This is a genomic window from Methylobacterium frigidaeris (assembly GCF_022179185.1).
In the GTDB taxonomy this organism is placed as follows: Bacteria; Pseudomonadota; Alphaproteobacteria; order Rhizobiales; family Beijerinckiaceae; genus Methylobacterium; species Methylobacterium frigidaeris.
On sequence record NZ_BPQJ01000011.1, the window covers coordinates 121,958 to 178,312 of the forward strand.

At 69.2% G+C, this 56,355-nt stretch carries 50 protein-coding genes, 3 tRNA genes and 1 pseudogene (1 of these 54 running past the window's edge); 43 read left to right on the plus strand and 11 right to left on the minus strand.

Annotation, left to right across the window (positions count from 1 at the left end; genetic code table 11):
- The 30 genes from MFF64_RS13755 to MFF64_RS13900 form a co-directional block, all read left to right on the plus strand.
- A tRNA-Asp gene (locus MFF64_RS13755) sits at positions 1 to 23 on the plus strand (it extends 154 nt beyond the left edge of the window).
- A gap of 56 nt (positions 24 to 79) precedes the next feature.
- Positions 80 to 156, plus strand: a tRNA-Asp gene (locus MFF64_RS13760).
- 124 nt (positions 157 to 280) lie between these two features.
- Positions 281 to 475: a hypothetical protein gene (locus tag MFF64_RS13765; RefSeq protein WP_238191220.1), complete on the plus strand. Its 195-nt coding sequence runs from the start codon at positions 281 to 283 to the stop codon at positions 473 to 475.
- A 126-nt stretch (positions 476 to 601) separates the two neighbouring features.
- Complete coding sequence (locus tag MFF64_RS13770) at positions 602 to 1,117, plus strand: CAP domain-containing protein (protein ID WP_099903100.1); 516 nt, start codon at positions 602 to 604, stop codon at positions 1,115 to 1,117.
- A gap of 298 nt (positions 1,118 to 1,415) precedes the next feature.
- Positions 1,416 to 1,781, plus strand: a complete 366-nt coding sequence (locus MFF64_RS13775) for an NADH-quinone oxidoreductase subunit A (protein ID WP_048453080.1) — start codon at positions 1,416 to 1,418, stop codon at positions 1,779 to 1,781.
- A gap of 48 nt (positions 1,782 to 1,829) precedes the next feature.
- Positions 1,830 to 2,411 carry a NuoB/complex I 20 kDa subunit family protein gene (locus MFF64_RS13780; RefSeq protein ID WP_048453079.1) on the plus strand — a complete coding sequence of 194 codons (582 nt, stop codon included), beginning with the start codon at positions 1,830 to 1,832 and terminating at the stop codon, positions 2,409 to 2,411.
- 9 nt (positions 2,412 to 2,420) lie between these two features.
- Positions 2,421 to 3,083: an NADH-quinone oxidoreductase subunit C gene (locus MFF64_RS13785; RefSeq protein ID WP_099903098.1), complete on the plus strand. Its 663-nt coding sequence runs from the start codon at positions 2,421 to 2,423 to the stop codon at positions 3,081 to 3,083.
- A 6-nt stretch (positions 3,084 to 3,089) separates the two neighbouring features.
- Positions 3,090 to 4,280, plus strand: a complete 1,191-nt coding sequence (locus tag MFF64_RS13790) for an NADH-quinone oxidoreductase subunit D (protein WP_109971800.1) — start codon at positions 3,090 to 3,092, stop codon at positions 4,278 to 4,280.
- A gap of 57 nt (positions 4,281 to 4,337) precedes the next feature.
- Positions 4,338 to 5,447, plus strand: a complete 1,110-nt coding sequence (gene nuoE / locus MFF64_RS13795; RefSeq protein WP_099905380.1) for an NADH-quinone oxidoreductase subunit NuoE — start codon at positions 4,338 to 4,340, stop codon at positions 5,445 to 5,447.
- Positions 5,448 to 5,497: 50 nt separating this feature from the next.
- Entirely contained in the window at positions 5,498 to 6,799 is a 1,302-nt protein-coding gene (nuoF, locus tag MFF64_RS13800) for an NADH-quinone oxidoreductase subunit NuoF (RefSeq protein WP_099905378.1), read from the plus strand.
- Positions 6,800 to 6,804: 5 nt separating this feature from the next.
- Entirely contained in the window at positions 6,805 to 7,014 is a 210-nt protein-coding gene (locus MFF64_RS13805) for a hypothetical protein (protein WP_099905376.1), read from the plus strand.
- Between the two features lie 9 nt (positions 7,015 to 7,023).
- The gene (gene nuoG, locus MFF64_RS13810; protein ID WP_238191224.1) at positions 7,024 to 9,105 is read left to right on the plus strand and encodes an NADH-quinone oxidoreductase subunit NuoG; all 2,082 of its coding nucleotides are present in this window, start codon (positions 7,024 to 7,026) and stop codon (positions 9,103 to 9,105) included.
- A 13-nt stretch (positions 9,106 to 9,118) separates the two neighbouring features.
- Positions 9,119 to 10,141, plus strand: coding sequence for an NADH-quinone oxidoreductase subunit NuoH (nuoH, locus tag MFF64_RS13815; protein WP_238191227.1), 1,023 nt, complete (start codon positions 9,119 to 9,121; stop codon positions 10,139 to 10,141).
- Positions 10,142 to 10,163: 22 nt separating this feature from the next.
- Positions 10,164 to 10,652, plus strand: a complete 489-nt coding sequence (gene nuoI / locus MFF64_RS13820; protein WP_048447551.1) for an NADH-quinone oxidoreductase subunit NuoI — start codon at positions 10,164 to 10,166, stop codon at positions 10,650 to 10,652.
- Positions 10,653 to 10,806: 154 nt separating this feature from the next.
- Complete coding sequence (locus tag MFF64_RS13825; RefSeq protein ID WP_099905181.1) at positions 10,807 to 11,427, plus strand: NADH-quinone oxidoreductase subunit J; 621 nt, start codon at positions 10,807 to 10,809, stop codon at positions 11,425 to 11,427.
- A 125-nt stretch (positions 11,428 to 11,552) separates the two neighbouring features.
- Entirely contained in the window at positions 11,553 to 11,858 is a 306-nt protein-coding gene (nuoK, locus tag MFF64_RS13830; protein WP_048425446.1) for an NADH-quinone oxidoreductase subunit NuoK, read from the plus strand.
- Positions 11,859 to 11,940: 82 nt separating this feature from the next.
- A complete protein-coding gene (gene nuoL, locus MFF64_RS13835) occupies positions 11,941 to 14,067 on the plus strand; it encodes an NADH-quinone oxidoreductase subunit L (RefSeq protein ID WP_099905179.1) in 2,127 nt (708 codons plus the stop codon).
- Between the two features lie 22 nt (positions 14,068 to 14,089).
- Positions 14,090 to 15,610: an NADH-quinone oxidoreductase subunit M gene (locus MFF64_RS13840; RefSeq protein ID WP_099905177.1), complete on the plus strand. Its 1,521-nt coding sequence runs from the start codon at positions 14,090 to 14,092 to the stop codon at positions 15,608 to 15,610.
- A 10-nt stretch (positions 15,611 to 15,620) separates the two neighbouring features.
- Positions 15,621 to 17,066, plus strand: coding sequence for an NADH-quinone oxidoreductase subunit NuoN (gene nuoN, locus MFF64_RS13845; protein ID WP_238191229.1), 1,446 nt, complete (start codon positions 15,621 to 15,623; stop codon positions 17,064 to 17,066).
- A gap of 4 nt (positions 17,067 to 17,070) precedes the next feature.
- Complete coding sequence (locus MFF64_RS13850; RefSeq protein ID WP_238191231.1) at positions 17,071 to 17,871, plus strand: biotin--[acetyl-CoA-carboxylase] ligase; 801 nt, start codon at positions 17,071 to 17,073, stop codon at positions 17,869 to 17,871.
- Between the two features lie 203 nt (positions 17,872 to 18,074).
- Positions 18,075 to 19,748, plus strand: coding sequence for a ribonuclease J (locus MFF64_RS13855; protein WP_238191233.1), 1,674 nt, complete (start codon positions 18,075 to 18,077; stop codon positions 19,746 to 19,748).
- A 342-nt stretch (positions 19,749 to 20,090) separates the two neighbouring features.
- Complete coding sequence (mce, locus tag MFF64_RS13860; RefSeq protein WP_099905539.1) at positions 20,091 to 20,495, plus strand: methylmalonyl-CoA epimerase; 405 nt, start codon at positions 20,091 to 20,093, stop codon at positions 20,493 to 20,495.
- Between the two features lie 2 nt (positions 20,496 to 20,497).
- Complete coding sequence (locus MFF64_RS13865) at positions 20,498 to 20,830, plus strand: DUF1467 family protein (protein WP_099905537.1); 333 nt, start codon at positions 20,498 to 20,500, stop codon at positions 20,828 to 20,830.
- Positions 20,831 to 21,294: 464 nt separating this feature from the next.
- Positions 21,295 to 22,629 (plus strand): proline--tRNA ligase, encoded by a 1,335-nt coding sequence (gene proS, locus MFF64_RS13870; protein WP_099905535.1) that lies wholly within the window; start codon positions 21,295 to 21,297, stop codon positions 22,627 to 22,629.
- A 4-nt stretch (positions 22,630 to 22,633) separates the two neighbouring features.
- A complete protein-coding gene (locus MFF64_RS13875; RefSeq protein WP_099905533.1) occupies positions 22,634 to 23,938 on the plus strand; it encodes a lipoprotein-releasing ABC transporter permease subunit in 1,305 nt (434 codons plus the stop codon).
- A 111-nt stretch (positions 23,939 to 24,049) separates the two neighbouring features.
- The gene (locus MFF64_RS13880) at positions 24,050 to 24,751 is read left to right on the plus strand and encodes an ABC transporter ATP-binding protein (RefSeq protein ID WP_099905531.1); all 702 of its coding nucleotides are present in this window, start codon (positions 24,050 to 24,052) and stop codon (positions 24,749 to 24,751) included.
- Positions 24,752 to 24,827: 76 nt separating this feature from the next.
- Positions 24,828 to 24,971, plus strand: coding sequence for a DUF3096 domain-containing protein (locus MFF64_RS13885; RefSeq protein ID WP_099905529.1), 144 nt, complete (start codon positions 24,828 to 24,830; stop codon positions 24,969 to 24,971).
- A gap of 177 nt (positions 24,972 to 25,148) precedes the next feature.
- Complete coding sequence (gene ppdK / locus MFF64_RS13890) at positions 25,149 to 27,827, plus strand: pyruvate, phosphate dikinase (protein ID WP_238191257.1); 2,679 nt, start codon at positions 25,149 to 25,151, stop codon at positions 27,825 to 27,827.
- Between the two features lie 59 nt (positions 27,828 to 27,886).
- Complete coding sequence (locus MFF64_RS13895) at positions 27,887 to 29,623, plus strand: adenylate/guanylate cyclase domain-containing protein (protein ID WP_099905639.1); 1,737 nt, start codon at positions 27,887 to 27,889, stop codon at positions 29,621 to 29,623.
- 152 nt (positions 29,624 to 29,775) lie between these two features.
- Positions 29,776 to 30,984 carry a cell wall hydrolase gene (locus MFF64_RS13900; protein WP_099905641.1) on the plus strand — a complete coding sequence of 403 codons (1,209 nt, stop codon included), beginning with the start codon at positions 29,776 to 29,778 and terminating at the stop codon, positions 30,982 to 30,984.
- A gap of 114 nt (positions 30,985 to 31,098) precedes the next feature.
- Here the strand turns inward: MFF64_RS13900 and MFF64_RS13905 are convergent, their stop codons facing one another.
- Complete coding sequence (locus MFF64_RS13905; RefSeq protein WP_238191235.1) at positions 31,099 to 32,430, minus strand: hypothetical protein; 1,332 nt, start codon at positions 32,428 to 32,430, stop codon at positions 31,099 to 31,101.
- Between the two features lie 379 nt (positions 32,431 to 32,809).
- Between MFF64_RS13905 and MFF64_RS13910 the strand changes: the two genes are divergently transcribed.
- A complete protein-coding gene (locus MFF64_RS13910) occupies positions 32,810 to 33,400 on the plus strand; it encodes a hypothetical protein (RefSeq protein WP_099899932.1) in 591 nt (196 codons plus the stop codon).
- A gap of 129 nt (positions 33,401 to 33,529) precedes the next feature.
- Entirely contained in the window at positions 33,530 to 34,519 is a 990-nt protein-coding gene (gene acuI, locus MFF64_RS13915) for an acrylyl-CoA reductase (NADPH) (RefSeq protein ID WP_099899930.1), read from the plus strand.
- A 55-nt stretch (positions 34,520 to 34,574) separates the two neighbouring features.
- On the opposite strand, the gene MFF64_RS13920 is transcribed toward acuI, so the two are convergent.
- The 3 genes from MFF64_RS13920 to MFF64_RS13930 all read right to left on the minus strand — a co-directional run bounded on the left by MFF64_RS13920 (position 34,575) and on the right by MFF64_RS13930 (position 35,624).
- Positions 34,575 to 34,781: a hypothetical protein gene (locus tag MFF64_RS13920; protein ID WP_099899928.1), complete on the minus strand. Its 207-nt coding sequence runs from the start codon at positions 34,779 to 34,781 to the stop codon at positions 34,575 to 34,577.
- An 82-nt stretch (positions 34,782 to 34,863) separates the two neighbouring features.
- A complete protein-coding gene (locus tag MFF64_RS13925; RefSeq protein WP_099899926.1) occupies positions 34,864 to 35,160 on the minus strand; it encodes an antibiotic biosynthesis monooxygenase family protein in 297 nt (98 codons plus the stop codon).
- The gene (locus MFF64_RS13930; protein ID WP_099899924.1) at positions 35,157 to 35,624 is read right to left on the minus strand and encodes a MarR family winged helix-turn-helix transcriptional regulator; all 468 of its coding nucleotides are present in this window, start codon (positions 35,622 to 35,624) and stop codon (positions 35,157 to 35,159) included. The genes MFF64_RS13925 and MFF64_RS13930 overlap by 4 nt, the downstream gene beginning before the upstream one ends.
- Before the next feature lie 111 nt (positions 35,625 to 35,735).
- On the opposite strand from MFF64_RS13930, the gene queA reads away from it, so the two are divergent.
- Both queA and tgt read left to right on the plus strand, forming a co-directional pair.
- The gene (gene queA / locus MFF64_RS13935) at positions 35,736 to 36,824 is read left to right on the plus strand and encodes a tRNA preQ1(34) S-adenosylmethionine ribosyltransferase-isomerase QueA (protein ID WP_238191237.1); all 1,089 of its coding nucleotides are present in this window, start codon (positions 35,736 to 35,738) and stop codon (positions 36,822 to 36,824) included.
- The gene (gene tgt / locus MFF64_RS13940) at positions 36,821 to 37,954 is read left to right on the plus strand and encodes a tRNA guanosine(34) transglycosylase Tgt (RefSeq protein ID WP_099899922.1); all 1,134 of its coding nucleotides are present in this window, start codon (positions 36,821 to 36,823) and stop codon (positions 37,952 to 37,954) included. Before queA ends, tgt begins: the two co-directional genes overlap by 4 nt.
- A gap of 4 nt (positions 37,955 to 37,958) precedes the next feature.
- Here the strand turns inward: tgt and MFF64_RS13945 are convergent, their stop codons facing one another.
- A complete protein-coding gene (locus tag MFF64_RS13945) occupies positions 37,959 to 39,026 on the minus strand; it encodes a hypothetical protein (protein WP_099899920.1) in 1,068 nt (355 codons plus the stop codon).
- Positions 39,027 to 39,154: 128 nt separating this feature from the next.
- On the opposite strand from MFF64_RS13945, the gene MFF64_RS13950 reads away from it, so the two are divergent.
- From MFF64_RS13950 to MFF64_RS13985, 8 genes and pseudogenes are all read left to right on the plus strand, one after another.
- A tRNA-Lys gene (locus MFF64_RS13950) sits at positions 39,155 to 39,230 on the plus strand.
- A gap of 527 nt (positions 39,231 to 39,757) precedes the next feature.
- Positions 39,758 to 40,831, plus strand: a pseudogene (locus tag MFF64_RS13955) (GSCFA domain-containing protein).
- Positions 40,828 to 41,724 carry a WcbI family polysaccharide biosynthesis putative acetyltransferase gene (locus MFF64_RS13960; protein ID WP_238191239.1) on the plus strand — a complete coding sequence of 299 codons (897 nt, stop codon included), beginning with the start codon at positions 40,828 to 40,830 and terminating at the stop codon, positions 41,722 to 41,724. The pseudogene MFF64_RS13955 and the gene MFF64_RS13960 overlap by 4 nt, the downstream one beginning before the upstream one ends.
- A 392-nt stretch (positions 41,725 to 42,116) precedes the next feature.
- Entirely contained in the window at positions 42,117 to 42,662 is a 546-nt protein-coding gene (locus MFF64_RS13965; protein ID WP_238191242.1) for a hypothetical protein, read from the plus strand.
- A 192-nt stretch (positions 42,663 to 42,854) separates the two neighbouring features.
- Entirely contained in the window at positions 42,855 to 43,781 is a 927-nt protein-coding gene (locus MFF64_RS13970; protein WP_099898631.1) for an ABC transporter ATP-binding protein, read from the plus strand.
- A complete protein-coding gene (locus MFF64_RS13975) occupies positions 43,778 to 44,539 on the plus strand; it encodes an ABC transporter permease (protein WP_099898629.1) in 762 nt (253 codons plus the stop codon). Before MFF64_RS13970 ends, MFF64_RS13975 begins: the two co-directional genes overlap by 4 nt.
- 73 nt (positions 44,540 to 44,612) lie before the next feature.
- On the plus strand, positions 44,613 to 46,229 hold the full coding sequence (locus tag MFF64_RS13980; protein WP_099898626.1) for an ABC transporter substrate-binding protein: 1,617 nt from the start codon (positions 44,613 to 44,615) through the stop codon (positions 46,227 to 46,229).
- A gap of 11 nt (positions 46,230 to 46,240) precedes the next feature.
- Positions 46,241 to 47,626, plus strand: coding sequence for an amidase (locus MFF64_RS13985; RefSeq protein WP_099898624.1), 1,386 nt, complete (start codon positions 46,241 to 46,243; stop codon positions 47,624 to 47,626).
- Between the two features lie 190 nt (positions 47,627 to 47,816).
- On the opposite strand, the gene MFF64_RS13990 is transcribed toward MFF64_RS13985, so the two are convergent.
- From MFF64_RS13990 to MFF64_RS14005, 4 genes are all read right to left on the minus strand, one after another.
- Positions 47,817 to 48,644 carry an SGNH/GDSL hydrolase family protein gene (locus MFF64_RS13990; protein WP_099898622.1) on the minus strand — a complete coding sequence of 276 codons (828 nt, stop codon included), beginning with the start codon at positions 48,642 to 48,644 and terminating at the stop codon, positions 47,817 to 47,819.
- A gap of 403 nt (positions 48,645 to 49,047) precedes the next feature.
- Positions 49,048 to 49,374 carry an AtuA-related protein gene (locus MFF64_RS13995; protein WP_099898639.1) on the minus strand — a complete coding sequence of 109 codons (327 nt, stop codon included), beginning with the start codon at positions 49,372 to 49,374 and terminating at the stop codon, positions 49,048 to 49,050.
- A gap of 11 nt (positions 49,375 to 49,385) precedes the next feature.
- On the minus strand, positions 49,386 to 50,723 hold the full coding sequence (locus tag MFF64_RS14000) for an acyclic terpene utilization AtuA family protein (RefSeq protein ID WP_099898637.1): 1,338 nt from the start codon (positions 50,721 to 50,723) through the stop codon (positions 49,386 to 49,388).
- 100 nt (positions 50,724 to 50,823) lie between these two features.
- A complete protein-coding gene (locus tag MFF64_RS14005; RefSeq protein WP_099898619.1) occupies positions 50,824 to 52,134 on the minus strand; it encodes a CitMHS family transporter in 1,311 nt (436 codons plus the stop codon).
- Between the two features lie 119 nt (positions 52,135 to 52,253).
- On the opposite strand from MFF64_RS14005, the gene MFF64_RS14010 reads away from it, so the two are divergent.
- Positions 52,254 to 53,162 (plus strand): LysR family transcriptional regulator, encoded by a 909-nt coding sequence (locus MFF64_RS14010; protein ID WP_099898617.1) that lies wholly within the window; start codon positions 52,254 to 52,256, stop codon positions 53,160 to 53,162.
- A gap of 69 nt (positions 53,163 to 53,231) precedes the next feature.
- Here the strand turns inward: MFF64_RS14010 and MFF64_RS14015 are convergent, their stop codons facing one another.
- Both MFF64_RS14015 and MFF64_RS14020 read right to left on the minus strand, forming a co-directional pair.
- Complete coding sequence (locus tag MFF64_RS14015) at positions 53,232 to 54,755, minus strand: malonate--CoA ligase (RefSeq protein ID WP_099898615.1); 1,524 nt, start codon at positions 54,753 to 54,755, stop codon at positions 53,232 to 53,234.
- 99 nt (positions 54,756 to 54,854) lie between these two features.
- The gene (locus MFF64_RS14020; RefSeq protein ID WP_099898613.1) at positions 54,855 to 56,261 is read right to left on the minus strand and encodes a malonyl-CoA decarboxylase; all 1,407 of its coding nucleotides are present in this window, start codon (positions 56,259 to 56,261) and stop codon (positions 54,855 to 54,857) included.
- Between the last annotated feature and the right edge of the window lie 94 nt (positions 56,262 to 56,355).

Here is a 56,355-nt window from a genome sequence, read left to right on the forward strand (position 1 = left end):
TTCGAGCCCCGTCGTCCGCGCCACGTCCTCCCTGGAGGATAGGCAGCCAGAAGCTGCAGGGTTCATGCGAGCGCGCCGCGCGGGCGTAGCTCAGTTGGTTAGAGTGCCGGCCTGTCACGCCGGAGGTCGCGGGTTCGAGCCCCGTCGCCCGCGCCACTCGCCGAAGAATTCCTCACGATTCCCGATCTGTCAGCCGGCCACACAGGCCCGCGCCATCAGCGGCGTCTCGGCCCGGGTCGCCACGGCGGTCGAGGCGCAGGTCGGCGCCACGCAGGCGATCGTGGGGAGCGTCGCGCAGGCCGCCTCCGGCACCGCCCTGGTGAGCGGTTCGGTCGAGGGGCTGGCCCTCGATGCCGAGGCCACCGGCGAGGTCGCCCGGCACGTGCTGGACGCCGCCGACACGGTCGCGCGGCAATCGGCCAGCATCGGCGCCGAGGTGGTGAACCGCTTCCTCGCCACCCTGCGGGCGGCATGAGGCAGGAGAATCGCCCCGAAAATCTCCACAATCGCCCCACAGGTGGCGCCTCGCGCGAAGACGCCGCTTGTCCAAGGCTCGAAGACGATGTCGCATCCGTTCCGTTCGACGGCTCACGCCTCCCGCATGGCGCGAGTGCCGCGGCGTGGCACGGCGAGAGCCGTCGTGGTCGGCACCCTGGCCGCCGGGGCGCTGGCCCTCGCCGGCTGCAGCGGCTCGGCCGTCCTGCCCGCGCCCGACCTGCCGACCACGCCTGTCATCCTCGACGAGGCCGCGGCGGCGGCCGCGATCTCGCGCTACCGGGCGAGCCACGGCCTCGGGCCGGTGGTGATCGATTCCTCGCTGATCCGCGCCGCCTCCTACCAGGCCGAGGCCAATGCCCGGGCGGGCCAACTCTCGCACGAGATCGGCGGTACCTTCGATACGCGCCTCAAGCGCGCCGGCGTCAGTGGCCGCTACGCCGCGGAGAACCTGAGCGCCGGCTCAAACACCTTCGACGAGGTGCTGAAGCGCTGGCAGGTCTCGCCCGAGCACAACCGCAACATGCTGATGCCGCAGGTCAAGCGCGTCGGCATCGCCCGGGTGGACGCGCCTGGCAGCCGCTACAAGCGGTTCTGGGCCCTGATCCTGTCGGACGGCTGACAAGCGCTGCCGCAACGCGGCATCGACCTGAAACCCGCGAAAACACCCCGGAAGGGGAGGGACCTGCGACGATCCTCCCCGCCCGAGCGACCCTTCCGGGCGTTGTGCCCAGGGCATGAGCCCCTATCTAGCGTGCAGACGTTCGCGGTTTGTGCGGTGCGAACGCCCCTTGTTTCGCAATACCCGCTCGTTTAAGCCTCGCGGCACCTTCCGGGCTTTGGAACCGTTCCGAGAACGGCCCCGGCGGCCCGCGCTCCGGGCACGCGCCAAGGCTCGCGCCAACCCTTGAGGATGCTCGATGAACGGCCTCCTGTCGGATTACCTGCCGCTGGTGATCTTCATCGGCGTGTCCCTCTTCATCGCCGCGGCGCTCCTCGTGGCCCCCTTCCTGGTGGCCTATAACAGCCCGGACCCGGAGAAGCTCTCGGCCTACGAGTGCGGGTTCAACGCCTTCGACGACGCGCGCATGAAGTTCGACGTGCGCTTCTACCTCGTCGCCATCCTGTTCATCATCTTCGACCTCGAAGTGGCCTTCCTGTTCCCGTGGGCGATCACGTTCGGGGACCTCGGCTGGTTCGGCTTCTGGTCGATGATGCTCTTCCTCGGCGTGCTCACCGTCGGCTTCGTCTACGAGTGGCGCAAGGGCGCCCTCGAGTGGGACTAGCAGCACCAGCGTAGAGCCGCCCCCGAGACGTAGGAACCGGACCCCACCATGGCCCTCACCACCGTCCGCGCCCCCGAGATCGCGCCGCAGCCGAAAGGTATCCTCGACCCGGCCACCGGCAAGCCGATCGGCGCCAACGACCCGACCTTCCTGACGATCAGCGACGAGCTCGCCGATCGCGGCTTCCTGCTGACCACTGCCGACGACCTCATCACCTGGGCCCGCACCGGCTCGCTGATGTGGATGACCTTCGGTCTGGCCTGCTGCGCCGTCGAGATGATGCAGATGTCGATGCCGCGCTACGATTGCGAGCGCTTCGGCTTCGCGCCGCGTGGTTCGCCGCGCCAGTCCGACGTGATGATCGTCGCCGGCACCCTGACCAACAAGATGGCGCCCGCGCTCCGCAAGGTCTACGACCAGATGCCGGAGCCGCGCTACGTCATCTCGATGGGTTCCTGCGCCAACGGTGGCGGCTACTACCACTACTCCTACTCGGTGGTGCGCGGCTGCGACCGGGTGGTCCCAGTCGACATCTACGTCCCGGGCTGCCCGCCGACCGCCGAGGCACTGCTCTACGGCGTCTTGCTGCTGCAGAAGAAGATCCGCCGCACCGGCACCATCGAGCGCTGAGGCGGGATCATGAGCAACGGCATCACCATCCGGGCCCACACCCAGACCGAGCAGGGCGACGCGGCGCTGGCCCGCCTCTCCGACGCGCTCGCCGGGACGCTCGGCGGCGCCATCACCGATCGGGCGATCGCCTTCGGCGAGCTGACCCTGATCGTCGAGGGATCCGAGATCCTGCGGGTGCTCACCCACCTGCGGGACGATCCCTCTTGCGCGTTCTCGACCTTCATCGACATCTGCGGCGCCGACTACCCGGCACGGGCGAAGCGCTTCGACGTCGTCTACCATCTGCTGTCGATGCGCCATAACCGGCGCATCCGCGTGAAGGTGCAAACCGACGAGCGCACCCCGGTCCCGTCCGCGATCCCGGTCTTCCCGGCGGCGAACTGGTTCGAGCGCGAGACCTACGATCTCTACGGCATCCTGTTCTCGGGCCATCCGGACCTGCGCCGGCTGCTGACCGATTACGGTTTCGAGGGCCACCCCCTCCGCAAGGACTTCCCGCTCACCGGCTTCGTCGAGGTCCGCTACGACCAGGACGAGGCCCGGGTGGTCTACGAGCCCGTGCGACTGACGCAGGAATTCCGCAACTTCGACTTCCTGTCGCCCTGGGAAGGCACCGACTACGTCCTCCCCGGCGACGAGAAGGCCGACAAGGCACCGGCGAAAGGCTGAGCCGACATGGGCGAGCACAGCATCCGCAACTTCTCGATCAATTTCGGCCCGCAGCACCCGGCGGCGCACGGCGTGCTGCGCCTCGTGCTGGAGCTGGACGGCGAGGTGGTCGAGCGGGTCGACCCGCATATCGGCCTGCTCCATCGCGGCACCGAGAAGCTGATCGAGGTCAAGACCTACCTCCAGGCGACGCCCTATTTCGACCGGCTCGACTACGTCGCGCCGATGAACCAGGAGCACGCCTTCTGCCTCGGCATCGAGCGCCTGCTCGGCATCGAGGTGCCGCGCCGCGCCAAGCTGATCCGCACGCTCTACTGCGAGATCGGCCGGCTCCTGTCGCACCTCCTCAACGTCACCACGCAGGCGATGGACGTCGGCGCCCTCACGCCCCCGCTCTGGGGCTTCGAGGAGCGCGAGAAGCTGATGATCTTCTACGAGCGCGCCTCGGGCGCTCGACTTCACGCCAACTACTTCCGCCCGGGCGGCGTCCACCAGGACCTGCCGCCGAGCCTCATCGACGACATCGAGAAGTTCTGCGAGACCTTCCCGCAGGTGGTCGACGACCTCGACAGCCTGGTGATGGGCAACCGCATCTTCAAGCAGCGCAACGTCGACATCGGCATCGTCACCGTCGAGGAGGCCCTGGCCTGGGGCTTCTCGGGCGTGATGGTGCGCGGCTCCGGCATCCCGTGGGACCTGCGCAAGTCGCAGCCCTACGAAGCCTACGACGAGATGGAGTTCGACATCCCCGTGGGGAAGAACGGCGACACCTACGATCGCCAGGTCATCCGCATGGAGGAGATGCGCCAGTCGGTCCGCATCATGAAGCAGTGCATCGCCAAGCTGCGCGAGCCGGCCGGCCAGGGGCCGATCGCGACGCAGGACGGCAAGGTCGCGCCGCCGCCGCGGCGCGAGATGAAGCGCTCGATGGAAGCGCTCATCCACCACTTCAAGCTCTACACCGAGGGCTTCCACGTGCCGGCCGGCGAGGTCTACGCCGCGGTCGAGGCGCCCAAGGGCGAATTCGGCGTCTACCTCGTCGCCGACGGCACCAACAAGCCGTATCGCTGCAAGATCCGCGCTCCGGGCTTCGCCCACCTTCAGGCGATGGACTGGATGTGCCGCGGCCACATGCTGGCGGACGTGTCGTGCATCCTCGGCACGCTCGACATCGTGTTCGGCGAGGTGGACCGGTAAGGGGCTCGCGCCCCGTCCGCACCCGCCGGAGACGTATGAGACATGGACGTTTGAGACATGGCCAACCGCAGACTTGCCCCGGTTTCCGAGCAGCCCGAGAGCTTCGCGTTCACGGCTGAGAACGCCGAGTGGGCCAAGGGGCAGATCGCCAAGTACCCGGAGGGGCGCCAGGCCTCGGCCGTGATCCCGCTCCTGTGGAAGGCGCAGGAGCAGAACGGCGGCTGGCTGCCGCAGAAGGCCATCGAGGCAGTGGCCGACCAGCTCGGCATGCCGCATATCCGGGTGCTGGAGGTCGCGACCTTCTACACCATGTTCGCCCTTGAGCCGGTCGGGCGCTACTGGATTCAGGTCTGCGGTACCGCTCCCTGCGACGTCTGCGGCGCCCGCGAGCTGAAGAAGTATCTCCACGAGCGGCTCGGCCCCTCCGGCCATGTCAGCCCGGATGGCAACTTCTCCTGGCTCGAGGTCGAGTGCCTGGGCGCGTGCTGCAACGCCCCGATGGCGCAGATCAACCACGACTACTACGAGGACCTCACCCCCGAGCTCCTCGGAAAGCTGATGGACGACCTCGCGGCCGGCCGCCCGGTGAAAACCGGCTCGCAGATCGGCCGCGTGTCCTCCGAGCCCAAGGACGCAGTCACGACCCTCAAGGACGAGACGCTGTTCGACGGCTCGCGCGTCGGCGCCTGGCGCAAGCGCTTCGAGGAGGAGGGGCTGAAGGAGACCGGCGCCGACACGACCGGCGAGAAGGCCCGCACCGACGCCTCGGCCGCGACCAACCCGAAGGCCGCCCGTCCGGATGCCGGCCGGCCGAACGAGAGCGCTGCCGCTGCCACCCCGGCCCAGCGCGCCACCGAGGGCAAGCCTGCGGTCGACACCGCTGCCGAGAAGGGCCAGGCGGCTCCGGAGCGCACCACTGTCGCCGAGACCCGCACCGGGCCGGAGACTGTCGGCGCGCCGCAAAGCGGCCGCTCCTACACCGAGACGCCCTCGAAGCCCGAGGAAGGCCGGCCCGTGGCTGGTTCCAAGGGCACCACGCCGGAGGCCGGTGCCGAGCCGGCGAACGCGCGGGGCAAGACCGACGGATCGCAGGCCAAGCCCGTCGGCATCACCCCCGCGGACAAGGCGGTCGACAAGGGCCCGCCCGGCCCGAAGGCGAAGCCGTAAATAGTCGACTATGATGCTCCCCGTCACAGCAGGCCTGTAGGACGATCGCCATGCTCGCCGATCAGGATCGGATCTTCACCAACCTCTATGGTCTCCACTCCCCCGGTCTCGAGGCCGCGAAGAAACGCGGCGCCTGGGATGGGACGAAGTTCCTGCTGCAGCAGGGGCGGGACTGGATCATCGAGGAGATGAAGAAATCGGGCCTGCGCGGCCGCGGCGGCGCCGGCTTCCCCACCGGCCTGAAGTGGTCCTTCATGCCGAAGAAGTCGGATGGCCGGCCGCACTACCTCGTGGTGAACGCCGACGAGTCCGAGCCCGGCACCTGCAAGGATCGGGAGATCATGCGGCATGATCCGCATCTCCTGATCGAGGGCTGCATGCTGGCGTGCTTCGCCATGGGCGCGCATGCCTGCTACATCTACATCCGCGGCGAGTACGTCGCCGAGAAGCACGCCCTGCAGCGCGCGGTGGACGAGGCCTACGCCGCCCGCCTCGTGGGCGAGAGCAACGTCCATGACTACCCCTTCGACATCTACGTCCATCACGGCGCCGGCGCCTATATCTGCGGCGAGGAGACGGCGCTGATCGAGAGCCTGGAAGGCAAGAAGGGGATGCCGCGGTTGAAGCCGCCATTCCCGGCCAATATGGGCCTCTACGGCTGCCCGACGACCGTGAACAACGTCGAGTCGATCGCGGTGGCCGGCACCATCCTGCGTCGCGGCGGCGCCTGGTTCGCCGGCCTCGGCCGCCCGGGCAATACCGGCACCAAGCTGTTCTGCATCTCGGGCCACGTCAACAAGCCCTGCAACGTCGAGGAAGAGCTCGGCATCACCTTCCGCGAGCTGATCGACCGGCATTGCGGCGGCATGCGCGGCGGCTGGGACAACCTGCTGTGCTCGATCCCCGGCGGCTCGTCGGTGCCGCTGGTGCCGGCCGCCGAGATCATCGACGCGCCGATGGACTTCGACACGCTGAAGAATCTGAAGTCGGGCCTCGGCACCGCCGCCGTGATGGTGTTCGACAAGTCGACCGACATGGTCGCGACGATCGCCCGCATCGCGTACTTCTACAAGCACGAGTCCTGCGGCCAGTGCACCCCGTGCCGCGAGGGTACCGGCTGGATGTGGCGCGTGATGCTGCGCATGGCGGAAGGCCGGGCACAGAAGCGCGAGATCGACATGCTGCTCGACGTGACGAAGCAGATCGAGGGCCACACGATCTGCGCGCTCGGCGACGCCGCGGCCTGGCCGATCCAGGGCCTGATCCGGCACTTCCGCCCCGAGATCGAGAAGCGCATCGACCGCTACACCGCCAACCCGCACCCGACCCCGGTGCCGATGGCGGCGGAGTAAATGCCATGACCGGCGAACCCGACAATCTGGTCCTCGTGTACCTGGGGCGCATCGACGAGAAGGTCGACCGCCTCATCGACGACGTGAACGACCTGAAGCGGCGGGTGTCCGGCGTCGAAGAGAATCTGGCCGGCGTCCATCGCCGGATCGACCGCCTTGAGCTTCGCGTCGAGCGCATCGAGCGCCGACTCGATCTCGCCGACGCGACACATTGAGCTGAACCGATGACCAAAATCCTCGTCGACGGCATCGAGGTCGATGTCCCGCCGGACTACACCCTGCTCCAGGCCTGCGAGGTCGCGGGCGCCGAGATCCCGCGCTTCTGCTTCCACGAGCGGCTGTCGATCGCCGGCAATTGCCGCATGTGCCTGGTCGAGCTGAAGGGCGCGCCGAAGCCGGTCGCGTCCTGCGCCTGGGCCGTGCGCGACTGCCGCCCGGGCCCGAACGGCGAGCCGCCGGCGGTGTCGACCAAGTCGGCCCTGACCAAGAAGGCCCGCGAGGGGGTGATGGAGTTCCTCCTCATCAACCACCCGCTCGATTGCCCGATCTGCGACCAGGGCGGCCACTGCGACCTGCAGGACCAGGCCATGGCCTACGGCGTCGACTCGACCCGCTACGGCGAGAACAAGCGCGCCGTCGAGGAGAAGTATATCGGCCCGCTGGTGCGGACCGCGATGAACCGCTGCATCCACTGCACCCGCTGCGTCCGCTTCCTGGCGGAAGTCGCGGGCGTGCCGGATCTCGGCGCCATCGGCCGCGGCGAGGACATGGAGATCACCTCCTACCTCGAGCGGGCGATGGAGTCGGAGCTGCAGGGCAACGTCGCCGACCTGTGCCCGGTCGGCGCGCTCGTCCATAAGCCGCAATCGTACAACGTCCGCCCCTGGGAGCTGAACAAGACCGAATCCGTCGACGTGATGGACGCGGTCGGCTCGGCGATCCGCGTCGACACCCGCGGCCGCGAGGTGATGCAGATCGAGCCGCGGGTGAACGAGGCGATCAACGAGGAGTGGATCTCCGACAAGACCCGCCACGTCGTCGACGGCCTGCGCCTGCAACGCCTGGACCGGCCGTATCTGCGCGAGAACGGCCGCCTGCGGCCGGCCTCCTGGGCGGAGGCCTTCGGGGCGATCGCCGGAAAGCTCAAGGGCGCCGATCCGAAGCGCGTCGGCGCGATCGTCGGTGACCTCGCGGGCGTCGAGGAGATCTTCGCGCTCAAGACCCTGATGGCGTCGCTCGAGGTTCAGAACCTCGATTGCCGCCAGGACGGGGCCGCGATCGATCCGGGCTGGGGCCGGGCTGCCTACACCTTCGGCCCCGGCATAGCCGGTATCGAGCAGGCGGACGCGATCCTGATCGTCGGTGCCAACCCGCGCACCGAGGCGTCGCTCCTCAACGCCCGCATCCGCAAGCGCTGGCGGCTCTCGCCGATCCAGATCGGCGTGATCGGCGAGGACGCGGACCTCACCTATCCTCACACCTATCTGGGTGCGGGGCCTGAGACCCTGGCCGATATCGCGGCGGGCCGTCACAGCTTCGCCGAGACGCTCAAAGGGGCCGAGCGGCCGCTCGTCATCGTCGGCCAGGCGGCGCTCGCCCGCGCTGACGGCGCTGCGCTCCTCGCCGCGGTCGCCAAGCTGGTCCAAGGCCTCGGCGCCAAGGCCGAGGGCTGGAACGGCCTCGGCGTGCTTCACAATGCGGCCGCCCGCGTCGGCGCCCTCGATCTCGGCTTCGTCCCCGGGGAGGGCGGGCTGACCTTCGCCGAGATGACCAAGGCCGGCGCGCTCGACGTGCTGTTCAACCTCGGCGCCGACGAGGTCGAGGTCGGTCCGGGCGCCTTCGTGGTCTACCAGGGCACCCACGGCGACAAGGGTGCCCACCGCGCCGACGTGATCCTGCCGGGCGCGGCCTATACCGAGAAGTCCGCAACCTACGTCAACCTCGAGGGCCGGGTGCAGCTCGCCAACCGGGCCGCCTTCCCGCCGGGCGATGCCCGGGAGGACTGGGCAATCCTGCGCGCCCTGTCGGACGTGCTGGGGAGCCGCCTGCCGTTCGATTCGCTCGGCGCCTTGCGCAAGGCGCTCTACGCCGCCCACCCGCACTTCGCCGGCATCGACCAGGTCGCGCCGTCGGACGGTGCGGCGGCGCTGACGACCCTCGCGGGCCTCTCGGGCGAGACCAGCCGCGAGCCGTTCCGCGCGGCGATCGCCGATTTCTATCTCACCAACCCGATCGCCCGCGCCTCGCGGGTGCTCGCCGAGTGCTCGGGTCTCGCCCGCGGGCGGGCCCTCGAAGCGGCCGAATGAGGAGCGCCGACCGATGACCGTCTGGGAGGTGCTGGGCACCGTCCTCCTCTTGGCGCTGAAGAGCGTCGTGCTCCTGGTGGCGCTGCTCGTCTTCATCGCCTACGCGCTGCTCGCCGACCGCAAGATCTGGGCGGCGGTGCAGCTGCGCCGCGGCCCGAACGTGGTCGGGCCCTGGGGCCTGTTCCAGTCCTTCGCCGACCTCCTGAAGTTCGTGCTGAAGGAGCCGGTGATCCCGGCGGGCGCCAACAAGAGCCTCTTTCTGCTGGCGCCGCTGATCTTCGCCACCCTGGCGCTCGCCGCCTGGGCGGTGATCCCCCTCGCCGACGGCTGGGCCATCGCCGACATCAATGTCGGCATGACCTACATCTTCGCGATCTCGTCGCTCGGCGTCTACGGCGTCATCATGGGCGGCTGGGCCTCGAACTCGAAATACGCCTTCCTCGGCGCGCTGCGCTCGGCGGCCCAGATGGTGTCCTACGAGGTCTCGCTCGGCTTCGTGATCATCACGGTGCTGATGTGCGCCGGCTCGCTCAACCTGTCGCAGATCGTGCGGGCGCAGGACACCTCGCTCGGCGTCCTCGGCTGGTACTGGCTCTGGCTCTTTCCGATGTTCGTGGTGTTCTTCATCTCGGCGATGGCCGAGACGAACCGCCCGCCCTTCGACCTTCCGGAAGCCGAGTCCGAGCTCGTCGCCGGCTATATGGTGGAGTACTCCTCCACCCCGTACCTGCTGTTCATGCTCGGCGAGTACGTCGCCATCGTCACGATGTGCGCGCTCGGCACGATCCTGTTCCTCGGCGGCTGGCTCTCGCCGATCCCGTTCGCGCCCTTCACCTGGGTGCCGGGCCTGATCTGGTTCGCCCTGAAGGCCAGCTTCCTGTTCTTCATGATCGCCATGGTGAAGGCCATGGTGCCGCGCTACCGCTACGACCAGCTCATGCGGCTGGGCTGGAAGGTGTTCCTTCCGCTCTCGCTGGTCATGGTCTTCGTCGTCGCCTTCGTCCTGAAGCTGACCGGCCTCGCGCCGGTCTCCTGAACCAACCGTCGGAGAACGAGCCATGAAGCTCGACCAGGTCGCCCGCGGCCTGCTGTTGAAGGAGTTCGTCACCGGGTTCGCCCTGGCGATGCGCTACTTCTTCAAGCCAAAGGCGACGATCAACTACCCCTTCGAGATGGGCCATCGCGGCCCGCGCTTCCGCGGCGAGCACGCCCTGCGGCGCTATCCCAACGGGGAAGAGCGCTGCATCGCCTGCAAGCTGTGCGAGGCCGTCTGCCCGGCCCAGGCCATCACCATCGAGGCGGGACCACGCCGCAACGACGGCACGCGGCGCACGACGCGCTACGACATCGACATGGTGAAGTGCATCTATTGCGGCATGTGCCAGGAGGCCTGCCCGGTGGACGCCATCGTCGAGGGGCCGAACTTCGAGTTCTCAGTAGAGACCCGCGAGGAACTCCTCTACGACAAGGCCAAGCTCCTCGCGAACGGCGACCGCTGGGAGCGAGAGATCGCCCGCAACATCGCGGCCGACGCTCCTTACCGCTGAGCGGGTTCGGGGGAGGGCGGTGATCCTCCCCACATCGATGCCACATTCGCCGCTCCCCCGGTTGTGCGCCGCGGGGGCGGGTTCTATAGACGGGCCGCCGGCACGCTCCGGGGGTCGGGCAGGAGGCCGCCGCCAGGCGGCATGAATTCAGCGCATGACCGCAGCCGCCGCCTTCTTCTATCTGTTCGCCGCGATCACCGTCGCCTCGGGCTTCATGGTGATCGCCTCGCGAAACCCCGTCGTCTCGGTGCTCTTCCTCATCCTGGCCTTCGTGAACGCCGCCGGGCTGTTCGTCCTGATGGGGGCGGAGTTCCTGGCCATGATCCTGGTCGTGGTCTACGTCGGCGCCGTCGCGGTGCTGTTCCTCTTCGTCGTCATGATGCTCGACGTCGATTTCGCGGCGATGCGCCAGGGCTTCCAGGACTACCTGCCGGTCGGCGGCCTGATCGGGGCCATCTTCCTGGTCGAGCTGCTCCTCGTCGTCGGCTCGTGGACGATCGATCCCGGGCTGGTCCACGGCCCGCTGGCGGTGTCGCCGGGAGCTGAGACGGTGACCAACACGCAGGCCCTGGGTCTCGTTCTGTACACCAACTACTTTTTCTTCTTCCAGGTTGCCGGGCTGATCCTGCTGGTCGCGATGATCGGCGCGATCGTGCTCACCCTGCGCGACCGGCCAGGCGTCAAGCGCCAGGACATCGCGATCCAGAACGCCCGCACCCAGGCCGATGCCGTCGAGGTGCGCCAGGTCCCGACCGGGCAGGGCGTCGAGGTCTGACCGGATCACGGTCCGAAACGAGTTCGTGCGGGGCTGCGTCCGGAGCCTCGCGAGGCTGATGGCAAGAGCGGCGGGGTTCGAGCGCCCCGCGACACGAAGGCGGCCGCCCGCGGCCGAGAGGCACGATGATCGGTTTGAGCCATTACTTGACGGTCGCCGCGATCCTGTTCACCCTCGGGGTGCTCGGCATCTTCATCAACCGCAAGAACATCATCGTCATCCTGATGTCGGTCGAGCTGATCCTGCTCGCCGTGAACATCAACCTGGTGGCGTTCTCGACCCATCTCGGCGACATCGTCGGCCAAGTCTTCGCCCTGTTCGTGCTGACCGTCGCCGCCGCCGAGGCCGCGATCGGCCTCGCCATCCTGGTGGTGTTCTTCCGCAATCGCGGGTCGATCGCCGTCGAGGACGTCAACATGATGAAGGGCTGATGCGGCTCTCAACGCCCTCACGCCCTTTCCCTGAAGTACCAGCGCCGCAGCGGCACCCGTCACGCGAGGCCGGAACCCGAGCATGTACCACGCGATCGTCTTCCTGCCCCTGATCGGCTTCCTCATCGCCGGTCTGTTCGGGCGCCGCATCGGCCCGCGGGCCAGCGAGGTGGTCACCACCGGCATCCTCATCTTCGTGGCGCTCCTGTCCTGGATCGCCTTCTTCGAGGTGACCGGCGGGCACGGCCACGGCGCCACCAGGCACCACGTCGCGACCTGGTTCACCGCCGGCGGCCTCACGGTCGACTGGGCCTTCCGGGCCGACACGCTGACCGCGGTCATGCTCGTGGTGGTCAACAGCGTGTCGGCGCTCGTTCACCTCTACTCGATGGGCTACATGCACGAGGATCCGCACCGGCCGCGGTTCTTCGCCTACCTGTCGCTCTTCACCTTCGCCATGCTGATGCTGGTGACGTCGGACAACCTCGTCCAGATGTTCTTCGGCTGGGAGGGTGTCGGCCTCGCCTCGTACCTGCTGATCGGCTTCTGGTACGAGAAGCCCTCGGCCAACGCCGCGGCGATGAAGGCGTTCATCGTCAACCGCGTCGGCGATTTCGGCTTTTCGCTCGGCATCTTCCTCTGCTTCGTGCTGTTCGGCGCGGTCGCGTTCGACGACATCTTCCCGAAGGTGGCGGAGATGAAGGGCGCGACGTTCCACCTGCTCGGCTACGACTGGAACGCGCTCACCATCTGCTGCCTGCTGCTGTTCATGGGCGCGATGGGCAAGTCGGCGCAGTTCCTGCTGCACACCTGGCTCCCGGACGCGATGGAGGGTCCGACCCCGGTCTCGGCGCTGATCCACGCCGCCACCATGGTGACCGCCGGCGTGTTCATGGTTGCCCGCCTGTCGCCCCTGTTCGATGCGGCACCCAACGCCCTCATGGTCGTCACGGTGATCGGCGGCATCACGGCCTTCTTCGCTGCCACCGTCGGCCTGGTGCAGAACGACATCAAGCGCGTCATCGCCTACTCGACCTGCTCGCAGCTCGGCTACATGTTCGTTGCGCTCGGCGTCGGCGCCTACGCGGCGGGCGTGTTCCACCTCTTCACCCACGCCTTCTTCAAGGCGTTGCTGTTCCTCGGCGCCGGCTCGGTCATCCACGCGATGCACCACGAGCAGGACATGCGGAACATGGGAGCCCTGCGGCGCTACATCCCCTTCACCACCGCCATGATGGCGATCGGAACGCTCGCGCTGATCGGCTTCCCCTTCACCGCCGGCTTCTACTCGAAGGACGCCATCATCGAGGCGGCCTACATGTCGACCCGGCCGGGTCACGTGCTGGCCTTCCTGGCGACCGTCATCGCGGCCTTCTTCACCTCGTTCTACTCCTGGCGCCTGTTCTTCATGACCTTCGAGGGTCAGGCCCGCTGGCAGAACGCCCATGCTCACGGCCATGACGACCACCACGCCGACGCGCATGCCGCGCATCATCCGGCGGTCATGCACGCCGCCGCGCAGGCCGACGGCGCTCCCGGCCACCACGAGGGCGTCGCCCACGACGACAAGGGCCACGACGTCGAGCCGGCCTCGCACTCGGCGATCGAGCACCACGATCACCATCCCCACACCCCGCACGAGAGCCCGCGGGTGATGACGATCCCGCTGGCGGTCCTGGCGCTCGGCGCACTCTTCGCCGGCCTGGTGTTCAAGAACCGGTTCATCGGCGAGGGGATGGACGAGTTCTGGAAGGGCGCGCTGGCGCACGGCCCCGACAACCACATCATGCACGACATCCACAACTCGCCGTTCTGGGTGCAGCAATCCCCCTTCGTGATGCTGGTGCTCGGCTTCCTGCTCGCCTTCTGGATGTATATCCGCCGTCCGGAACTGCCGAACCAGCTCGCCGAGAGCCAGCCGCTGCTGTACCGCTTCCTGCTCAACAAGTGGTACTTCGACGAGATCTACGACCGGATCTTCGTCCGCCCGGCCAAGGGCTTCGGCGAGTTCCTGTGGAAGGTCGGCGACGGCCGCATCATCGACGGGATGGGCCCGAACGGCATCGCTGCCCGCGTCGTCGACATCACCCGCGGCGTGGTCCGTCTCCAGACCGGCTACGTATACCACTACGCCTTCGTGATGCTGGTCGGCGTCGCCGCCCTGGTGAGCTGGTACCTGATGACCGGCGTCTCCGCGGCCACCCACTGACCTGACCGGAGAACAGAGAATCATGCTCGGCCTCGGGATCCTCTCCGGCCTCCTCGTCCTGCCGCTCGTCGGCGCCGCGTTCATCCTGACGCTCCGCGGCGACGAGGAGTCGGTCCGGCGCAACGCCCGCTGGGCGGCGCTCATCGCGACGCTCGCCACCTTCCTGCTGTCGCTCGTCGCCTGGGGCCGCTACGACACAGCGACGGCGCAGTTCCAGCTCGTCGAGACCCATGCCTGGCTGACCGACACCATCCGGTTCAAGCTCGGCGTCGACGGCTTCTCCATGCCGCTGGTGCTGCTCACCACCTTCCTGATGCCGTTCTGCATCGGCGCCTCATGGCTCTCGATCGAGCACCGGGTGAAGGAGTACTTCGTCGCGTTCCTGGTCCTCGAGACCACGATGATCGGCGTGTTCTGCGCTCTCGACCTCGTGCTGTTCTACCTGTTCTTCGAGGCCGGCCTGATCCCGATGTTCCTGATCATCGGCATCTGGGGCGGCAAGCGCCGGATCTACGCGTCGTTCAAGTTCTTCCTCTACACGCTGCTCGGCTCGGTGCTGATGCTGCTCGCCATCATGGCGATGTACTGGCAGGCCGGCACGACCGACATCCCGACCCTGCTGCAGACCCGCTTCCCGGCGAACATGCAGATCTGGCTCTGGCTCGCCTTCTTCGCCTCCTTCGCGGTGAAGATGCCGATGTGGCCGGTCCATACCTGGCTCCCCGACGCGCACGTCGAGGCGCCGACCGCCGGCTCGGTCATCCTGGCGGGCATCCTCCTGAAGATGGGCGGCTACGGCTTCATCCGGGTCTCGCTGCCGATGTTCCCGGACGCGTCCCATTACTTCGCCCCGATGGTCTACACGCTGTCGGTAGTGGCGATCATCTACACCTCGCTGGTCGCCCTGGTGCAGACCGACATCAAGAAGCTGATCGCCTATTCCTCCGTGGCGCATATGGGCTTCGTGACGCTCGGCCTGTTCACCCTGAACGAGCAGGGCATCCAGGGCGCCCTGTTCCTGATGATCTCCCACGGCATCGTCTCGGGCGCGCTGTTCCTCTGCGTCGGCGTGATCTACGACCGGATGCACACCCGCGAGATCTCGGCCTACGGGGGGCTGGTGAAGCGGATGCCGCTCTACGCCGTCGCCATGATGGTGTTCACCATGGCCAATGTCGGCCTGCCGGGCACGTCGGGTTTCGTCGGCGAGTTCCTGGCGATGATGGGCGCCTTCCGGGCCAACCCGATGGTGTCGTTCTTCTCGGTCTTCGGCATCATCCTGTCGGCGGCCTACGCCCTGTGGCTCTTCGCCCGCGTGGTCTACGGCAAGCTCGAGAAGCCGAGCCTGCAGGGGATCACCGACCTCGACCGCCGGGAGATGCTGATCCTCGCGCCGCTGGTGGCGCTGACGATCTACTACGGCGTCCATCCCGGCCCGATCCTCGACGTCTTCGCGCCCTCGACCGACGCGCTGATGCAAGGCCTGCGCGCCGCCCTCTCCACGACCCAGACCGCTGCCGCGGCCCTGCCGGTCCCGCACTGAGTTTTTCGCGATGAACGCCGCTCAGATCGTCATGCCCGCCCTCGGGCCCGCCCTGCCGGAGCTGATCCTGTCGGTCGGCGTCCTTGTGCTGATCCTCTACGGGGCCTTCAAGGGCGAGCGCTCCACCGAGGGCGTCAGCGTCGGGGCCCTGATCCTGTTGATCCTCGCCCTGTTCGCGGTGGTGAGCCAACCCTTCGGCGCCAAGGTCACCACCTTCAACGGCTCCTTCATCGTCGACGGGTTCGCCCGGGTGATGAAGGCGCTGACCCTGATCGGCTCGGCCGCCGCGATTCTCCTCGCTAAGGAGCATTTCGAGCGCGAGCGCATCGCCCGGTTCGAGTACCCGATCCTGATCGTCCTCTCGACGATCGGCATGATGATCATGGCTTCGGCCAACGACCTGATCGGGCTCTACATGGGCCTCGAGCTGCAGAGCCTAGCCGCCTACGTCATCGCCTCGTTCCACCGCGACGACGTGCGCTCGACCGAGGCCGGCCTGAAGTACTTCGTGCTCGGCGCTCTCTCGTCCGGCATGCTGCTCTACGGCGCCTCGCTGGTCTACGGCTTCACCGGGACCGTCTCGTTCCCGCACATCGTCACCGCGTTGCGTGAGGGCTCGGGCCTCGGCGTGGTGCTGGGTGTGGTGTTCGTCGCCGCCGGCGTGTCGTTCAAGCTCGCGGCCGTGCCGTTCCACATGTGGACGCCGGACGTCTACGAGGGCGCTCCGACCCCGGTCACCGCCTTCTTCGCCTCGGCCCCCAAGATGGCCGCGATGGCGATGGCCGTGCGCGTCTTCGTCGGCGCCTTCCCGGTGATCACGCCCGAATGGCAGCAGATCATCGTGTTCGTGTCGATCGCTTCGATGGCCCTCGGCTCCTTCGCGGCGATCGGCCAGCGCAGCCTCAAGCGCCTGATGGCCTATTCCTCCATCGCCAATGTCGGCTACGCGCTCATCGGGCTCGCCGCCGGCACGCAGGAGGGCGTGCGCGGCGTGGTGATCTACATGGCGATCTACCTCGCCATGACGCTCGGCGCCTTCGCGGTGATCCTGTCGCTGCGCCGCGGCCGCCGGATGTACGAGACCATCGACGACCTGTCGGGCCTGTCGCGCACCCATCCCTGGGTGGCGTTCCTGCTCGCCATGATGATGTTCTCGCTTGCCGGCATCCCGCCGCTCGCCGGGTTCTTCGCCAAGTTCTACGTCTTCGCCGCGGCCATCAAGGCGAACCTCGTGACCCTGGCCGTGATCGGCGTGGTGACCAGCGTGATCGGCGCCTACTACTACCTGCGCCTCGTCAAGGTGATGTACTTCGACGAGCCGGCAGAGGCCTACGAGCCGATGGGCCCTGGCCTGCGCATCGTGCTCGGCCTGTCGAGCGTCGTGGTGCTGCTGTTCTGGCTCGTGCCAGCGCCGCTGGTCGGCCTCGCCGGGACCGCCGCCAAGTCGCTGTTCTAGGCGCATGACGTTCGTGCTCGACCCCGCGGCCTCGGCCGCGGGATACCGCCTCGAGGTCCATGACAGCCTCGGCTCGACGAGCACGCAGGCCCTCGAGCGCGCCCGCGCCGGCGAGGCGGGGCCGCTCTGGGTCGTTGCCCGCGAACAGACCGGCGGCCGTGGGCGGCGCGGCAAGGGGTGGAGCTGGATCCAGGGCAACCACGCCGCCAGCCTGCTCTGGCCGGTGCCCCCCGGCCTCGCTCCTGACCGGGTCGCGACCCTCGGCTTCGTCGCTGGCGTCGCGGTGGAGCGGGCGCTCCGCCGCGCCTGCGGTCCGGGAACCGACGGACCGTCTCCGGATTTCCGGCTCAAGTGGCCGAACGACGTGCTGCTCGGTGGCGCCAAGCTGGTCGGCATCCTGCTCGAGATGGAGACCTTGCCCAGTCGCGGCGCATTCGTCACGGTCGGCATCGGCATCAACGTGACCGGCGCGCCGGACGGGCTGCCCTACGCGGCGACCTCGCTGGCGCAGGCCGGCTACGCCGTCGATGCGTCGGGGCTGTTTCGCCTGCTCACCGGCGCCTGGATCGAGGCCGAGCGGCTGTGGGATCGGGGCAGGGGCTTTTCGCGCATCCGCGATGCCTGGCTCGCCGCGGCCGCGGGCCTGGGCGGTCCGGTGATCGTCCAGGTCGGCGGACGCAGCGTGACCGGGATCTTCGAGACGATTGACGAGGGCGGCCGGCTGGTCGTCCGGGTGCCGGAGGGGGACGCTATCGCGGTGTCCGCCGGCGAGGTGCATTTCGGAGCGGCCGCCACTGCGGCCTGACGGGGAGGCGGCCTGGCGCCCGCGCGGCGACGACGCTCTCCCCGACACGTTCGAAGTCTTTTCGGCGGGGCGCCTCACGGCGCCGCCGCCGCGCGGCCGTTTTCGGCCGCACACGCAACATGACGGCGCCGTGACCGTGACGGCAGACGAGGCCGTTCCTCGAGTGAGACCGCGACGGCGGTCCATGCAGCGATGGTATGGGAATGTCCAACAAGGGAGATGAGCTGATCTTCGTGCCCCTCGGCGGGGTGGGGGAGATCGGCATGAATGCGGCGCTCTACGGCTTCGGGCCGCCGAAGCACCGCAAGTGGATCATGGTCGATCTCGGTATGGGCTTCGCGAGCGAGGAGCACATGCCGGGCGTCGACCTGATGTACCCGGATCTCAGCTTCGCCGAGGAGCAGCGCGACAACCTGCTCGGTATCCTGATCACCCACGGCCACGAGGACCATATCGGGGCCATCGGCGAGCTGTGGCCCAAGCTCAAGGTGCCGATCTACGCCACCCGCTTCACCAAGAACCTGATCGAGGCCCGCCGCCTCGGCGAGCCGGGCGCCCCGAAGGTCGACATGCGCGAGGTGCCGGCCGACGGCCGCCTCGACCTCGGGCCGTTCTCGATCGAGTACGTGCCGGTGGCCCACTCGATCCCGGAGGCGAACGCGCTCGCCATCCGCACGCCGCTCGGGATGGTGCTCCACACCGGCGACTGGAAGCTCGACGACACCCCGGTCGCCGGCAACTCGACCTCCGAGGAGACCTTCACGCGTCTCGGTGAGGAAGGCGTGCTGGCCCTGGTCTGCGACTCGACCAACGTCACCCGCGAGGGCCGCTCGCCGAGCGAGTCGGAGGTGGCCGATCACCTTGCCGAGCTGATCCGCAACTCGCCGCACCGGGTCGCGGTCACGACCTTCGCGTCGAACGTCGCCCGCATGCGTGCGGTCTGCCTCGCGGCGCAGGCCTGCGGCCGCGACGTGGTGGCGGTCGGCCGCGCCATGGACCGGGTGATCGACGTCGCCCGCGAGTGCGGCTACCTCGACGGGCTGCCCGAGATTCGCGGCGCCGAGGCCTACGGCTACCTGCCGCGCGAGAAGGTGGTGGCATTGCTCACCGGCTCGCAGGGCGAGCCGCGAGCGGCCCTCGCCCGGGTCTCCCGCGACGAGCACCCGGAGATCGCCCTCTCCCCCGGCGACCGGGTGATCTTCTCCTCGCGCGCCATTCCCGGCAACGAGCGGGCGGTCGGCGCGATCATCAACGACCTGATCGAGGCCGGTATCCAGGTCATCACCGACCGCACCGAGCTCGTCCACGTCTCGGGCCACCCGCGGCGCGACGAGATGGCGGCGATGTATCGCTGGACCAAGCCCCGCATCGCGGTGCCGGTTCACGGCGAGGCCTTGCACCTGGCCGAGCACGCCACCTTCGCCCGCAAGCAGGGCGTCGACCAAGTGGTCAAGGCCCGCAATGGCACCCTGATCCGCCTCGCTCCGGGCGAGCCGGAGATCGTCACCCACGTCAAGAGCGGGCGGATCTACAAGGACGGCAACGTCCTGGTCGATTCGAACGACCGTGCCATCCCCGAGCGGCGCAAGCTCGCCTTCACGGGCATCGTCTCGGTGGCGATCGCCCTCGACCGCAACGGCGAGGTCAAGGGCGAGCCCTCGATCGACCTGATGGGCCTGCCGAGCTACGGCCGCAAGGGCGAAGTCATCATCGACGTCGTCGGCGACGCGGTCGAGCGGACGGTCAACGGGCTGTCGCGGGTCAAGCGGCGGGATTCGGAGGCGGTCGAGAACGCCGTCGACCGGGCGATCCGCTCGGCCGTCAACGAGGTGTGGGGCAAGAAGCCCGCCTGCCACGTGATGGTGGTGGAGGTGTGAGGGAAGGGGGCGTCGGCGAGATGCGACGCCCAACCCTCCCCCCTCTGAGGGGGAGGATGCCCCGCTGCGAGTGCGAAGCACTCGTGCGCGCGCGGGGCGGGAGAGGAGCGGCGCGACGCTGATCCAGGTGGCGCCCTTCAGAACGGAACCGCTTTATCCGGAAGCGTGGTTCCCCTCTCCCGGCTCGCTCCGCTCACCACCCTCCCCCTGCAGAGGGGTGAGGAGGCGACCCGCGCTTCGAACGGTGCTCGGACAGGCATAAAGATGGGTTGATGCCGTAGCGCTCTCAGCGCCAAATCCTGGAAGCAGCGCATCCCCAAAGGGACCACGGAGGAACACCCCATGATCGGCAGGCTCAACCACGTCGCCATCGCGGTGAAGGATCTCGAGGCCTCGGCGAAGGTGTATCGCGACACCCTCGGGGCGACGCTGTCGCCGCCGCTGCCGCAGCCGGAACACGGCGTGACGGTAATCTTCGTCGAGCTCCCCAATAGCAAGATCGAGCTGCTGGAGCCGCTGGGCGCGGACTCGCCGATCAACGCCTTCCTGGAGCGCAACCCCGGCGGCGGCATCCACCATGTCTGCTACGAGGTCGACGACATCCTGGCGGCGCGCGACAAGCTGAAGGCTCAAGGAGCGCGCATCCTCGGCACGGGCGAGCCGCGCATCGGCGCCCACGGCAAGCCGGTGCTGTTCCTGCACCCGAAGGACTTCCTCGGCACCCTGGTCGAGCTGGAGCAGGCGTGACCATGGACGCCCTCCTCGACCGCGCCACCGCTTCGATCCCCCGCACCCTCGCGGTCTGCATCCTGCTGATGCTGCCGGTGCTGGCGCTGGCGGTCTGGGGCTTTCGCCTCAGCGGGTTCGGGGCGGGCGCGCTCTATTTCGTGGTGTGGTGGATCGCGCTCTTCGCGGTGCTGCCGTTCCGGGCCGCGCCGGACGGCACCGAGGTGGTCGTGCCGGGGCAGGATCTCGGCGCGCCGCACAAGCCGCAGATGCGCCGCAAGGCGGTGTGGACCACGCTCGTGTCGGATGTGGTGTTCATCCTGGCGGTCGCGGCTTTCCCGCTTGCCGGATTGTGACAGCTCGCGACCTCGCAAGGTTGCGAACTGCCCCAGTGAAGTGGGCGCACCTCTCGCTGAAGAGCAAAATAAAAAAGCAAGGCTCGGAAGCCTTGCTTGATAGCTTTCTGAATGTTGTCACCAGCCTATGCTCTGTTGTTCACCCATGCGGGCGTTGAGGCTGGTTTTTCCTCCCTAGACTCGGACCTTGCGCGGCGCCGTTCGGCCTGCCTGCGCATCATCGCGATGCCGCTTATAGGAATAAGAATTCGCATTGTCACCTGTCTTCGAGCAGCTTGATGCGTTTTTTTGCATGGCCGGCGCATTTTCCTCCTCCGCCCCGCGTCAGGTGCGCGGGACACGGGCCCGCATCCGGGGCCGAGGGTGCGTTTCATGTTTTGCGAACGGGACCGGAAGCGTGCAAAAGGGCGGTCCCGGGGACGACCCGGACGACACGCCACCTGCCTGCCACGCCAAGGTCCGACATGCGTCTCAGCCGCTACTTCCTGCCCATCCTGCGCGAGACGCCCAAGGAAGCCGAGATCGTCTCGCACCGGCTGATGCTGCGCGCCGGCATGATCCGCCAGGAGGCGGCCGGCATCTATGCCTGGCTGCCGCTGGGCCTGCGGGTGCTGAACCGCGTCGCCGACATCATCCGCGCCGAGCAGGACCGCTCGGGCGCCATCGAACTGCTGATGCCGACGATCCAGTCGGCGGATCTCTGGCGCGAGTCGGGCCGCTACGACGCGTACGGCAAGGAGATGCTGCGCATCAAGGACCGGCACGAGCGCGACATGCTGTTCGGGCCGACCAACGAGGAGATGATCACGGCGATCTTCCGCTCCGCCGTGCGCTCCTACAAGGATCTCCCGAAGAACCTCTACCACATCCAGTGGAAGTTCCGCGACGAGGTGCGGCCGCGCTTCGGCACGATGCGCTCGCGCGAGTTCCTGATGAAGGACGCCTACTCGTTCGACCTCGACCAGGCGAGCGCGCGGCACTCCTACAACAAGATGTTCGTGGCCTACCTGCGCACCTTCGCGCGGCTCGGCCTCAAGGCGATCCCGATGCGGGCCGAGACCGGGCCGATCGGCGGCGACCTCAGCCACGAATTCATCATCCTGGCCCAGACCGGCGAGAGCGAGGTCTTCTGCGACCGCGCCTATCTCGACTTCGCGACCCCCGACGCGAAGACGGACTTCGACGACGTCGCCGGCCTGCAGGCGACAGTGGATCACTGGACCTCGCGCTACGCCGCGACCTCCGAGATGCACGACGCCGCGGCCTTCGCCGAGGTGCCGCAACCGGAGCAGATGGCGGCCCGCGGCATCGAGGTCGGGCACATCTTCTATTTCGGCACCAAGTACTCCGAGCCGATGGGCGCGAAGGTCACCGGGCCTGACGGGCAGGAGCGCCCGGTCCATATGGGTTCCTACGGCATCGGCCCGAGCCGGCTCGTCGCCGCGATCATCGAGGCGGGCCACGACGAATCCGGCATCGTGTGGCCGGACGCGGTGGCGCCGTTCGACGTCGCGCTCCTCAACCTCAAGGTCGGGGATGGCGTCACGGACGCGGCCTGCGCCAAGCTCCAGGGCGAGCTGGAGGCTGCCGGCCTGACCGTCCTGTACGACGACCGCGACGAGCGGCCGGGGGCTAAGTTCGCCACCGCCGACCTGATTGGCCTGCCCTGGCAGGTCATCGTCGGCCCGAAGGGGCTGGCGGAGGGCAAGGTCGAGGTGAAGCGCCGCGCCACCGGCGCCCGCGAGACCGTGGCGCCCGACGCGGTGCCGGCGTATCTCCGCCAGAACCGGACTGCTTGAGCCGATGGCCCTCGCCGCCATCCGCGAGCGCCTGCCGAAATTCGGCGGGCGCGCCCTCAGCGGGGGCGGCACCCTGCCGTTCGCGCCCTTCGAGTGGACGATCGCCGGGCGCTACCTGCGCACGCGGCGCAAGGAGGGCTTCGTCTCGGTCATCGCCCTGTTCTCGTTCCTCGGGATCATGCTGGGTGTCGCCACCCTCATCATCGTGCTCTCGGTGATGAACGGCTTCCGCAAGGAGCTGCTCAGCAAGATCGTCGGCATCAACGGCCACATCTTCGTCGCGCCGATCGACCGGCCGCTGACCGACTTCTCCGACCTGTCGGACCGGCTCGGCAAGGTGGCGGGCGTCCACCTCGCCCTGCCGATGGTCGAGGGCCAGGCCTTCGCCTCGTCGCAGTTCGGCGGCTCGGGTGTCCTGGTGCGCGGCGTCCGGGCCGAGGACCTGAAGAAGATCCCCTCGGTCGCGGGCACCATCCGGGGCGGCACGCTGGAGAACTTCGACAGCGGCGGCGGCGTCGCCATCGGCAAGCGGCTGGCCGAATCCCTCGGCCTCCAGGCCGGCGACACGATCACCCTCGCGACCCCGAAGGGCGCGACGACGCCGTTCGGCACCGCGCCGCGGATCAAGAGCTACAACGTGGCGGCGGTGTTCGAGGTCGGCATGTCCGAGTTCGACGGCACCTTCGTTTACATGCCCCTGTCGGAAGCGCAGGCGTTCTTCAACCGCGACGGCGACGTCTCGGTGATCGAGATCTTCCTCGACAACGCCGATTCGGTCGGGGAGGCGCGGGGAGAGCTGGAGCTGGCCGCAGAGCGCCCGGTGCTGATCACCGACTGGCGCCAGCGCAACCGCACCTTCTTCTCCGCCCTCGAGGTGGAGCGCAACGTGATGTTCATCATCCTCACGCTGATCGTGCTGGTGGCGGCGCTCAACATCGTCTCCGGCTTGATCATGCTGGTGAAGGACAAGTCGAGCGACATCGCGATCCTGCGCACCATGGGAGCGACGCGCGGCGCGATCATGCGGGTGTTCCTGATCACTGGCGCCTCGATCGGCATCCTCGGCACGCTCGCCGGCTTCGTCCTCGGGCTGGTCTTCTCGGCGAACCTCACGGTGATCCAGCGCACGCTCTTCCCGGGGGCCTGGGACCCGACGGTGCGCTTCCTGTCGGAGATCCCGTCCGAGACCAATGCCGGCGAGGTCGTGGCCGTGGTGGCGATGTCGATGGTGCTGTCGCTCCTCGCCACCCTGTACCCGTCCTGGCGCGCCGCCCGGCTCGACCCGGTGCAGGCCCTGCGCTACGGCTGATCCTTCGGGCGCTCGCCCCCCGACCCTGTACCCGAGTACGCTACGGATGCTGCGACCCGTCTATCCCTTGACCCCCGCCCCGCGCCCCACCGCGAGGGGCGCCTGACGCCGATGGACGACACCCAGCAGCAGCCGGTCCCGGCGCTCTTCCTCGCCCAGGTCGAGCGGCGCTACGCCCAAGGAACCGGCCATCTCGAGATCCTGCGCGGGGCGGACCTCGCGATCTGGCCCGGCGAGATCGTCGCCCTCGTGGCGCCGTCCGGCACCGGCAAGTCGACCCTGCTCCACGTCGCCGGCCTGCTCGAGCGGCCGGACGGCGGCGAGGTCTATATCGGCGGCCAGCCGAGCGCCCGGATGGACGACGCCGCCCGCACCCGGATGCGGCGCGAGGAGATGGGCTTCGTCTACCAGTCGCACCACCTGCTGCCCGAATTCTCGGCGCTGGAGAACGTGGTGCTGCCCCAGCTCATCCGCGGCCTCCCGGCAAAGGAGGCGCGCTCGCGGGCCGGCGAGCTTCTGTCGTTCCTCGGCCTCAAGGAGCGGCTGAGCCACCGCCCGGCGGAACTGTCCGGCGGCGAGCAGCAGCGCGTCGCCATCGCCCGGGCGCTGGCCAATGGCCCGCGGTTGCTGCTCGCCGACGAACCGACCGGCAACCTCGACCCGCAGACCGCGGGGCACGTCTTCGCGATCCTGGTCTCGCTGGTGCGTGCCTCCGGCGTTGCAGCGCTCATCGCCACCCACAACCTCGAACTCGCCGCCCGCATGGACCGCCGGGTGACGATCCAGAACGGGCTCATCGTCCAGCTGGCGTGAGCTTGCCTCGGGAACCCTCGCGGGTGCGGCGCGTCAACGCGGCGCGGCCACGCTTGGCCGCGCCGGACCATCCGCCATGACGATCACCGTCGAGAACCTCCAGCCGATCATTGCCATCGTGGCCGGCGTGCTGATCCTGATCGCGCCGCGGCTGCTCAACTACATCGTGGCGATCTACCTCATCCTTGCCGGACTGTTCGGGCTCGGTATCCTGCGCTGAGGCAGGCCCGCAGCGGCCTGGCGAGAGGCCCGGCGAACGTTCCTGGCGCAAATGTCATCGCGAGAGGCCCGGGCGGGTCCACCGTTCAGCTTGCGTTGGGGTTGCGGATGGTCCAACCCGACGGCAACGTCAGGCGGCAGCCGCTACGAACGGACGAGAGACATGGCCGGAAGTGAGATGGCGAAGTGGGTCTACACCTTCGGCGACGGCAAGGCCGAGGGGAAGTCGGCGATGCGCGACCTGCTCGGGGGCAAGGGCGCGAACCTCGCGGAGATGTCGAATCTCGGGCTCCCGGTGCCGCCGGGCTTCACCATTACGACCGAGGTCTGCACCTACTATTACGACCACGGTCGGCAATACCCGCCTGAGCTGGAGGGCCAGGTCGCTGCGGCGCTCGAGGCCGTCGGTGCCCTGACCGGCCGCCGCTTCGGCGATGCCGAGTCGCCGCTCCTCGTCTCGGTGCGCTCCGGCGCCCGGGCCTCGATGCCCGGCATGATGGACACGGTGCTCAATCTCGGCCTCAACGACACCACGGTCGAGGCCCTGGCCCGCGGCGCCGGCGACGAGCGCTTCGCCTATGACAGCTACCGCCGCTTCATCACCATGTACTCGAACGTGGTGCTGGGCGTGGAGCACCACTCCTTCGAGGAGGTGCTGGAGCGCTACAAGGACGAGAAGGGCCTTACCCTCGACACCGAGCTCGGCGCCGCCGACTGGAAGCACCTGATCGGCGAGTACAAGGCGCTGGTGAAGCGCGAGCTCGGCCAGGACTTCCCGCAGGACCCGCAGGCCCAGCTCTGGGGCGCGATCGGCGCGGTGTTCGGCTCGTGGATGAATCCGCGCGCCAACAAGTACCGCGAATTGCACAACATCCCGGCGAGCTGGGGCACCGCCGTCAACGTCCAGGCCATGGTCTTCGGCAACATGGGCGAGACCTCGGCCACCGGCGTCGCCTTCACCCGCAATCCCTCCACCGGTGAGAAGGCACTCTACGGCGAGTTCCTGATCAACGCTCAAGGTGAGGACGTGGTGGCGGGCATCCGCACGCCGCAGGACATCACCGAGGCCGCCCGCATCGAATCCGGCTCCGACAAGCCGTCGATGGAGAAGGCGATGCCGGAGGCCTACGCGGAGCTGGTGCGCATCTACGGGATGCTGGAGAACCACTACCGCGACATGCAGGATCTGGAATTCACGGTCGAGACCGGGAAGCTCTGGATGCTGCAGACCCGCAACGGCAAGCGCACCGCCAAGGCGGCCTTGCGCATCGCCGTGGAGCTGGCGGCGGAAGGCCTGATCACCCATCAGGAGGCGGTCGGCCGCGTCGAGCCGGCCTCCCTCGACCAGCTGCTCCACCCGACCATCGACCCGAAGGCCGAGCGCAAGGTCATCGCCACCGGCCTGCCGGCCTCGCCGGGCGCCGCCTCGGGCGAGATCGTGTTCAACTCCGAGGAGGCCGAGGCCGCCAAGAAAGCCGAGCGCAAGGTCATCCTGGTACGCATCGAGACCTCGCCGGAAGACATCCACGGCATGCACGCCGCGGAGGGCATCCTGACCACCCGCGGCGGCATGACCTCACACGCGGCGGTGGTTGCCCGCGGCATGGGCAAGCCCTGCGTCTCCGGCGCCGGCCAGATCCGGGTCGACTACGCCGCCCGCACCCTGTCGGTCGGCGGCGTCACGCTGAAGGCGGGCGACCGCATCACCATCGACGGCTCGAACGGCCAGGTGATGCAGGGGTCGGTCGAGATGATCGAGCCCGAGCTGTCGGGCGACTTCGCGGCGCTGATGGAATGGGCGGACGCGGTGCGCACGATGAAGGTCCGCACCAACGCCGAGACCCCGCTCGACGCCCGCACGGCGCGCAAGTACGGCGCCGAGGGCATCGGCCTGTGCCGCACCGAGCACATGTTCTTCCAGGAGGAGCGCATCGTGGCGATGCGCGAGATGATCCTGGCCGACGACGCGGAAGGACGACGCACGGCTCTCGCCAAGCTCCTGCCCTACCAGCGCCAGGACTTCGTCGAGCTGTTCACCATCATGTCGGGCCTGCCGGTGACGATCCGGCTGCTCGACCCGCCGCTGCACGAGTTCCTGCCCCACTCCGACAAGGAGATCGGTGAGGTCGCCGCCGCCACCGGCGTCCAGGAGGACAAGGTGCGGCGCCGGATGAACGAGCTGCACGAGTTCAACCCGATGCTCGGCTTCCGCGGCTGCCGGCTGGCGATCCTCTATCCGGAAATCGCCGAGATGCAGGCCCGCGCGATCTTCGAGGCCGCCGTCGAGGCCGCCAAGCAGACCGGCACGCCGATCATCGCCGAGGTGATGGTGCCGCTGGTCTTCACCCGCACCGAGTTCGACCTCGTGAAGGCCCGCATCGACGCCATGGCGAAGGCCGTGGCCTCGGAGACCGGTACGACGGTCGAGTACCAGGTCGGCACGATGATCGAGCTGCCGCGCGCGGCGCTCCGCGCCGGCGACATCGCCCAGACGGCGGAGTTCTTCTCCTTCGGCACCAACGACCTGACTCAGACCACGCTCGGCATCAGCCGTGATGATGCCGGCCGGTTCCTCGGGCCCTACACCCAGCGCGGCATCCTGGCCTCCGACCCGTTCGTGTCGATCGACCAGGAGGGCGTCGGCGAGCTGGTGCGGCTGGCTGCCGAGCGCGGCCGGGCGGTGCGGGACAAGCTGAAGCTCGGCATCTGCGGCGAGCACGGCGGCGACCCGGCCTCGATCGCCTTCTGCCAGGAGACCGGCCTCGACTACGTCTCGTGCTCGCCGTTCCGCGTGCCGATCGCCCGGCTCGCGGCGGCGCAGGCGGCGCTGAAGGTCAAGGGCCGCGGCGAGGCCTGATCCGGCCCAAGCCAAGGGCCGTCCTCATGGACGGCCCGTCGCCCCGAGAGAGGGAGCCCATGCGCGAGCCGCCTCCCGCCGGCCGTCCCGATCCGGAGGCCGGCGCCCCCCTGTGGCGCGGCTCGCTCGCGCAAAGGCTGCGGCTGGTCTCGGGGCTGATCCTGTTCGCCTTCGCAGGCACGCATTTCGCCAACCACGCGCTCGGCCTCGTCGGCCTCGAGACGATGATGGACGTGGCCCGCTGGCGGGTCGCGGTCACGCGCTCGATCCCCGGCAGTCTGGTCCTCGGCCTCAGCCTGCTGGCCCACGTCGCCTTCTCGCTGGTGCGGCTCGCCGAGCGCCGGACCCTGCGGATGCCGCCCTGGGAGGCGGCGCAGATGCTGCTCGGCTTCGCGATTCCCTTCCTGCTGGTGCCGCACGTGCTGGGGACCCGGGTCACCAACCTGGTGGACGGCACGCGGACCAACTACCCCTACGTGATCGCCCGCATCTGGCCCGACGGCATGGGCGCCCAGACCGCGCTGCTGCTGGTCGTCTGGCTGCACGGCTGCCTCGGCCTGCATGCCTGGCTGCGCCTGTCGCCGCTCTACCGGCGGATGGCGCCGCTGCTCGCCGTGCCGGCCTTCGGCCTGCCGGCCGCGGCGCTCGCCGGCATCGTCACGCAAGGGCGCATCATGGAGCTGGACAGGGTGCTGGCGCACCGGTTCGGCGCCCCGGACCTCGATGCCCGCTGGCCGGTTCCGACCGTCGACGCAGGCATCGCTGCCTGGGGCGACACCGTGACGGGGGCGATCTACGCCGCCGTGGCTCTGGCGCTCGGGGTGGTGCTGATCCGGGCGGCCGCGACCCTGCGGGCGCGGCGGTTCAGCGTCGCGTATGTCGGCGGCCCCACGGTGAAGAGCCTGGAGGGACCGACGCTCCTCGAGATCAGCCGGGCGAACCGGGTGCCGCACGTCTCGGTCTGCGGCGGGCGCGGGCGCTGCTCGACCTGCCGGGTGCTGGTGGTCGGGGGCGAGGAGAACCTGTCGGCCATAAGCCCCCAGGAGGCCGCTTCCCTGCGGGCGATCGGCGCGCCGGGCAATGTGCGCCTCGCCTGCCAGGCGCGGCCCTCCGGCGACGTGGCGCTGGTGCGCATCCTCGACCCGCGCCGCGAATCCGCGGACCAGCACCTGGCGAGTACCGACGTCGCCGGGATCGAGCGCGAAGTGGCGATCCTGTTCATCGACATCCGCGGCTTCACGCCGCTCTCCGAGCGCAAGCTGCCCTTCGACGTGGTGTTCATCCTCAACCACTTCTTCGAGGCGGCCGGCCGCGAGATCGAGGCGGCCGGGGGCTGGATCGGTGGCTATGCGGGCGACGGGCTGCTCGCCCTGTTCACCCATCCGGACGGGATCGGCCCGGCCTGCCGGGCCGCCTTCACGGCCGCCGGCAGGGTGGACCGGGCGGTGGCCGGGCTCAACCGGCGGCTGGCCGGCGAGCTGCCGGCAGCGCTCCGGATGGCGATGGGCCTGCATGCCGGCCCCCTGGTGCTCGGCCGCCTCGGCTATGGCGCGAGCCGGGGGATGTCGGTGATCGGCCCGGCGGTGAACCTGGCGAGTCGGCTCGAATCCCTCGCCAAGGCCGCCGACGTGCAGCTCGTCGCCTCGGCGGAGGCGGCGAAGCAGGCAGGGATCGCCCTCGACGGCCTGCGGGTCGAGACCGTGGCGGTGCGGGGCGTGCGGGCGGAGCTTCCCGTAATCTACGCTGCGCAGGCCGCCGACCTCGCCGGACGGTTGCGCGTGCCAGCTCCGGTTTAACCAACGCTCAACCATACCCCGCGACACTCACGGTCAGGTTTTCGGTCCCGCGCGGGCCGGGCGGGCTCGTGCGAAGTGGGGTCGGGGCTTTGAGCAGGCGGTACTTGCGCAAGCGGGACCTGCGCAGACGGCAGGACCGACGGACGAAGGGGATGCGCTGGCTCGGCGCGGCCGTCGCGCCCTGGGCCGTCGGCCTCGGCGTCCTGGTCTCGTTCACGGCCTCGGCCGGCTACGAATCTTCGCTGGGTTCGAGCGCGGTGGCACGCCTCGTGCCCCGCGGGATGCCGCCCCTGCCGGAGCGGGGCTTGATCACGCAGGTCAGTCTCAGCGGACCGTTGCGCCTCGCCCTCGACGCCGAGCCGCTGCGCCCGGACCTGAAGGGCGATGCCCGCACCCAGCCGCTGGCGCAGCGGGCGCACAAGGGCGACGCCCTGGTGCCGGCCCGCGTCGGCGGCGCGGGCCGCGCCGTGCCCCTGACCACGGGCTGGCTCGGCAGCACCGGGCCGAGCGTCGCCTCGACCTTCACGCCCGGCGCGGCGACCTGGAACCCGGAGCTCGAGCCGCAGGAGGGCTTCGTGCCCCTGCCCGAGGCGGATGGCGGCGAGGCGGGTGCCAGCTCGCCGGCGGCCGGCGCCTCGGCGCCGACCCGCGGCGCGACGGCCGGCGGACCGACCACCGACAAGGTCCGCGAGGCTCGGGAGCGGGACGCGGGCCAGGGCGGCAGCACCCCGGCGGTGCCCCGCGCCGTCGCGCTGTCCTCGACCACGCCCGCCCCTGCCGACGCGACACCGGTCGAGATCGCTGCCGGCGGCCAGATCTCGCCCCGCCTCGACCGCGGCGCAAGGACGAGCGTGACGATGGCCGCCGTGACGACCGCCGCCCGCATCGCCCCCGAGGCCTTGCCGAGCGAGGATGCCAGGCGCCGCTACGCCGACCTGATCACGCCGGAGAACGCCGAGAAGGAGCAGCGCTGCCTCGCGGAGGCGGTCTATTTCGAGTCACGCGGCGAGCCCGAGCAGGGCCAGGCCGCCGTCGCCCAGGTGGTGCTCAACCGGGCCAAGAGCGGCCTCTACCCGGCCAATATCTGCGGCGTGGTCTACCAGAACCGCCACCGCTACATGGGCTGCCAGTTCTCCTTCGCCTGCGAGGGCAAATCCCTGCGCATCACCGACGACGCCTCCTGGCAGACCGCGACCCGCGTCGCCCAGGCGGTGATCGAGGGCCGCACCTACCTCGCCGATGTCGGCGGGGCGACGCACTACCACGCGGATTACGTCAAGCCGCGCTGGTCGCGCCGCCTGCGCAAGATGGACGTGATCGGCCGCCACATCTTCTACCAGCTGCGGCCGGGGCAGACCTGAGCGACCGGAGCATACTCCGACGAAGTGGATACCGGTTCGTCGCAGAACAGGCGGCCCACCAAGAGACCGAGGGCAGCGCCCGATTGCAGCGCGATCTGGCGCTGCCCTCGGCCGTCACCACGACGAGAGGGCGGCCCGCTTCCATGTGTTGGTCGCCACGCAGGTATAGACGAAGCCGGCATCATGGGCCCAATCGCCCGCCGTGCAGGGTGCGGAGGATGAGGCGGGTGTCGACAACGGGGTATTGAGCACCCCGCGCGCCGTCGTCCGGCCGGGCTCGACTCGCAGCGCGACCATTCCGTTCTGCGCGTATTGCAGCCCGCCGGACGTGTGCGACAGGCAGCCGTCGAACGTGTCGAGGCACACGCCCTGGCCGGTGCTCGCGAGCAGGGCGAACCGGGTCGAATCGGCGCTCGTGTTCAAGCCGACGTGATGGTGACCGGAGAGATTGATCGCGTTGTAGGCGCTCGTCGCCGTCAGAAGATCGGTGTCCGAGACGTTGTTCTCGCCCTGGAAGTAGATCCCGTTATGGACCATGGCGTTCTGCGCCGCGTACGGCACCGGCCGGGCGAAATCCGGGATCGCGACGTCGCCGACAAGCTGTGTCGGGCTGACGTAGTGGGCACGGTAGAGTGTCTCGTTGAGCTTGATGCGGTAGATCGCCGGAACGAACTTCTCGCCTGAGACCCATGTCACCGTGTTCTTCGCGACCGTGACCGCTCCGGCATAGGTCTTGGTCGATCCGCCGCCGGAATAGAGCCAGGCGGTGTTGGGATGGCCGCTGATGCCGTTGAAGAACATCGCGGCCGACAGGCACGGCGAGCCCGGGGCGCAATCCTGATTGAAGTTGTTCATGTCGTACTCGACACCCCAGCTCTGCACGCCGCCGGAGCCGGGCGCGATGTGGAGGTCGACATTGTGGCCCCAGGTCGACGGAGGCTTCTCCCCGTTCGGGCCCGGACGCTGACGCACCGAGATCAGCTGGCCCACCGCGTTGGTCGTATCGAGCCGGGCCTTCGATTCCGGGCCGCCCACCGTCTCGTAGTTGATGAAGATCCCATTGGACGCCTTCGCGACCGCACCGTCGCCCCGGGCCTGGACGAGGAGCGTCGCGGTGCTGTCCGCCTTGGCCTTGCCGTCGGGGCCGCGCGGCGTGCCGCGGGTCGGGTAGACCGCGATGTCCTGGCCGGGCGCCGCGAACACCCCGAGGCAGCTCGGCTGCCAGCTCAACGTTCCGTCAGTCGCGTAGGCTCCGTCCGAGCTGACGCAGCCGCTTCCGACCACGAGGCGGCCCGAGGCCGTCAGCGTGCGGGTTTCGAGCGCCGCGGGATCGCTGCCTCCGGGTCGCGGCGATCCCGCCGGATCGAGGGCGACGGCCGGTCCGGCGAGCGCGACTCCGATCGACGCGAGAACGGTGATCGGACCGATGGTGGGCAGGCGAGGCATCGTCGTTCCTTCTCGTCGGCCTTATGTCTGGCTGGCCCGGCACCCTACGGGCGATGATGGGCGAAACGAAGGGTGTCCGGGCGCGATCGGCTCGGCTTCACGGACGCGCCGCAGCCGTCAACGCTGCTGGGTTAACGGCAACTATAGAGAATCCACATGATTCTCCGGTTCCGCAGTCCCGCGCCCCGATCGACTCACAGGCTTGCGCGATCCCCTCCGCAATTCACCGAAATACGTAATAAATCCCGAGGGCAATTTTACCCTCTTCCGGCTTTCGGCTTGCCTGAAGGGCGTCGGAGCGGCTTCTCTCTCAGGCAAGCGTGGCGCTGGCGAGTGCCGCGCGGGCCCTTTCCCCCGCCATCCCCGAGGAAGCCAGATCATGACCGCCCCGGTCACCCGTACGACCGCCGCGACCGCCCTCGCGGCGAGCCTGCTCTTCGCCGCTCCGGCCTTCGCCGGCGGCTATGGTTGCACCACCGATTGCTATCGCCAGGTCTCAACCCCGCCAGTCTACGGCACCGTGTCCGAGCAGGTGATGGTGCGCCCGCCGCGCACGGTGAGCCACGTCGTCCCGCCGGTCTACGATACCGTCTCCGAGCAGGTCCTGGTCTCGCCCGCTCGCCGGGTGTGGCAGACCTCCGTCGACGCCTACGGCCAGACCGTCGGCTGCTGGGTCACGATCCCGGCCCGCTACGCCACCCAGACCCGCCGGGTACTGGTGCGCCCCGCTCAGGTGGTGCCGCAGGTGATCCCGCCGGCCTACGCCTCGTACCAGCGCCGCGTCCTGGTCGAGCCCGCCCGGTCCGGCTGGGTGCCGGCCAATGGCGGCTACGCCGCCGGCCCGGCCCCGGGCGGGATCGTCGGTGCGGGCCTCGGCCTCGCGGGAGCCGGCGTCGGGCTGGCCGGTGCGGCGGTCGGTGCCGGGACCGGCCTCGTCTTCGGCGGTGGCAGCATCTACGACGGCTACTGAGCCGGGAACGCGGCCCGGGCTCCGTCCGGGCCGCCTCGCCATCCGGTGCCTTGCCGCCAAGGGCCTTCCGCTCCACAACCCCAGCGCAGCGAACGCGGCCGGAACGCCGCGCGGCGGGGGAGGCAAAGCGTGGGCACGTTCAAGGCGGTGGTGATCGAGAAGGGCGACGGTGGGCAGCGCGTTGCGCTGAAGGACATCGACGAATCCGAGCTGATGGACGGTGACGTCACCGTCCGGGTCACCCACTCCACCCTCAACTACAAGGACGGGCTGGCGCTGACCGGCAAGGCCCCGGTGGTGCGGCGCTGGCCGATGATCCCGGGGATCGACTTCACCGGCGTGGTCGAGACCTCCTCCCACCCCGACTGGAAGGCCGGCGACGCCGTGGTGCTCAACGGCTGGGGCACCGGCGAGACCCATCTCGGCGCCTATGCGGAGAAATCCCGGGTCAAGGGCGACTGGCTCGTGGCCCTGCCGGCGGCCCTCACGCCCGAGCAGGCGATGGCGATCGGCACCGCCGGCTACACCGCGATGCTGGCCCTGCTGGCGCTGGAGCGCCACGGCCTCACCCCCGAATCCGGCCCGGCCCTGGTGACCGGCGCCGCCGGTGGCGTCGGCTCGGTGGCGATCTCGCTTCTCGCCAAAGCCGGCTGGCACGTCGTCGCCTCGACCGGACGGGCGGACGAGGAGGCGGAGTACCTGCGCGGCCTCGGTGCGGCCGAGATCATCGACCGGGCCGAGCTGAGCCAGCCCGGCAAGCCCCTCGGGAAAGAGCGCTGGGCCGCCACGATCGACGCGGTCGGCTCCACGACGCTGGCCAACGCCCTGGCGATGACCCGCTACGGCGGCGCGGTCGCGGCCTGCGGGCTCGCCGGCGGCATGGACCTGCCGACCTCGGTGGCGCCGTTCATCCTGCGCGGCGTGGCGCTCTACGGCATCGAGAGCGTGATGGCGCCGCTCCCCTTGCGCCGCGAGGCCTGGGCCCGGCTCGCCCGCGACCTCGACCCCGCCGCCCTCTCGGCGATGACCACCACCGTGCCGCTCGCCGAGGTGATCGAGCGCGGGCCGGAGATCCTGGCCGGGCGCACCCGCGGTCGGGTCGTCGTGACGATCGCGTAGGCGCGGCTGGGCGAACCCGAGCGCGATCACCGCGGATGCGAAATCCGGCACCGCCTCAGGCGGTGGCCGGCCGGCCCGCCGCGGAACGGGCCTGCTCGCGCAGGCGGCTCACCTGGGCCCGCGCACGGGCCGTGGCGGCCTTCCGGGCATAGTGCCGGCGCATGAAGCCGAAGCGGGCGGAGGCCGCGAGGCTCTCCAGCCGCTCGGCCTCGCAGTCCCACCAGACGATGAGCTCGGCATCGAGGGTCGGATGGCTGGCCATGACGGGGACTCCACGACGATCGGGACCGGTGCCGCTCCAGATGGGGCGGACCGGCCCCTCATGCCAAGACCCTCGAGGCCCGTCAGGTGCGGATCACCTCGTAGAGCCCCGGATGGTGCGGGAAGCGCCCCAACTCCGGCCCGACCAGGGCCCGGAAGGCGGGGTCGGACGTCGCCGCCAGGAACGCCTCGGTCGATCGCCAGGTCGCGACGTTGACCATGGGGAAGCGCACGCCCGGCGCGATCGCCCGGTGCAGCCGCGTGTCGACGAAGCCCGGCTGCCGGCGCAGGTGGTCGGCCGCCCGCTCCCAATAGGCGAGGGCCGCCGCCTCGTCTCCGGGCCCGACTTCGAACGGGTTGATCAGTACCACATCGCTCATGAGCCCGTCTCCGGCGCGCCGCTCTCCTCGTCCCGCTCCAGTGCGGCGCGCAGGCACCGGAGCAGGGTCGTGGAATCCCGGAGGGACGCGGGCTCGCATCCCTCCGTCACGCGCGCGGCCCAGGCGGCCTGGCGCTCCTGCGCCGCCGCGTAGGCGCGCTGCCCGTCTTCGGTCAGCACCACGAGCGCGGCCCGCCGGTGATCCGGATTGGGCGCCAGTGCCACGAACCCGTCCGCCGCCAGCTCGGTCACCAGGCGGCGCACCGCCTGCCGGGTCAGCCCCATCGCACGGGCCGCGCCCGCCACGGTCAGCGGCCGGCCCGCCAGGGCCACGGCGCCGAGCACCTGCCAGCGGGCGCTGGTAAGGCCGAGGTCGCGGGTGAGCGCGTCGCCCGCGGCGAGCAGGGCGCCGTTGAGGCGGAAGACCTCCAGGATCAGCGCGGTGGCGGCCTCGACCCGGGACATTGACCCCCCGTTCGTTTCGACATCACATTGCTCAATCGACAACATGTTGTCAATAAACCGAAGCGCTTCTGCCCCATTGATCCGGCGGCGGAATCCTGGCTGAAGGGCCGCATGCGCGTGGACCTGTTCGATTTCGACCTGCCGGAGGACCGCATCGCCCTCCGGCCCGCGGTACCGCGGGACGGCGCCCGTCTGATGCTGCTGCATCCGGGCGCGCCGCCGCAGGACCGGGTGGTGCGCGACCTGCCCGGCCTGCTGCGGCCCGGCGACGTCCTCGTCTTCAACGACACGCGGGTGATCCCGGCGCGCTTGCGCGGGCTGCGCCACCGGCCGGACGGCCCTACGGTGCGCCTCGAGGCGATGCTGCACCTGCGGGAAAGCGCAGACCGCTGGCGCGCCTTCGCGCGGCCGGCCAAGCGCCTGCGGGTCGGCGACCGGGTCAGCTTCGGAGAGGCCGGAGAGGGCGGTCCTTGCGCGCTCACCCGCCTCGATGCCACGATCGTCGCGCGCGGGGAGGGGGGCGAGACCACCTTCGCCTTCGACCTCGCCGGGCCGGCCCTCGACGAGGCGGTGGCGGCGCTGGGCGAGCTGCCGCTGCCCCCCTACATCGCGGCCAAGCGCCCGGCCGACGCGCAGGACTCCGCCGATTACCAGACGGTCTACGCCCGCGAGCCCGGCGCCGTGGCCGCCCCCACCGCCGGCCTGCACTTCACGCCCGAGCTGCTCGCGGCCTGCGCCGCCGCCGGCCTCGCGCAAGTGCGGGTGACGCTGCATGTCGGCGCCGGCACCTTCCTGCCGGTGAAGGCCGACGACACCGACGAGCACCGCATGCACGCGGAGGTGGGCGAGATCACCGCCGAAGCGGCGGAGGCCCTTAACCGCGCCCGCGCGGCGGGCGGGCGCATCGTCGCGGTCGGCACCACGGCGCTCCGGCTCCTCGAGAGCGCCGCTGCGCCCGACGGCACGATCAGGCCCTGGACCGGCGCCACCGACATCTTCATCACCCCGGGCTACCGCTTCCGCGCGGTCGACGCGCTGATGACCAACTTCCACCTGCCGCGCTCGACCCTGTTCATGCTCGTCTCGGCCTTCGCCGGGCTCGAGGCGATGCGGGCGGCCTACGCCGCCGCGATTGATCGCGGCTACCGCTTCTATTCCTACGGCGATAGCAGCCTGCTCTTCCGGGCGGAGACGCGATGACCGACCAGTTCAGCTTCACGGTGGCGGCGACCGACGGCCCCGCCCGCACCGGCGAGATCCGCATGCCGCGGGGCGTCATCCGCACCCCGGCCTTCATGCCGGTGGGCACCGCCGGCACCGTCAAGGCGATGTATCCCGAGCAGGTCAAGGCGCTCGGCGCCGACGTGGTACTGGGCAACACCTACCACCTGATGCTGCGCCCCGGCGCCGAACGGGTGGCGCGGCTCGGGGGCCTGCACGCCATGATGCAGTGGCCCTACCCGATCCTGACCGATTCCGGCGGCTTCCAGGTCATGTCGCTGGCGGGCCTGCGCAAGCTCGACGAGACCGGGGTGCGCTTCCAGTCGCATCTCGACGGCTCGACGCATCTGCTCAGCCCCGAGCGCTCGATCGAGATCCAGGGCCTGCTCGGCTCCGACATCCAGATGCAGCTCGACGAGTGCGTGCGCCTGCCCGCACCCGAATCGGCGATCGAGAGCGCGATGCGGCTGTCCTTACGCTGGGCCGAGCGCTGCCGCATCGCCTTCGGCGACCAGCCCGGCAAGGCAATGTTCGGCATCGTGCAGGGCGGCGACATCCCGGCGCTCCGGGTCGAGAGCGCGAAGGCGCTGGTCGGTCTCGACCTCAAGGGCTACGCCATCGGGGGCCTCGCCGTCGGCGAGCCGCAGGCGACGATGCTGGCGATGATCGAGACCGTCGAGCCGCACCTGCCGACGCACAAGCCGCGCTACCTGATGGGCGTCGGCACGCCGGACGACATCGTGCAGGCGGTGAGCCGCGGCATCGACATGTTCGACTGCGTGATGCCGACCCGGGCTGGCCGCCATGGCATGGTCTATACCCGCCACGGCCGCCTCAACCTGCGCAACGCGCGCTTCGCCGAGGACAATTCGCCCCTCGATCCGGAATCGACCTGCCCGGCGGCGAACCTCTACAGCAAGGCCTATCTGCACCACCTCGTCCGCGCTGGCGAGATCCTGGGGATGATGCTGCTGACCTGGAACAACCTGTCCTACTACCAGGACCTGATGGCGGGTCTGCGCAAGGCCATCGCGGCCGGGCGGCTCGCCGACTTCATCGGCGAGACCCGCGAGGGCTGGCAGAAGGCGGAGCGCGACCGGGCGGCGTGAATCCTCAGTGCTCCGCCGCCCGCGGTGTCGCGAGCACCCGGTAGAATCCGTCCGGATCGTCGCGCCTCTCGTCCACCGCCCGGCGGAGGCCCGAGACGATGCGCGCGGCGATCGGCAGGCGGTAGTGCAGGGCGTCCCAGTAGTTCGCGTCGTCCCGCGTCACGACGGATGGGATGCGGAAATCGACCAGCGTGGCGCCGCGCCTGTTGGCGATCTCCGCCGCCCGCGCCTTGCAGACCGCTTCGCGCGCCGCCCCCGCGCTGCCCGGCCGCGGCTGCGCCGCCACGTTGACCGGCATGAAGGCGACGATCTTGAGCGCGTCCGCCGGCACGAGGCCGAGGAGTTCGTCGAGCCAGGGGAGGGCCGGCGTGGCGGGATCTCCCTCGGGGGCGGGCACTTCGGGGGTGGGCGCGTCCCCATGGATATGCGCCGCGGCGCGGGCGGCGTCGTAGTGCGATTCCGGCGGGGTGAATACCTCGTAGCCGTCGCCGCGGATGCGCGCCGGCATTCGCCCGAGGCGGTGCAGCAGCGCCCGTCCGGCGATCTCGACGCTCTGCTGGTTCCACTGGTGGAGAAACGCGGTCCAGGCCAGGGGCTCGCGGTAGAGCCAGGGCGGGAAGGCTCGGAAGGTCAGGCGCCTGACGTCCGCATTCGCCTCGCACCACGGTGCGTCGAGGCCGAACAGCACCGCCTTCGCGGGCGCCCGCGTCAAGAAGAGCCGGGCGAGCTGCGTCTGCTCCCAGGGCGTCGCGGCGTTCATGGCGAGGTTGGCGAAGCGTCCGCCGAAGGCCCGGTCGAGACCCTGCGGGTCGAGGAGGCGGGCGGTCGAGGTGCCGAACACCGCCGAATCGTAGGTCCCGCCGCGCACCACCTGCGGGTACATGAAGCGCTGGTTGAGATCCATGATCGCCCCCGGCGCCCGCTCGGGGCCGGCGCGCAGGCCGTAGGGATCGAGGGCGGTCACGAAGGCGAGCACGAGGAGCCCCAGGAGGCCGGCCGCACCGAGGAGAAGGCCGGCGAAGCGCCGCCAGCTTGCGGCGGTATCGGCATGCGGAGCGGGGTCAGGCGGCATCGATGCGAGGCTTTTGTGGGTGGCCGTGGTCTCCCGGTTGACCCGGCCGCGTCAACCCCCTATGTCCGCCTCTGCTCCGAACAGGACCAGGGCCGGCCCGCCAGCGCCGCGCCGTCATCCCCGGGAGCGGGCGCGTAGCTCAGCTGGTAGAGCAACGGACTTTTAATCTGTAGGTCCTGGGTTCGAGTCCCAGCGCGCTCACCATTTCATCGATTGAAAGACGGGCCCAGTCGCCAAGAACTCTCCGGGCTCGCTTCACTATGATCCTGACAGCAGGTGAGGCCGTTGATCGCCCGGAGGTCTGCCCAGGCAGTGGAACGGAGCGTCATCTGGATCGGCCGCCACAAGCTATCGGTCGGGAAACAGGCCTGTCGTAGGCCTGACGCCGCTGTTCTCGCCCCTCGAGCTGTCGCCGATCGTCGTACCTGCCTCTGCCCAACGTACCGAGCCGCGAGAAGACACGAGGCGAAAAGAGACGAGGAAAAACTGGATCCGGCACGTCACCGCTCCGGCGAAGAGCCACGACCCTTGAGTGCCTCCGTTCTGCGGAGTAGAACCCAGAGGCGTTTGGATCTCTCGGTTTCCGGGCAGGCCGGGCGGGAGATGCCTTGGTCAACGCCGACCCGGCCTCGTTCAAGGGTTGATCAGCATCCACACTCGGCACGCGCGCACAAGTTGGTTGAGAGGCTCGTCGTCTCATCAACAGGCAAGCCCGCGCACAGGGGCAGACAGTGACGAATCCTTATCGCGGCAAGCCTGATTTTCAATTTTGGCGCAAATCCGTAGCGTTGCCGGCACCGACGGACGTCGATCCGGTCGTCAGCACCAACATCCAGATTGGACACGATACCCGGATTGCCACAGCCGGAAGCTGCTTCGCCCAGCATATCGCGCGCACCCTGGTCGGACAGGGCTTTCAATACATGATCGCGGAGTCGAAGCCGGCCTTCGAATTCAGCCAGAATGAGAATTACGGCACCTTCTCGGCCCGGTACGGTAATATTTACACGGTCCGTCAACTATCTCAGCTCTTTGAAAGAGCCTATTCGTTGTACGAGCCGAAGGAGATCGCCTGGCTTCGCGAGGACGGGCGCTACATCGATCCATTCAGGCCGCAGATTCAATCTCGGGGCTTCGAGACAATCGACCAGATAATCGAGGATCGCGAAGCCCATCTGGACGCAGTCCGTATCATGTTCGAAGAATGCGACATCTTCATCTTCACCCTCGGGCTGACCGAAGCATGAATCTCGAGGCGTGACGGTGCCGTTTTCCCGTTGGCGCCCGGCGTCGTCAGCCCCGGCGTCGACCCGGCCAGCTACGCGTTCCACAATTTCACGGTGAGTGAAATACAAGAAGACCTAGTGAGATTTCTGCAGAGGCTAAAAAAGGTCAACCCTGGCGTCAGTGTTTTGCTGACCGTGTCGCCTGTGCCGCTGATCGCCACCTACGAGAATCGTCATGCCCTGACCGCGACAACCTACAGCAAATCGGTGCTTCGCGTCGCTGCCGACCAGGTTGCCTGCATGTACGATTGGGTTGAATACTTTCCGTCTTACGAGATGATCACGGGGATCCACACTCGCGGCGCCTTCTTCGCCGAAGACTTGCGAGAAGTGACGCCCGAAGGAGTTGCTTACGTCATGCGGACGTTCTCGAATCACTATCTCAATTCATCACATTCTGCCCAGCCTGTAAATAAGCCTCAGCCGCTTTCAAGCGGCGAATTCGACAAGAGAATGAAAAACATCAGAGAGATTTCGACGATCATCTGCGATGAAGAGGTCATCGAGGAAAGTCTATGAGCAACTTGCGGCTTATTTTCATCGGATCCTGCCAGGTCGCCGGCATGAGGGCGACAGCAAAAAAGCTGCTGCCGGATGCTCATATCGACGCGCAGCACATCTTTGCAACCATGCAACCGGAGGACGTGCGCGAGCACATAAAGCAGTTCGATGTCGTCATCACGCAGATTAGTGAGAGCGACGCTGAAATGCCGTATCTACGCGCCAGCTCTTTGAACGCGCCGATGTTGAGGGCCATCTATCTACCGACATTCGCCTTCAGCGGCCTCCATCCTGACATGACGTATATTTTCGATCATGGAAAAATTGTCCATGGCGCTCATAGCGAAATGCATTCCATCATCGGCGCGGCCTGCTTCTTAGCACGAATCAGCGAAGCTAGAGCAGCGAAATTATTTAATAAATATATATTTTCCGAGCTTGGATACTTTGCTGAATATGAAGTTTCATATCGGTTCATGATGGAAACATACGCATCAGCGGGCTACGACGTGGATGGTCTCGTCGAGCGTCTTATCGCCGAGTCTGGTGCCTTCATGCACACGATCAATCATCCATCGATCGCCATTATCTCCGAGTTGACGACGCAGGCCTTGAAGAAAGCAGGCGTCGTTCCGCAGGATGCACCAGTCCCGATCGGTGTTCACGACGCCCTGCAGGAGCATTTCGTCGGACCGGTATTCCCTCCGCTCGCCCGAACCATCGGCCTGGCCGGCAGCACGACGTACTTGAAGTCGGTGCATTCCGGCGAAGACCGTACGGTAGGCCTGGAAGAGTATTTGAACCGCTCCTACGAGATATATAGGTCCCTGAACAGAGAGGTGATCGCACAAGGACGGATACGCGAGGCCTTCGACACCATCAACACGCTCATCACGCCGCCGCTCTCTTGAAAGATGCGTTCCAGGTAGGGGCGGGCGCGAATGGGGCTTGATGTACCCGGTCCTGTCGGCGAGCGTGGCTCCATGTTCGTCCGCGACAGCCGGCTAGCCTTCGATCCCACCCGATCTCGGGAGTAGGCCCCGCACCGCCGCAGGGATGCGGCCGACAACGTTAGCTCAGCTGCCGAGCGTCATGGTGAGCACGGCCATCGCCGCCACGACGCAGACCAGCCGCGCGGCCGGTAAGTTCTCTGCGTTCTTATCCGCAGATCGGCAAACGATCGATCGCGCTCCCTGATATCCGCCGAGGCATCGGTGTCCTCTTCGTTGACGGGCGTGGCCTCCTGTGCAAGGGACACCCGCCCAGTTTCAGCGGAGGGGCAATGTCGGGGAATGATGCGCTCATGAAGGCCTTGGCTGATGTGAGCGAACGGAGAGCGGCGCTCGAGGCTGAGTACGAGCGCGTCGGGGCGGAGCTGGCCAAGCTCCGGCTCGCCGAGAACGCGCTCCGGGCGATCATCGAAAATACGCCGATCGAGGATCTCGGCTTGTCGCTGAACTCCGCGGGGGCGGCTTCCGGCCTGGACCGGAGCGAGCCGCGCGCGAGCGGGCGGCGCGGTCCCCGGGGGCCGCGGGCGAACTCCACCAAGGGCCGCCTCAAGGCGCTGATCGACGGGGCCGGGCCGCAGGGCCTGTCGCAGCCGCAGATTCTGCGTGCGCTGCCCGATGCCGCGCCGGCCACCATCAACGCCTATCTCAGCTCCATGGTCACCGCCGGCGAGGCGCTGCTCGTCGGCAACTTCTACACCAAGGCCCGGACCCGGGACGACGAGGCCGAGCCGTCGGAGGACGAGGCCGAGCGGCCGGAGGACGACGACGATGCCTATGACGGCGACGACCTCGCCGACGAGGACGGTGTGGACCGGGACGACGCCGCGAAACGCGCCTGAACCGGCGCCGCCGGGTGCGCTCGCGCACCGGCTTGGCGGTGCAAAGGGGCGCACATCCGGGCTACACCCGGTCGGTTTCTCGTCGCTCTCAGGTCGGGCGCGACGACGTGCCGACACGGGATGGTGGCGGTCCGGCTTCGTCCGGCCTAGGTGATCGGCCACCCCGCTAGCCCTGACACGCCCCGGGACCGGATGACGCCCATCATCGCGATTGCCAACCTGTCGAAGACCTACGCCTCGGGTCACGTCGCGCTCAAGCGCGTCGACCTGGGTGTCCGCCAGGGCGAGATCTTCGCCCTGCTCGGGCCGAACGGCGCCGGCAAGACGACCCTCATCAGCATCATCTGCGGCATCGTCACGCCGAGCACCGGCACGGTGACGGTCGGCGGGCACGACATCCTGGCCGAGCCCCGCGCCGCCCGGCGGCTCATCGGCCTGGTGCCGCAGGAACTCACCGCCGACGCCTTCGAGACCGTGTGGGCGACGGTGAGCTTCAGCCGTGGCCTGTTCGGCCTCAAGCCCGATCCCGCCCATATCGAGCAGGTCCTGCGCGACCTTTCCCTGTGGGAGAAGCGCGACGCCAAGATCATGACCCTGTCGGGGGGCATGAAGCGGCGGGTGCTGATCGCCAAGGCGCTGGCCCACGAGCCGCGCATCCTGTTCCTCGACGAGCCGACGGCCGGCGTCGACGTGGCTTTGCGTCAGGACATGTGGCGCCTGGTGCGCCGCCTGCGCGACCAGGGCGTCACGGTGATCCTCACCACCCATTACATCGAGGAGGCCGAGGAGATGGCCGACCGGGTGGGGGTGATCGCCAAGGGCGAGATCGTGCTGGTCGAGGAGAAGGCCGAGCTGATGCGCAAGCTCGGGCGCAAGGAGCTGACGCTCCAGCTCCACGATCGCTTGAGCGCCCTGCCGCCGGCGCTCGCCGGCCATCCGCTGGCGCTGTCGGAGGACGGGACGGCGCTGACCTACACCTACGACACCAAGGCGGAGCGCACCGGCATCACCGCGCTGCTCACCGACCTCGCCGCCGCCGGCATCCGCTTCCGCGATCTCCAGACCCGGCAGAGCTCGCTCGAGGACATCTTCGTCGACCTCGTGAGGGACCGCGCATGAACTGGCCCGCCATCCGCGCCATCTACGGCTTCGAGATGCACCGCGCCTTCCGCACGCTGCTCCAGAGCATCGTCGCGCCGGTGATCTCCACCTCGCTCTACTTCGTGGTCTTCGGCGCCGCGATCGGCGGGCGGATCACCTCGGTCGACGGCGTTCCCTACGGCGCCTTCATCGTGCCGGGGCTGATCATGCTGACGCTGCTCACCCAGAGCATCGCCAACGCCTCGTTCGGCATCTACTTCCCGCGCTTCTCCGGCACGATCTACGAGATCCTCTCGGCGCCGATCTCGGCGGTCGAGATCGTCGCCGGCTATGTCGGGGCGGCGGCCACCAAGTCGATCATGCTCGGGCTGATCATCCTGGCGACCTCGGCCCTGTTCGTGCCGCTGCGCATCGAGCACCCCTTCGTGATGGTGCTGTTCCTGGTGCTCACCGCGGTCACCTTCAGCCTGTTCGGCTTCGTGATCGGCCTGTGGGCGGACGGGTTCGAGAAGCTGCAGCTGGTGCCGCTCCTCATCGTCACGCCGCTGACCTTCCTCGGCGGCAGCTTCTACTCGATAGACATGCTGCCGCCGCTGTGGCGGGCGGTGAGCCTCGTCAATCCGGTCGTCTACCTGATCAGCGGCTTCCGCTGGAGCTTCTACGGACACTCGGACGTCAACCCGGCGGTGAGCCTCGGCATGGCGGTGGTGTTCCTGATCGCCTGCCTCGCGGCGGTCGCCTGGATCTTCCGGACGGGGTACCGGCTGAAAAGCTGACGCGCCGACGCGTCGAGACGCGGAATGGCGCAGCTCTTGCTGCGGCGGACAAGCCCTAACGGAGCCCGCCGTCATGCCCCGCCCGCTCTGCTCCTCCACCGCGCTCACGGCCCTGCTGCTCACGGCCGCGCCGGCCCTTGCCCAATCGACCTCGGCCGAATCGGTCCTGCGCATCGGCATGACCGCCGCCGACGTGCCGACCACCACCGGCATGCCGAATAACGGCTTCGAGGGGATGCGCTTCCTCGGCTACCCGGTCTTCGAGGGGTTGGTGCTGTGGGACCTCTCGCGCACCGACCGGCTGGCGACCCTGCGGCCCGGCCTAGCGGAGAAGTGGGAGCAGGCGCCGGACGACAAGAAGACCTGGATCTTCCACCTGCGCCAGGGCGTGCGCTTCCACGACGGCACCGCCTTCGACGCCGACGCGGTGATCTGGAACCTCGACCGCTACTTCAAGCAGGACAGCCCGCAATACGAGCCGCCGGCCGCCGGCATCACCCGGGCCCGGGCGCCGCTGCTCGCCGGCTACCGCAAGATCGACGACCGCACGGTCGCCATCACCAGCTCGGGCCCGGCCTCGTACTTCCCCTACATGGTGGTCTACCTGCTGTTCACCTCGCCGGCCTCGTTCGAGGCGGCCGGGCGGGACTGGGCCAAGGTCGGGATGCTGCCGGCGGCGGGCACCGGGCCGTTCCGCATCACCGGGGTGCGGCCGCGCGAGGCGGTCGAGCTCGCCCGCAACCCGGGCTATTGGGACCGCAACAACCTGGCGAAGGTCGACAAGGTGCGGCTGATGCCGATCCCGGAGGCCAATGCCCGCATCGCGGCGCTCCGCGCCGGTCAGGTCGACTGGATCGAGGCGCCGGCGCCGGACGGGCTCGCGTCCCTGCGCCAGGCGGGCTTCACCATCACCACCGGCTCCTACCCGCATGTCTGGCCGTGGTTCTACAATATCGGCGCTGCGAACAGCCCGCTGAAGGACGTGCGGGTGCGACAAGCGTTGAACTACTGCATCGACCGAGACGGGCTGGTGACCTTCCTGAACGGCACCGCCGAGCCGGCCGTGGGCTGGCTGAAGGCCTCCGATCCGGATTTCGGCGCGCCGCAGAACCGCTACCGCCTCGACCCCGAGCGGGGTCGGGCGCTGCTCGCCGAGGCGGGCTTCACCGACAAGAGACCGCTGTCGCTCAAGGTGATGATCTCGACCTCCGGGTCGGGCCAGATGCAGCCGCTGCCGATGAACGAGTTCCTGCAGGAAAACCTGAAGCAGACCTGCAACGTCGATGTCAGCTTCAACGTGGTCGAGTGGCAGGTGCTGCTCAATGCCGGGCGGGCGGCACCGGACTCGCCGTCGCTCCAGGGGGCGAACGCGCTCAACGTCTCCTCGCCCTCCTCGGACGTCGCCGTGATGGCGCGCTACTTCGCCTCCGCCAACGTCTCGCCGAAGGGCTTCAACTTCCCGCAATGGACGGATGCCCGCTTCGACGCGGCGCTCAAGGAACTCGCCGAGGCGACCGACCCCGAGGCCATCGCCAGGGCGACGCGGGCGGCGCATGAGCGCCTGGTCGACGATCCGCCCTGGCTGTACATCGTGCATGATCTCAACCCCAGGGCGATGTCGCCGCGGGTCAAGAACTTCGTCTCGCCCCAATCGTGGTTCGTCGACCTGAACCGGGTCAGCGTGCAGTGAGGAACGCCATCGTGACCGATCCCGCCGAGCTTTCCGCCCATCTCCTCGCCGGCGCCATCGCGACCCGAAAAATCTCGCCGATCGAGGTCGTGGAGGCGCATCTCGACCGCATCGCGCGGCTGGAGCCGAAGCTCCGGGCCTTCGTGGAAGTCTATGCCGACGATGCCCGGCTCGCCGCAGAGGGCGCGGACCGGATGATCCGTGCCGGCCACGCCGTCGGCCCGCTGCACGGCGTGCCGGTGGCGCTCAAGGACCTGATCGACCTGGAGGGCCGGATCACCACCGGCGGCTCGGCGCATTTCCGCGAGCGGCGCGCCACCGAGACCGCCACCATCGCCAGGCGGATGCTGGCGCAGGGCATGATCGTGCTCGGCAAGACCCACACGGTCGAGTTCGCCTATGGCGGCTGGGGCACCAACCAGCATATGGGCACGCCGTGGAACCCGTGGGACCTCGAGACGCCGCGCACGCCGGGCGGCTCCAGCAGCGGATCGGGCGTCGCGGTGGCGGCCCGGATGGCGCCGTGGGCGATCGGCACCGATACCGGCGGCTCGGTGCGCCTGCCGGCCTCGTTCTGCGGGCTCACCGGCCTCAAGGTCACGATCGGCCGCGTCAGCACCGCCGGCATCGTGCCACTGAGCACCACCCTCGACACGCCGGGGCCGATGGCGCGCAGCGTCGAGGACGTGGCGCTCCTCTACACCATCCTGTCGGGGCCCGATCCCCGCGACCCGAATACGCGGGGCATCGCCCCCGAGGACCCGATGCCGGTGCTGCATCGCGGGGTGCGCGGATTGCGCCTTGCCCGGATGCCGGCGGCGGAGCGGGCGGGCGTCTCGTCCGAGATGCTGGACGCCTACGACGCCTCCCTGGAGGCGCTGGCGCGGCTCGGCGCCGAGATCGTCGATATCGATCTGCCGTTCCGCTTCGTCGATCTCGTGACCACCTCGGCGATCGTCATGGCCGAGTGCTACTTCTTCAACGGCGCCCTGTCGGAGGACCGGGCCTCGCGCCTCGACGAGGATGTCCGCCTGCGCACCCTCGCCGGTGCGGGGGTGAGCGCGCAGGACTACCTGCGCACCCGGCGGATGCAGCAGGAGATGAAGGCTGCCTTCGCCCGGGCGATGGACGGCATCGACGCGCTCCTGACGCCGACCACCGAGAGCGCGGCGATCCCCCTCGACGCTGTCGACCAGGCGGTGATGCCCTCGCGCTTCACCCGCTTCGGCAATCTGCTCGAACTCTGCGCCCTGGCGCTGCCGAACGGGTTCACCACGAAGGGCCTGCCGCTCTCGCTCCAGATCGTCTGCCGCGGCTACGACGAGGCGACGGCGCTCCGCATCGGGCAGGCCTACCAGGGAGCCACGGAGTGGCACCTGCGGGCGCCGGCCGTGTGAGGGTGTTGACTCTCCTTGCGATCTTCTCATCCACCGCGTCATTCCGGGGCCGCGCGGCTCCGGAATGACGCGGTGGATTTCGGCTCCGTCGAGCAACTCAGAATGCTCGGAAACAAGTTCAAAAACATGACGCCCCCGGACGGGGATCCGTCCGGGGGCGTCAATCGAGCACGGTGAGGCGTGAGCCCACTCAGCCCCGCTTCAGGGCCACATTGCCCGGCAGCGGCTGACGCTTGGCGCGGGCGACCGCCTGGAGCGGGTCGGGCCGCGGGGTCACGGCATCGAGGATGTCGCGGCCCAGCGCCTGGGCGAGGCAGGCATAGCCCTGGTCGCCCATGTGGAACTTGTCGGCGGACAGCATGCCGACGAGCAGGCCGGGATCCTGGCGGTTCCAGTCCTTCATCAGGGCATAGCGCGAGAAGACCGGCACCTCGGCGTCGGCCGCGACCGTCGCGACCAAGCCGACGAAGCGCTCGTAGCGGGCGTGGTCGGGGATCGCCGGGTAATATTGCTGGTCGAGGATGATGAGGTCGCTGCCGGCGGCGCGGACCAGGGCGATGCCCTGCTCGAGCCGGTCGCGGAACGCCGCCTCGCTGCCGCCGGTGATCGCGTCGTTGGTGCCGACTTGCCAGATCACCAGGTCGGGTTTGACCGGCCGCGCCAGGACCTCGGCGAGGCGCGCCAGCGTCTGGTCGGCGGTCTCGCCGCCGATGCCCGCATTGGTCACCTCCACCGGGGTGCCGCGCCAGGCGGTGCGCAGGGATTGCTCGAGCAGGTGCGGGTAGGTCCGGTCCGGCGCGGAGGCGCCGATGCCCTCCGTGGAGGACGAGCCGATGGCGAGCACCCGCACCGCCTCGCGCCGCGCCACATGGGCCTCGGTCACGCCGAGGCTCATCCGCTCCGCCGCCGACGGCAGCGAGGCCGGGCACGCCGCCGCGGGACGGGCCGCAACGAGATGACCGGCAAGGATGGCCGCCGACAGGCAGGCCATCCGGCCCAGGTGAAACCGGAGAAGCATGGCAGTTCCGGACAAGGAGGGAGATGAACCGATTCGGTTCCGTATTTTTCGGGTAACATGCGCGTTACCGCCGATCCAGCCGAAAATGAAGCTGAGCCAAGACGAACCCCAAGGCTCTGCTCGGCTGGTCAGCGAAATCGGTGGCCACAGCCGAGAACTGCGTAGATTCGGCTCACCGCCGGTTAAGCTTGAGCACCCGTTGAGGGGCTGTGGCCCGCACACGTGTCCGTTACGCGTGCGGGGATGGGACGCGATCGCGGTGCGGTCGGCAATCCCCGACCGGCCGCCCTCCACATCATCCCGGCTTCCGGCGCCGGCAGGGCTCGGGAGCCGCAGAGAAGCGAGGCCCCTGGACGGCAGGGATCGTCGAACGGGCCCCGCGGTGCCCCGGGCGCGAGCTGCCTCAAGCCTCCTCCGCTTCTGGCTCCTCCGGGACCTCCATGTCCAGCAACGCCGCGCTCAACCCCTTGCCGTGGGCGTCGAGCGCCAGCGACCGGGTCACGCCGCCGCCCAGGGCGCCCGTCAGCACGAAGTTGAGGGCGCCGAGGCGGGGCAGGGCGTAGCGGATCACCTCGCCCTGGACGATGCCGGCGAAGTGGGCCCGCACCCGCTCGGGCGTCACGTGGCGTTCGAGCCGCGGGTAATCGGCCGGGTCGTGGGCGATCAGCGAGATGTTGGCGGTGTTGCCCTTGTCGCCGGTGCGGGAATGGGCGAGCGCGCGCAGCTTCATCGTCATCTCCCTCACGCCTCGATCATCCGCACGCTCGGCCGGGCGAGCGCCGCCGGCACCAGCACCGAGAGCACGCCGACGACCTCGCGGGCCGATTTCCAGGCTCCGCCGCCGCCAGCCGGGCCGTTGGTGTAGAGGGTCTCGACCTCGTTGCCGATCCGGGCCGCCTCGCTGAGGCTGTCGCAGCGCCCGGCGACGCGGATGCGCACCTCGTAGGGCTCGGCATCACCGGCCAGGCGGGGGCCGTGCAGGGAATCGACGCCGATCAGGTCGAAGCGCAGCTCGTTCGCCTGGACGCCCGTAAGTTCGAGGCGCGCGCGCACGATGTCGAGGGCGAGGCGGCCTCGGGCCGCGGCGCCCGGACCGGCATAGGAGATCTGGCCCTCGCCGATATAGGAATCGATCAGCCCGACCGAGACCTTGAGGAGCCCAGTCGCCGGCGCGCCGCGCCCGCCGGTCACCCGCACCCGGTCGGGGCCGATGGCCTCCATGGCGACCTCGGAGAAGTCCGCCACCACGTCGGGCTGCAGGTAGCGGGCGGGGTCGTGCACCTCGTAGAGCAGCTGCTCCTTGCAGGTGGCGAGCGTCACCTGGCCGCCCGATCCCGGCACCTTGGTGATCTCGATGCCGCCATCCTCAGTCACGATGCCGATGGGAAAGCCGAGGCGGGCGAGGCCAGCCACGTCCTTCACCCCCGGATCGGCGAAGTAGCCGCCGGTGATCTGGCCGGCGCATTCGAGGAGGTGGCCGGCGAGCGTGCCGCGGCCGAGACGGTCCCAATCATCCATGGCCCAGCCGAAGGCGTGGATCAGCGGCGCGAGGAAGAGCGCCGGGTCGCCGACCCGGCCGGTGACGACGACGTCGGCGCCTTGCGCCAGAGCCTCGGCGATGGGGCCGGCGCCCAGATACGCGTTGGCCGAGATCACCCGGTTGCCGAGGTCGCGCACCCGGCCGCCGGTCTCGAGAATCTGGTCGTCGCCGGCCCCGATCGCCTCGAGTACGTCGTCGCCGAGCACCGCCGCTACCTTGAGGCCGGTGAGCCCGAGGTCGCGGGCGATCGCCCGGGTCTTCTCCGCCGCGGCGAGCGGGTTGGCGGCGCCCATGTTGGTCACGATGCGGGTGCCGTTCCGCCGGCACGGCTCCAGCACCGCCCGCATCCGGGCCTCCAGCAGCGGGTCGTAGCCGGCGGCGGGATCGCGCAGGCGGGCCTGCTGGGCGAGCGCGATGGTGCGCTCGGCCAGGCACTCGAAGACGAGGTAGTCGAGGGCGCCGTGCTCGGCGAGTTCGAGGGCGGGCTCGATCCGGTCGCCGGCATAACCGGCGCCGGCGCCCAGGCGGATGGTTCTCATCATTCTCCTCCTTGTGCCTTCGTCTCCGGCGAAGGCGTCCGGCGCATCAGCGCCGACGCCCGTTCGGGCTTGCACAGAGCACCCTGCGGGTGCCGTGGGATCAGAGCGGGAAGACCCCGAAGGCGACGGCCGCGAAGGTCATCACCACGGAGGCCGCGAGCAGGAACGGGAAGGTGAACTTCTGGTGGTCGGCGAGGTCGATGCCGCAGAGGCCGCAGACCAGGAAGGTCGCGGGGGTGAGCGGGCTGACCGGGAAGCCGGTGGTCATCTGGCCGAGCAGCGCGCCCTGCGCCACCTGCAGCGGCGGCACGCCGAGCTGATGGGCGACCTCGGCCACCACCGGCAGCACGCCGAAGTAGAACGAGTCCGGGTCGAACAGCATGCTGAGCGGCATCGAGACGAGGCCGAGCGTGAACGGGATGTGCGGGGCGAGGCCGGGGGGCACGAAGGCCACGGCACCCTGCGCCATCGCCTTCAGCATGCCCGTGCCCTGCATGATGCCGGTGAACACGCCGGCCGCCAGCAGGATCGACGCCATCAGGATCGCCGCCTTCGCGTGGGCGTCGATGCGCTGGCGCTGCGCGTCGACGCTCGGGTAGTTGATGATCAGCGCCAGCGCCGTGCCGAGCATGAACATCAAGGCCGGCGGGATCTTTTCCGCCATCAGCACCATGGTGCCGAGCACCGCGACGGTGAGGACGAGGTTCGGCCAGAACCGATCCGGCCGCCGCAAGGCCCGCTCCGCGTCGCTCAGCGCCCGCCCACCGGCAGCGACCGCCTCCGCGGCGCCGGCTCCGGCGCGCTTCAGCCGGCGCTCCTCCCGCAAACCGAGCCAGTACGAGACGGCGAAGATGAAGGCGAGGCCCACCGCCTGCACCGGCACCAGCGGCGTGAAGATGTCGGGGATCGGCAGCTTCAGGGCGGCGGAGGCCCGGATCATCGGCCCGGTCCAGGGCAGGAAGTTCACGCCCGCCGCCAGCGACGCCGCGCAGGCGAGGATGCGCCGGTCGATCCCGACCCGATCGTAGAGCGGCAGCATCGCCGGAATGGTGATGAGGAAGGTCACCGCGCCCGAGCCGTCGAGGTGGATCAGCAGCGCGAGCAACGTCGTGCCGGGCACGATCCGGCTCGGCCGCGTGCCGACGGTGGCGAGGATCTTGTCGATGATCGGATCGAGCAGGCCAGCATCGCTGACGATGCCGAAGAACAGGATCGCGAACACGAACATCCCGACGACCGGCGCCAGGCTCTGGATGCCGGCGAGCACGAACTTGCCGGTGTCGAGCCCGAACCCGCCGACCAGGGCGGCGGCGACCGGGATCACGATCAGCGCCACGAGGGGCGACAGGCGCTTGGCCAGGATGGCGGCGAGCAACAAGGCGATCGTGCATAGGCCGAGCAGGGCCAGCATCGTTTTCCTCCCAGGGGTCTCGGCGCTCGGAGATGGCGCCGTTCGGTACGCCCAAATCACAACTCGGGCTCGGCGATCCGGCAATTGAAAAGATCGGATCGCCCGGATAACGATCCGTTATGGATCTCAACCTGCGCCACGTCCGCGCCTTCGTGTCGGTCGCGCATCTGCGCAGCTTCACCCGGGCGGCCGCCCTCCTGAACCTGTCGCAGCCGGCGCTCACGGTGCAGATCCGCCGGCTGGAGGAGGCGCTGGCGGTGCGCCTCCTCGACCGCAACAGCCGCAGCGTCGAGCCGACCCGGGTCGGGCGCGAGTTGCTGCCGGTGTTCCAGCGCGTGCTGCGCGAGCTCGACAGCGTCGTCATCGACACCCGCGACCTCGCGGCGCGCCGCCACGGCATCGTGCGGATCGCGGCCCTGCCCTCGGTGGCGGCGGGCGTGCTGCCGGACGCGATCGCGGCCTTCCGGGCGGCGCATCCGCGGATGAGCTTCGTCGTCAAGGACGCCATCGCCGAGCGTGTGCTGGCCCTGGTGCGGCGCGAGGAGGTCGATCTCGGCGTCACCGGCGGCGAGGTGCGCGATCCCGACGTCGCGGTGCTTGCTCGCGCGGCGGATGCCCTGCACGTGGTCTATCCCGCGGGCCACCCGATCGGGGACGTCGGGACCGTGACGCTGGAGGCTCTGTCCGAGTATCCGCTGGTGCTGATGGATGCCGAGACCAGCGTGCGCGTGGTGGTGGACGCCGCCTTCGTGGCCGCCGGCCGGCTGCCGGTGACGGCCTGCGAGGCGACCTACATGATGACGGCGGTGGGCATGGTGCGGGCCGGCCTCGGCCTCACGATCCTGCCGGGCTCCGCCCGCGAGATCCGGGCCGAGCCCGATTTGTGCTCGCGCGCGATCGCCGAGGCGAGCTTTTCCCGCCCGGTCTGTCTCATCGCCAAGGCCGGTCGCACGCTGCCGGCTGCGGCGGAGGATTTTCTGGAGGAGCTGGTGCCGGCTCTGGAGGCGGAATTCTCGGGGTTGAGGTGAAGCCCGACTTGGTCCCATTCGCGATGGGGTCGTGAGTGGGAGCAGACAGGTCGACCCGGACGAGGGTGCTCAGCCCCCGTACAGCCCCCTATGCGTCTCGCGCAGCAGGTTCTTCTGCACCTTGCCCATGGTGTTGCGGGGCAACTCGTCCGCGATGATGACGCGCTTGGGCAGCTTGAACTTGGCGAGCCGGCCTTCGAGGGCCGAGAGGATCCCGGCCTCGCTCGGGGCCTCCGCTCCGCGCGGCACCACCACGGCGGTGACGCCCTCGCCGAAATCCGGGTGCGGCACCCCGATCACCGCCGATTCGAGCACGCCGGGAAGCCCGTCGATCTCGGTCTCGACCTCCTTCGGGTAGACGTTGAAGCCCCCGGTGATGATCAGATCCTTGCCGCGCCCGACGATGTGGACGTAGCCGCGCTCGTCGAGCTTGCCGAGGTCGCCGGTGATGAAGAAGCCGTCGGCCTTGAACTCGGCGGCGGTCTTCTCCGGCATGCGCCAGTAGCCCTTGAACACGTTGGGGCCGCGCACCTCGATCATGCCGACCTGGTCCGCCGCGAGTCCCCGGCCGGTCTCCGGGTCGACGACCCGCAGCGACACACCCGGCAGCGGGAACCCGACCGTGCCGGCGACCCGGTCGCCGTCATAGGGGTTCGACGTGCTCATGTTGGTCTCGGTCATGCCGTAGCGCTCGAGGATCGCGTGGCCGGTCCTCTCCTGCCACTCGCGATGGGTCTCGGCGAGCAAGGGCGCCGAGCCGGAGACGAACAGGCGCATGCCCGCGGTCGCCTCGCGGGTCAGGCCCGGCTCCTTGAGGAGCCGCGTGTAGAAGGTCGGCACGCCCATCAGCGCTGTGGCCCGGCCCATCAGCGACAGGATCAGCGGCGGGTCGAGCTTCGGCAGGAAGATCATGCCCGCGCCCGACATCAGCACCGTGTTGGTGGCGACGAACAGGCCGTGGGTGTGGAACACCGGCAGGGCGTGGATCAGCACGTCCTCGGCGGTGAAGCGCCAGTAATCGACGAGCGTCAGGGCGTTCGACGACAGGTTGTCGTGGGTGAGCATCGCGCCCTTCGAGCGCCCGGTGGTGCCCGAGGTGTAGAGGATCGCCGCCAGGTCGTCCGAGGCGCGGGACACGTCGGCGAAGTCGCCGGTCTGGTCCGCAGCCTCCGCCGCCATGGTGCCCTCGCCCTTGGCGTCGAGGGTACCGACCTGCTTGACGTTCGCCGCCTCGGCCACGGGCCTCAAGGCGTCGAGCTTCCCGGGGTCGCAGACGAACAAAGCCGGCTCGGCGTCGCCCAGGAAATAGGCGATCTCGGCCGGGGTGTAGCCGGTGTTGAGCGGCAGGAAGACCGCACCCGCCCGCACGCAGCCGAGATAGAGCGCGATCACCGCCGGGCTCTTCTCGACCTGCACCGCCACCCGGTCGCCGGGCGCGACGCCGAGGCCGACCAGCGCCGCGGCGTAGCGGCCGGATTCGGCGATCAGGTCGGCGTAGCTCCAGCGCAGGCCCTCGGGGGTCTCGAGGAAGACCTTGGCCGCCGGATCGGTGGGGAGGCGGGAGCGGACGATGTCGAAGAAGTGGTTGGACATGGGGGACTCTTCAGTCGTCGGCGAGATGAGCGGCCACGCCGTCCACTCGAAGAATGCGGGTTTCTCCTCTCCCCGCCCGCGGGGAGAGGAGGATGTGCACTACGCCTCCGCCAGCGCCACGGACCGGGCCGGCGGCAGGTTCTGGCGCAGCTCGCGGTTGACGGTGAGCGAGGCCGAGACGGTGCCGAGATTGGCGTAGGTCTCGTGGTTCTTCTCGATCGCCGCGAGGTCGTAGAGGTAGTTGACCATCAGGCCGTAGCCCTGGGACAGGCCCTTCGGCGAGACGTCGCCGAGGAAGTTCAGGCGCTCCAGGCGGGCGCCGTTGCCGAGGTGGAACCGCGCCACCGGGTCGACCGGCTTGCCGCGGGGGGTCTTGGCCCGCAGGAAGTAGTAGGCGGCGGCCGGCAGCAGGGCCTTCTTCACCGCGTCGGCCTTGGCCTTGTCGGTGTGCCAGTCGGGCTGGTCGAGGAGGCGCAGGGTCTCGACGTCCTCGCGTGTCAGCCCCTGCGGCGCTTCGGACCGGCGCTCGCGGTCGAGCCAGGTGCGGAAGGTCGGCACCGGCGAGAGGGTCACGAAGGTCTTCAGCGCCGGCATCTCGCGGCAGAGATCCTCCACCACCTGCTTGATCAGGAAGTTGCCGAACGTGATGCCGGCCAGGCCCTTCTGGCAGTTCGAGATCGAGTAGAAGATGGCGGTCGTCGCCTCACGGGTATCGGTCGGCCGGCGATCGTTGGCGAGGATCGGGGCGATCGCCGCCGCGATGCCGGTGGTGAGCGCCACCTCGACGAAGATCAGCGGCTCGTCGAGGAGCGCCGGGTGGAAGAAGGCGAAGCAGCGCCGGTCCGGCGGCTCGATGCGCCGGCGCAGGTCGTCCCAGCCCGAGATCGCGTGCACCGCCTCGTAGCGGATGATCTTCTCCAGGATGTGGGCCGGGGTGGTCCAGTCGATCCGGCGCAAGACCAGGAAGCCGCGGTTGAACCACGACGCGAACAGGTGCTCGAAATCGGAATCGAGGCTGTCGACCGCCTCGGCCAGGGCCGCGTCCGGCTTGTCGGCCTTGCGGGCGGCGTCGCGCAACGAGAACAGGTCCTCGCGCATCCGCACGAGCGCGATCGTGCCGTCGCGGGCGAGGTTGAGGCGGCGGATCAGTTCCTGCGAGCGCGGTTCGGCCGCCTCGTGCAGGCGACCCAGGGTCGCCCGGGACGGCGCCTTGGCGTAGGCCGCGATGGCGCCCTCCACCGCCGCGTGGTCGGCCCCGAACTCGAGGGCGATGCGGCGCAGGAAGTCGTGGCGATCCTCGCGCCCGAAGCTCTCGTAGCGGTCGAGGATGATGCGCGCGAGCGCGACGCCCGAGGCCTCGCCGCGCCGGGAGATCAGGTCCTCGCAGAGCTTCACCACCTCGGCCACGCTCGCCTTGGCGAGGTCGCCGCGGCCGAAGGCGATCAGCCCGCGGCCCCGGTCCGAGATGCTCTGGAGGAGGTCGCCGAGGAACGAGATCGCCGCCATATCGCTCTCATCACGTCCGGGCCGTGCCCGCGGATCGGGGCCGTCGCCGCTCATCGGAAGATCGGGCTCCGCGGGGGACGCGGAGAGGAGGGAG

Bases quoted from the DNA above. Each gene is read 5' to 3' on its own strand.
- MFF64_RS13770 (WP_099903100.1), top strand. From the start codon at position 602: ATGGCGCGAGTGCCGCGGCGTGGCACGGCGAGAGCCGTCGTGGTCGGC.
- MFF64_RS13775 (WP_048453080.1), top strand. From the start codon at position 1,416: ATGAACGGCCTCCTGTCGGATTACCTGCCGCTGGTGATCTTCATCGGC.
- MFF64_RS13780 (WP_048453079.1), top strand. From the start codon at position 1,830: ATGGCCCTCACCACCGTCCGCGCCCCCGAGATCGCGCCGCAGCCGAAA.
- MFF64_RS13785 (WP_099903098.1), top strand. From the start codon at position 2,421: ATGAGCAACGGCATCACCATCCGGGCCCACACCCAGACCGAGCAGGGC.
- MFF64_RS13790 (WP_109971800.1), top strand. From the start codon at position 3,090: ATGGGCGAGCACAGCATCCGCAACTTCTCGATCAATTTCGGCCCGCAG.
- nuoE (WP_099905380.1), top strand. From the start codon at position 4,338: ATGGCCAACCGCAGACTTGCCCCGGTTTCCGAGCAGCCCGAGAGCTTC.
- nuoF (WP_099905378.1), top strand. From the start codon at position 5,498: ATGCTCGCCGATCAGGATCGGATCTTCACCAACCTCTATGGTCTCCAC.
- MFF64_RS13805 (WP_099905376.1), top strand. From the start codon at position 6,805: ATGACCGGCGAACCCGACAATCTGGTCCTCGTGTACCTGGGGCGCATC.
- nuoG (WP_238191224.1), top strand. From the start codon at position 7,024: ATGACCAAAATCCTCGTCGACGGCATCGAGGTCGATGTCCCGCCGGAC.
- nuoH (WP_238191227.1), top strand. From the start codon at position 9,119: ATGACCGTCTGGGAGGTGCTGGGCACCGTCCTCCTCTTGGCGCTGAAG.
- nuoI (WP_048447551.1), top strand. From the start codon at position 10,164: ATGAAGCTCGACCAGGTCGCCCGCGGCCTGCTGTTGAAGGAGTTCGTC.
- MFF64_RS13825 (WP_099905181.1), top strand. From the start codon at position 10,807: ATGACCGCAGCCGCCGCCTTCTTCTATCTGTTCGCCGCGATCACCGTC.
- nuoK (WP_048425446.1), top strand. From the start codon at position 11,553: ATGATCGGTTTGAGCCATTACTTGACGGTCGCCGCGATCCTGTTCACC.
- nuoL (WP_099905179.1), top strand. From the start codon at position 11,941: ATGTACCACGCGATCGTCTTCCTGCCCCTGATCGGCTTCCTCATCGCC.
- MFF64_RS13840 (WP_099905177.1), top strand. From the start codon at position 14,090: ATGCTCGGCCTCGGGATCCTCTCCGGCCTCCTCGTCCTGCCGCTCGTC.
- nuoN (WP_238191229.1), top strand. From the start codon at position 15,621: ATGAACGCCGCTCAGATCGTCATGCCCGCCCTCGGGCCCGCCCTGCCG.
- MFF64_RS13850 (WP_238191231.1), top strand. From the start codon at position 17,071: ATGACGTTCGTGCTCGACCCCGCGGCCTCGGCCGCGGGATACCGCCTC.
- MFF64_RS13855 (WP_238191233.1), top strand. From the start codon at position 18,075: ATGTCCAACAAGGGAGATGAGCTGATCTTCGTGCCCCTCGGCGGGGTG.
- mce (WP_099905539.1), top strand. From the start codon at position 20,091: ATGATCGGCAGGCTCAACCACGTCGCCATCGCGGTGAAGGATCTCGAG.
- MFF64_RS13865 (WP_099905537.1), top strand. From the start codon at position 20,498: ATGGACGCCCTCCTCGACCGCGCCACCGCTTCGATCCCCCGCACCCTC.
- proS (WP_099905535.1), top strand. From the start codon at position 21,295: ATGCGTCTCAGCCGCTACTTCCTGCCCATCCTGCGCGAGACGCCCAAG.
- MFF64_RS13875 (WP_099905533.1), top strand. From the start codon at position 22,634: ATGGCCCTCGCCGCCATCCGCGAGCGCCTGCCGAAATTCGGCGGGCGC.
- MFF64_RS13880 (WP_099905531.1), top strand. From the start codon at position 24,050: ATGGACGACACCCAGCAGCAGCCGGTCCCGGCGCTCTTCCTCGCCCAG.
- MFF64_RS13885 (WP_099905529.1), top strand. From the start codon at position 24,828: ATGACGATCACCGTCGAGAACCTCCAGCCGATCATTGCCATCGTGGCC.
- ppdK (WP_238191257.1), top strand. From the start codon at position 25,149: ATGGCGAAGTGGGTCTACACCTTCGGCGACGGCAAGGCCGAGGGGAAG.
- MFF64_RS13895 (WP_099905639.1), top strand. From the start codon at position 27,887: ATGCGCGAGCCGCCTCCCGCCGGCCGTCCCGATCCGGAGGCCGGCGCC.
- MFF64_RS13900 (WP_099905641.1), top strand. From the start codon at position 29,776: ATGCGCTGGCTCGGCGCGGCCGTCGCGCCCTGGGCCGTCGGCCTCGGC.
- MFF64_RS13905 (WP_238191235.1), bottom strand. From the start codon at position 32,430: ATGCCTCGCCTGCCCACCATCGGTCCGATCACCGTTCTCGCGTCGATC.
- MFF64_RS13910 (WP_099899932.1), top strand. From the start codon at position 32,810: ATGACCGCCCCGGTCACCCGTACGACCGCCGCGACCGCCCTCGCGGCG.
- MFF64_RS13920 (WP_099899928.1), bottom strand. From the start codon at position 34,781: ATGGCCAGCCATCCGACCCTCGATGCCGAGCTCATCGTCTGGTGGGAC.
- MFF64_RS13925 (WP_099899926.1), bottom strand. From the start codon at position 35,160: ATGAGCGATGTGGTACTGATCAACCCGTTCGAAGTCGGGCCCGGAGAC.
- MFF64_RS13930 (WP_099899924.1), bottom strand. From the start codon at position 35,624: ATGTCCCGGGTCGAGGCCGCCACCGCGCTGATCCTGGAGGTCTTCCGC.
- queA (WP_238191237.1), top strand. From the start codon at position 35,736: ATGCGCGTGGACCTGTTCGATTTCGACCTGCCGGAGGACCGCATCGCC.
- tgt (WP_099899922.1), top strand. From the start codon at position 36,821: ATGACCGACCAGTTCAGCTTCACGGTGGCGGCGACCGACGGCCCCGCC.
- MFF64_RS13945 (WP_099899920.1), bottom strand. From the start codon at position 39,026: ATGCCGCCTGACCCCGCTCCGCATGCCGATACCGCCGCAAGCTGGCGG.
- MFF64_RS13960 (WP_238191239.1), top strand. From the start codon at position 40,828: ATGAGCAACTTGCGGCTTATTTTCATCGGATCCTGCCAGGTCGCCGGC.
- MFF64_RS13965 (WP_238191242.1), top strand. From the start codon at position 42,117: ATGAAGGCCTTGGCTGATGTGAGCGAACGGAGAGCGGCGCTCGAGGCT.
- MFF64_RS13970 (WP_099898631.1), top strand. From the start codon at position 42,855: ATGACGCCCATCATCGCGATTGCCAACCTGTCGAAGACCTACGCCTCG.
- MFF64_RS13975 (WP_099898629.1), top strand. From the start codon at position 43,778: ATGAACTGGCCCGCCATCCGCGCCATCTACGGCTTCGAGATGCACCGC.
- MFF64_RS13980 (WP_099898626.1), top strand. From the start codon at position 44,613: ATGCCCCGCCCGCTCTGCTCCTCCACCGCGCTCACGGCCCTGCTGCTC.
- MFF64_RS13990 (WP_099898622.1), bottom strand. From the start codon at position 48,644: ATGCTTCTCCGGTTTCACCTGGGCCGGATGGCCTGCCTGTCGGCGGCC.
- MFF64_RS13995 (WP_099898639.1), bottom strand. From the start codon at position 49,374: ATGAAGCTGCGCGCGCTCGCCCATTCCCGCACCGGCGACAAGGGCAAC.
- MFF64_RS14000 (WP_099898637.1), bottom strand. From the start codon at position 50,723: ATGAGAACCATCCGCCTGGGCGCCGGCGCCGGTTATGCCGGCGACCGG.
- MFF64_RS14005 (WP_099898619.1), bottom strand. From the start codon at position 52,134: ATGCTGGCCCTGCTCGGCCTATGCACGATCGCCTTGTTGCTCGCCGCC.
- MFF64_RS14010 (WP_099898617.1), top strand. From the start codon at position 52,254: ATGGATCTCAACCTGCGCCACGTCCGCGCCTTCGTGTCGGTCGCGCAT.
- MFF64_RS14015 (WP_099898615.1), bottom strand. From the start codon at position 54,755: ATGTCCAACCACTTCTTCGACATCGTCCGCTCCCGCCTCCCCACCGAT.
- MFF64_RS14020 (WP_099898613.1), bottom strand. From the start codon at position 56,261: ATGGCGGCGATCTCGTTCCTCGGCGACCTCCTCCAGAGCATCTCGGAC.